This is a genomic window from Cellulomonas sp. WB94 (assembly GCF_003115775.1).
Lineage (GTDB): Bacteria > Actinomycetota > Actinomycetes > Actinomycetales > Cellulomonadaceae > Cellulomonas_A.
The window spans coordinates 1,475,555-1,533,225 of the sequence record NZ_QEES01000002.1 but is presented as its reverse complement, the minus strand read 5'-3'; the positions used below and the strand labels follow the sequence as shown (position 1 = coordinate 1,533,225).

The window sequence follows — 57,671 nt, the reverse complement described above, 5'->3', positions numbered from 1 at the left end:
GCCGACACGGCCTTGGCGCGGCCTCCGCACGACTGTCCGCAGGTCCGGTCCTGGCTGGTGCGCGGGACGAACTCCTGGCCACAGACCACGCACTCGCGGGCGGCGATCGCCTCGGGCTCCGGGAGCCGCAGGCTGTACAGCCGGGCAGTGCCCGCGGGCGATCGCTGCTCACGCGCGACCAGTCCCAGACCCTCGATCCGCATCACGATCTCGGAGTCCGCCGAGGTGAACCGCGCGGAAGCGGAGTGCCCGTCGCCCAGCCAGACCCCGAGCGCGTAGGGCGCGAGGGGGAGGTCGGCTTCGGGGAGGTCGAGCGGGGCCGTGACGTCGACGGAGTGGTTGGCGCGCCGGTCCGCCGTCGCGCAGTGCACCGTCAGCGCAAGCTGCTCGGTCGTCCGGACCTCGGCGGTGCCACCGCGCGACAGACGGCGCATGGCGCGGGTCCGGGTCGCCCATTCGTGCTGAGCGTCGGCGATGATCTCCGTGCCGTCGTCGAACGTCACGCGGTAGCAGGGGCGGTCGGTCATGACCGGTGTTGCTGCCACGACGAGGGTCGGGGTCCCGTCGGCGGCGATGAGCTGGTCGCCGACCTGGACGTCACCCATCGTCGTCCAGCCCGTGGGGGTGGGTAGCGGCGTGTCGAGGGCGAGGGCCTTGCCGATGGCGGGACGCGCAGCAATAACGATCATCTGCCCCGGGTGCAGACCGTTCGTCAAACGGTCCAGGTCCGCGAACCCCGTCGGCACCCCGACCATGCCCACGCCGCGGTGCCCCGCCGCCTCGATCTCGTCGACCGCACCGCCGATGACGTCGCCGAGCCGGTGGTAGTCCTCGGACGCGCGGCGTTCGGTGACCGCGTACACCTCGGCCTGCGCGTTGTTGACGATGTCGTCGACGTCGCCGCCGTCAGTCGCGTAGCCGAGCTGCACGATCCGCGTGCCGGCCTCGACGAGACGGCGCAGGACGGCCCGCTCGCGCACGATCCGCGCGTAGTACCCCGCGTTGGCCGCGGTCGGCACCATCGAGATGAGGGTGTGGAGGTAGGGCGCCCCGCCGATGCGGGTCATCTCGCCGCGCTTGGTCAGCTCGTCCGAGACGGTGACCGCGTCGGCCGGCTCGCCGCGGCCGTACAGGTCGAGGATCGCGTCGTAGACCGCCTCGTGGGCCGGGCGGTAGAAGTCGTTGCCGCGCAGCTGCTCGACGACGTCGGCGATGGCGTCCTTCGAGATCATCATGCCGCCGAGGACGCTCTGCTCAGCGGCGATGTCCTGCGGAGGGGTCCGGTCGAACTCGCGGGTGCGGCCCGACCCCGACGGCATGCCGTACTCGAGCTCTTCGATCGTCACAGACCCATCCCCGCCTCGACCTCAACCCTACCGAACACACGTTCTACCGGGAGGGTCCGACACCCCTGCGCGACCGCGCTCCCAGCGAGGTCCGACGCCTGCCGGCGCCGACGTCGAGCATGACCTCAGCGCACCGATGAGCACCCGGACGAACACCTCGACCAGCACGCCTACGCGAGGCTAGAGCCGTTTCCCCCGCAGGGAAAACGGTGCCGTCCACAGGCCCTGGGGACGACGGTCGATCCCCTGTGGACGGTGTCCGATTTCGCTGTGCACAGGGTGTGGGCACGCCTGTGGATAATCGGTGGCGACAGGTCCGAGCGGGCGGCTCGACCGGCCCAGACGTTGTGCACCGCCTGTGGACGGGAGACTCGTGGCCAAGATTTCACCTGCTGGACAGATTCCGTCCACCATCGACCGGCAGATCGCCACCCTCGCAGTTCCTGCTCTCGGTGCCCTCGTCGCGGAACCGCTGTTCGTCCTCGTCGACTCGGCGGTCGTGGGCCATCTCGGCACCGCCCAGCTCGCCGGCCTGTCGCTCGCCTCAACCGTCCTCGTCACCGCCGTCGGCCTGTGCGTGTTCCTCGCCTACGCCACCACGGCGAGCGTCGCGCGTCGACTGGGCGCCGGCGATCGCAGCGGAGCGCTGCAGGTCGGCGTGGACGGCCTGTGGCTCGCCTTCGCACTCGGCGTCGTCCTCGCGGTCGCGGCCTGGCTGGGTGCGCCGGCGGCGGTCGACGCGCTGGGGGCCGACGGCGCGGTCGCCGCGCACGCCGTGACGTACCTGCGCTGGTCGGCGCCCGGGCTGCCCGGCATGCTGCTCGTCCTCGCGGCCACCGGCGCGCTTCGCGGGCTCCTCGACACGCGCACCCCGCTCGTCGTGGCCGCGGCCGGGGCCGTCGCCAACGCCGTCCTCAACATCACGCTCGTGTACGGGCTCGGGCTCGGGATCGCCGGGTCGGGGCTCGGCACCGCGATCGTGCAGGTCGCGATGGGCGTGGTCCTCGTCGCCGTCGTCGTCCGCGGTGCGCGAGCGCTGGGGGCCTCGGTCGCACCCGCTGCCGGCGGCATCCTCGCCAACGCACGGTCGGGTGCACCCCTCCTCGTGCGGACCTCGTCGCTGCGCCTCGCGATCCTCGCAACCGTCTGGGTCGCGACCGCGCTCGGCGACGTGACGCTCGCCGGCCACCAGGTCGTCAGCTCGCTGTGGAGCCTCGCGGCCTTCGCGCTCGACGCGCTCGCCATCGCCGCTCAGGCCCTCGTCGGGCACGCCCTCGGGGCCGGCGACATCCCGCGTGCGCGCTCGGTGCTGCGCCGGACCCTCACGTGGGGCATCGGTGCGGGCGCCGCGCTCGGGCTGGTTCTCGGCGCGAGCGGCTGGCTCCTCGCGCGCCTGTTCACGACCGACCCCGACGTGCGACGGGCCGTCACCGCGGCGCTCGTCGTCGTCGCGCTCGCCATGCCTCTCGCCGGCTGGGTCTTCGTGCTCGACGGCGTGCTCATCGGAGCGGGCGACGGTCGCTACCTCGCCTGGGCCGGGATCCTGACGCTCCTGGCCTACGTCCCCTGCCTGCTCGCCGTGCGGGCCTGGGCGCCGGGTGGCACCACCGGTCTCGCATGGCTGTGGGTCACGTTCGCGGGGGCGTTCATGCTCGCCCGCGCACTGACGACCGGGCTGCGCGCCCGCGGCGACGCCTGGACGGTCACGGGCGCCTGACCCGCGGCACCGACCAACGCCAGGACGCCGGCACCCCGAAGGGTGCCGGCGTCCTGGGACGTGCTGGTCGGACCGGTGAGGGTGAGCTCAGCCGGCGACGACGTTGACCGTGATGGTCGCGGAGACCTCGGGGTGCATCCGAAGCTGCACCTTGTACTCCCCGACCGACTTGATCGGCTGACCGATCTCGATCTTGCGACGGTCGATCGACTGACCGCCGGTGGCCTTGACGGCCGCGGCGATCTCGGCGGTGGTGACAGCGCCGAACAGGCGACCGGAGTCGCCGGCCTTCGCGGTCACGACGACGGGCTTCGCCTGGAGCGAGTCACGAGCGGCCTTGGCCTCGTCGAGCGAAGCGATCTCGCGCGACTTGCGGGCCTGACGGATCGCCGTGATCTCCTTCTCGGCGCCCTTGGACCAGTTGGTCGCGAGGCTGCGCGGGACGAGGAAGTTCCGGGCGTACCCGTCCTTCACGTCGACGACGTCGCCGGGCTCGCCGAGACCGGTGACCTCGTGGGTCAGAATGAGCTTGGCCATGGGGTTACCTCCTTCTCAGCGTGCGGACGACGAGTACGGCAGGAGTGCCATCTCGCGGGCGTTCTTGACTGCACGTGCGATCGCACGCTGCTCCTGCGTGGACACACCGGTCACCCGGCGCGCACGGATCTTTCCGCGGTCGGAGATGAACTTGCGCAGGAGCGCAGTGTCCTTGTAGTCGACGACGTCGATCTTCGCCGCCTTGAGCGGGTTGAGCTTCTTCTTAGGCTTGCGGACAACGGCCTTGGCCATCGCGGTGCTCCTTGTCATGAAGTGCTGGAGCCCGGGGCGTTGCCATACCCCGGGATGGTGTGTCAGTGGTGCTGAACGTCGATCAGAACGGGGGCTCGTCGGAGAAGCCGCCAGTGCTCGCAGAACCGCCGGGGGCCGGCGTGGCCCACGGGTCGTCCTGCTGGCCGCCGGAGGCGCCGCCGTAGCTGCCACCCCCGCCGCCACCGCCGTTGAAGCCGCCACCGCCGCCTGCGCCGAACCCGCCACCGCCGCCACCGGACCGCTGGGTCCGGGTGACCTTGGCGCTGGCGTAGCGCAGGGACGGGCCGACCTCGTCGACCTGGAGCTCGACGACGGTGCGCTTCTCACCCTCGCGGGTGTCGTACGAGCGCTGCACGAGCCTGCCCGTCGCGATGACGCGCATGCCCTTGGTGAGCGACTCGGCGACCGACTCGGCTGCCTCCCGCCAGATCGAGCAGCGGAGGAACAGCGTGTCGCCGTCCTTCCACTCGTTCGTCTGACGGTCGAACGTGCGCGGAGTGGATGCCACGGTGAAGTTCGCGACAGCAGCACCCGAAGGGGTGAAGCGCAGCTCCGGGTCCCCGGTCAGGTTCCCGATCACCGTGATGACGGTCTCACCAGCCATGCCAGCTCCTCGTACGTCGAGATTTCGTCTGAGACGTTCAGTTGATGCGCAGGGTACTCACGTGGACCGACGCTCAGGCGTCGGCGCGGAGGACCTTGGTGCGCAGCACGACCTCGTTGAGGCCCAGCTGACGGTCGAGCTCCTTGGCGGTCGCAGGCGACGACGTGAAGTCGACGACCGCGTAGATGCCTTCGGACTTCTTCTGGATGTCGTACGCCAGGCGGCGCTTGCCCCAGATGTCGACCTTGTCGACCGTGCCGCCATCGTTCTTGATGACGGTCAGGTACTTGTCGAGCGAGGGAGCGACGGTGCGCTCCTCGATCTCGGGATCGAGGATGATCATGATCTCGTACTGACGCAGGCTCATACCCACCTCCTCTGGTCTCAACGGTCACGGTCTGTCCGTGACAGGAGGGTTCTCGTGCGTCGCTGCACCCTCGTCCGGCTTGCGCCTCGCGGTGGTGCTGCCCGTGGCCGACGACGATAGGCGCCGACGACCGGTGGGCACAGCAGTGTTCTAGGCTACCCGGTCCGGACCCCTGGTCCGAACCGGGCCCCGTCATCCTGCGGCAGCAGCCGTAGGTGAGGGTGTCTGGGCGGGTGCCGGAGGGGCGACCGTCGGGGCCGGCGTGGCGACGGGCGCCGGGCCGGTCGAGACGACCAGCGTGACGACCCCCTGCGGATCGAGCATCGTGCCGGCGGCGGGGTCGGCCCGGATGACCTTGCCGGCCGGCACCGTCTCCGAGGACGCCTTGGCCACAGCGGGCTGCAGCCCGGCGTTGAGCACGGCCGCCTCGGCGTCGGACTGGAGCTTGCCCTCGAGACCGCTCGGGACGGCGACCTGGGTCACCGGCGCCTGCGTCTCGACGGGCGGGGTGGTCGCCGTCGGGGTCGGGGTCGCCGTCGCCGTGGGCGCCTTGCCGACGTTCGCGCGGGCCGGGAACGGTGTCTCGTTCGAGTACGGCGCCATGGCCAGCACCGGCTTCATGTACGACGCCCACAGCGCGGCCGGCCAGGTGCCACCGGTGACGGTCTTGACGGCTCGCCCGCCGGACTTCCCGAACGCCTCGATCGTCACCGGGTCGTGCCCGGAGTCGCCGCCGACCTGGCTGAGCGCGACAGCCGTCGAGATCTCCGGGGTGAAGCCCACGAACCACGCCGACTGGCTCGTCTGGTTGGTGCCCGTCTTGCCCGCGATGGGTCGGCCGAGCGGCTTGACCCACTGCTTCGCTGAACCGTTCTGCACCACCTGCTGCATCGCGAACGTCGCATCGGCCATCACGTCGGGCGCGAACCGCTGCTCGTGCGCCTTCTCGCCCTTGTAGGCAACACTGTCGTCCCTGAGGTACCGGACCTCGCTGACGATGAACGGCGTGGAGTAGGTGCCCTGCGCCGCGATGGTCGCGTACGCGCTCGCCATGTCGAGCGGGTGCACCGAATCCGTCCCGAGGACGTTGGCCCGGTTGCCGTCGACGGTGGTCGTGACCCCGGCCGCCTCGGCCACAGCTTTGGTCTTCTCGGGGCCGATCTGCAGGTTGAGCTGCGCGTAGACCGTGTTCACCGACTGCTCGGTGGCCTTGACCAGGTCGATGTTCCCGAACTGGTCGTTGCTGAAGTTCCCCACCGGCCAGTCACCGAACGTCTGCGGACTCTTGCCGTTGAACGTCGTCGTGAGCGGCACGCCCTCCTGGAGCGCGGCGATGAGCGCGAACGGCTTGAAGGTCGAGCCCGCCTGGATGGCATCGAACGTCACGGTGTTGGCCGCATCCGTCAGGAGGTCGGGCCCGCCGTACATCGAGACGATCGCGCCGGTCTGCGGGCGGATCGACACGACGGCGACCCGGAGCTTCGGGTTGGGCTGCGCGCCTGCGAGGGTCCCGTCGAGCAGCCCACCGACCGCCCGGACCGCCTCGTCCTGCACGGGCTTCTCGATCGTGGTGATGATCGTCAGGCCCTTGGTGTCGAGGTCCTCGTCCTTGAAGGCACCGCTCGTGATGAGCTCGCTGCGCACGCGCTCGAGGATGTAGCCGTTGACACCCTTCATGGTGTCGGAGCGCTTGTACTCCGCTGTGGGCGGGAGGCCGCCGGCCAAAGTCGCGTCGTACTCGGCCTGGGTGATGTGGCCGTCGGCGAGCATGTGCTCGAGGACGACCTTCCACTTCGCCAGCGCCTTGTCGGGGTTCTTGGCGGGGTCCCAGTTGTTGGGCGACGGGATGATCGCGGCGAGCAGCGCGGCCTGGGGGATCGTCAGGTCCTTGGCAGCAACGCCGAAGTAGGACGTGGCTGCGACCTGGATGCCGTACGAGTCGCGACCGAAGTAGATCGTGTTCAGGTAGTTGCCGAGGATGTCCTTCTTGTCCTGCGCCCGCGAGATCTTGATCGCGAGCATGGCCTCCTTGGCCTTGCCGATGTAGTCCTTCGTCGTGCCCGACGTGTAGTACCGCTCGGCGTACTGCTGCGTGAGGGTGGACCCGCCCTGGGTCGCCCCGCCCCGGATGTTGTTGAGGAACGCGCGCGCGGTGCCGGTGATCGACACGCCGCTGTTCTTCCAGAACGTGCGGTCCTCGCCCGCGACGACCGCGTTGCCGACGTAGGCGGGCAGGGTGGCGAAGTCGACGATCTCGCGGCGCTGCACGGCGAACGTCCCCATGACCTCGCCGCGCGACCCGTCCGGGTTGTTCGCGTAGTAGACGGTCGTCACCTGCTTCGCGGTGTCGTCGGCCGGGTCGGGGATCGGGGTGAGCGCGTACGCCGCGACGACCGCGCCGAGGCCGAGGAAGCAGACGGTGAGGAAGGTGCCGACGAGGAAGCGCCACGACGGGAGCCACCGGTGCAGGCCGTGGTAGCCGTGCCGGGGGTAGTCGAAGAACCGGCGAGGGCGCTTCGGGGTCGCTGCTGCGCGCGACGCGCTGCGTCGCGCGGGCTGTGCTGCCCGACGGTTCGTGCCTGCCAACGCACTGCCTTCCTGCTGACGATCCGGTCCGCAGCCAGGTCGGCCAGGGGCCGGGACGGGACTGCCGGATCAGTATGGAGGACCTCGCTGTTCGCACCGGCGAACGGCGGGGATCGGGCCACCACCTTCACATGATCGGCACCGATCCGCCGCTCACCGCGGCGCGCGCGGGGGGCCGACGGGGTCGGGTACTTGCCGTGCGGGTCCCTCGGACGTACTGTGGCGATGTATCCATTCGATACATCGAGCGCGCTGCTCAGCGGCGGCCCGTGAGCCAAGACCCTCGGTCGGACCAGCAGGAGGTGGCACGTGCGCGGACGCTCCGACGTCCTCGAGCCGGCCATCCTCGGCCTGCTCCACCAGACGCCCATGCACGGCTACGAGCTGCGCAAGCGACTGAACGTCGTGCTCGGCTCGTTCCGGGCGCTGTCCTACGGCTCCCTGTACCCGTGCCTGCGCTCGCTCGTCGAGCAGGGCTGGATCATCGGCTCCGACTCCCCCTCGGCGCCGCCGCACGCGCTGTCCGGCAAGCGGGCCCGCATCGTCTACGAGCTGACCGCGGACGGCAAGGAGAAGTTCCAGGAGATCCTCTCCTCGTCCGGCCCTGCCACGTGGGAGGACGAGAACTTCGACGTCCGCTTCGCGTTCTTCGCGCAGACGGACACCGAGACCCGGCTCCGGATCCTCGAGGGCCGGCGCAGCCGGCTCACCGAACGGCTCGAGACGATCCGGCAGTCGTTCGCCCGGACCCGCGAGCGCATGGACGAGTACACGCTCGAGCTCCAGCGGCACGGCCTCGAGCAGGTCGAGCGCGAGGTGCGCTGGCTTGACGGCCTCATTGACAACGAGCGCGGGAACGACCGCGCCCGTACCCCTGGCACCGGCCGACCGGCCGTTGTCGACACCCCCCATGCTGACGACGGCGCACACACCGTCCCGGCAGACACCACCGAGAAGGAGCGAGGATGACTTCCATCCGCGTCGCCATCGTCGGCGTCGGCAACTGCGCCGCGTCGCTGATCCAGGGCGTCCACTACTACGCCGACGCCGACCCGAGCAGCACCGTGCCCGGCCTCATGCACGTGCAGTTCGGCCCGTACCACGTGCGTGACCTCGAGTTCGTCGCCGCGTTCGACGTCGACGCCAAGAAGGTCGGCTTCGACCTGTCGGAGGCCATCGGCGCCTCCGAGAACAACACGATCAAGTTCGCCGACGTCCCGCCGCTCGGCGTGACCGTCCAGCGCGGCCACACCTACGACGGCCTCGGCAAGTACTACTCCGAGACCATCGAGGCCTCGGACGCCGAGCCGGTCGACATCGTCCAGGTCCTCAAGGACCGCAAGGTCGACGTCCTCGTCTCCTACCTCCCGGTGGGCTCCGAGATCGCCGACAAGTTCTACGCGCAGTGCGCGATCGACGCCAAGGTCGCGTTCGTCAACGCGCTGCCCGTCTTCATCGCGTCCGACCCCGAGTGGGCCGCGAAGTTCGAGGCGGCCGGCGTCGCGATCGTCGGCGACGACATCAAGTCGCAGGTCGGCGCGACCATCACCCACCGCGTGCTCGCGCGTCTGTTCGAGGACCGTGGCGTCATCCTCGACCGCACGTACCAGCTCAACGTCGGCGGCAACATGGACTTCAAGAACATGTTGGAGCGCGACCGCCTGCAGTCCAAGAAGATCTCCAAGACGCAGTCGGTCACGTCGAACATGGAGCACAAGCTCGACCCGCGCAACGTGCACATCGGCCCGTCGGACTACATCCAGTGGCTCGACGACCGCAAGTGGGCCTACGTCCGCCTCGAGGGTCGCGCGTTCGGCGAGGTGCCCCTGAACCTGGAGTACAAGCTCGAGGTCTGGGACTCCCCCAACTCGGCCGGCATCATCATCGACGCCGTCCGCGCCGCGATGATCGCCAAGGACCGCGGCATCGGCGGCCCGATCCTGTCCGCGTCGACGTACTTCATGAAGTCGCCGCCGGTCCAGCACGAGGACCAGGACGGGCGCAAGCTCGTCGAGGCCTTCATCCGCGGCGAGGTCGAGCGCTGACCCGCAGCACCCTGTAGGTAGGTCGAGGGCCCCGGCGAGCACGTCTCGCCGGGGCCCTCGTCCGTCCGGCGTACCGTTGACCCGTGCCGCTGCCACCCCTCGTCGAACCTGCCGACGGCCTGACGCCGGCCGAGCTGGCCCGCTACGCGCGGCACGTGATCATCCCCGGCCTCGGTCTCGACGGGCAGCGCCGGCTCAAGAACGCCCGGGTCCTCGTCGTGGGCGCGGGCGGTCTCGGCTCCCCCGCCCTGCTGTACCTCGCCGCGGCGGGCGTGGGCACCCTCGGCGTCGTGGACGACGACGACGTCGAGCTCTCCAACCTCCAGCGGCAGGTCATCCACGGGTCCGACGACGTCGGCCGCGCGAAGGTCGACAGCGCGCGCGACGCGATCCGGTCCGTCAACCCGTTCGTCGACGTCGTGACCCATCACGTCCGGCTCGACGCCTCGAACGCGCTCGAGATCCTCGCCGGGTACGACCTGGTCCTGGACGGCGCCGACAACTTCGCGACCCGCTACCTCGTCAACGACGCGTGCGCGATGCTCGGCAAGCCGTGCGTGTGGGGCTCGATCCTCCGGTTCGACGGCCAGACGACGGTCTTCTGGGCCGATCCCCCCGCGGGCAGCGGGGTCGAGGGCGTGCAGTACCGCGACGTGTTCCCGAACCCGCCGGCGCCCGGCACCGTGCCGTCGTGCGCCGAGGGCGGGGTCCTCGGTGTCCTGTGCGCGGCGATCGGCTCGGTCATGGCCAACGAGGCCGTCAAGCTCATCACCGGCCTCGGTGAGCCGCTGCTGGGCCGGCTGCTCACGTTCGACGCGCTGAGCGCACGGTGGCGCGAGATCCAGGTCCGTCCCGACCCGCACCGCGCCCCGGCCGGACGGCTCGAGGACATCGAGATCGCCTGCGGCATCCCGGCGGCCGCGGCGGCCGGGCCCGGCGACGAGGTCTTCCGCACCATCTCCGCTCCCCGGCTCGCCGAGCGGCTGGCCGCGCGCGACCGCGGCCTCGACGACTTCGACCTCGTCGACGTGCGCGAGCCCGCCGAGCACGACCTCGTCGCGATCCCCGGCGCGAGGCTCGTGCCCCGCGCCGGGTTCCTCGACGGATCGGCGTTCGCCCTGGTCGACCCCGACCGGGAGCTGATCCTGCACTGCAAGTCGGGCGTGCGTTCGGCCGAGGTGCTGGCCCTCGCGACCGCGCGCGGGATCGACGCACGGCACCTCGACGGTGGGGTGCTCGCGTGGGTCGATCTCGTGGAGCCCCACAAGCCCCGCTACTGAACTGAACCGGCGACCTGCCCGGGTGCCCCGACCGCTCGGCGCACCCGGACTGCCCGGACCGTCTGAGCTACGGGTGGACCAGGATCTTCACCGCGGTGTCGTTGTGGTGGATCAGCGTGTCGAAGCCCTGGGTGATGAGGTCGGCGAGGTCGATCCGGCCGGTGATGAACGGCTTGAGGTCGATCTTGCCGTCGCGCACAAGCTTGATGACGGCCTCGTGGTCCCGCACGTAGGCGATCGTCCCGCGCAGGTCGATCTCCTTGAGCACGACCTTCTGCATGTCGACCGTCGCCGGGTGACCCCAGATGGAGATGTTGACGAGGACCCCTCTCGGCTTGAGCGCCGTCAGGAGGGTGTCGAGCACCGCGTTGACCCCGGCGCACTCGAAGGCCACGTCCGCCCCGACGCCACCGGTGAGCTCGAGGACGCGGGTGGGGACGTCCTCGCTGCTCGGGTCCAGGACGTGGTCGGCGACCCCGCTGCTCAGCGCCTTGGCCTTGCGGGCCTCGCTGAGCTCACTGATGATCGTCGTCACCCCGAGGCCCTTGAGCACGGCCGCCGTCAACAGCCCGATCGGCCCGGCGCCGCCGATCAGGGCGACGTCGCCCGGCTTGGCGCCGCTGCGGGTCACGGCGTGGTGTCCGACGGAGAGCGGCTCGATCAGCGCGGCCTCGTCGAGGGGGATGTCGCCGATCTTGTGGATCCACTGGCGCTTCACGACGATGGCCTCACTCAGCCCACCGCCGCCGCCGGACAGCCCGATGAACCCCATCTTGACGCACAGGTGGTAGTTGCCGGCCAGGCACTGGGCGCACTCGCCGCACGTGAAGTACGGCTCGACCACCACGTTGTCCCCGACGGCGAGGTCGTCGACCCCGTCACCGACCTCGACGACGGTGCCCGAGAACTCGTGCCCCAGCGTGACCGGGGGCTCCTCGCCGGCGAGGGGATGGGGGTGACCCGGGGCGGGGATGAAGATCGGGCCTTCGAGGTACTCGTGGAGGTCCGTACCGCAGATGCCGCACCACGCCACCTTGATCTTGGCCGTCCCCGGCTGAGTCACAGGCTCCGGGACGTCGTCGATCCGTATGTCCTTCTGCGCGTGGAATCGGGCTGCTCGCATGGCGTGCACTCCTGTCCGGCCGTGTGGGCCTCGAGGGGTTCGCCGGCTGCCGCACGTACCGAGATTCACGCTACCGCCGCGCCCTGTGCCCGGCGGCTCGCGTCACTCGTCCGGGTTGCGCCGCCAGGTGCCGCTCCGGCCGCCGGTCTTCTCCTCGACCCGGATGTCGGTGATGACCGCCGCGCGGTCGACGGCCTTGACCATGTCGATGAGCGTCAGCCCGGCGGCCGCGACGCAGGTGAGGGCCTCCATCTCGACACCCGTCCGGTCGGCCGTCCGGACCGTCGCCAGGATCGCGACGCCCTCGTCGGTCACGTCGAGGTCGACGACGACGCCGTGGATCGCGATGGGGTGGCACAGGGGCACGAGGTCGGGCGTCCGCTTGGCCGCCTGGATGCCCGCGATGCGCGCGACCGCCAGCGCGTCACCCTTCGGGACCCCCTCGCCCCGCAGCAGCGAGACGACGTGCGCGGTCGTGTGCACGAACCCGCTCGCGGTCGCGCTGCGGACCGTGACCTCCTTGGCGCTGACGTCGACCATGCGCGCGGCACCACGCGCGTCCACGTGCGTCAGCTCGCCGCGCTCAGTCACTGTCGGTCTCCTCGCGTCTCTCGGGTCGCCGGTGCGGCGCGTCGGGCACTGGTCCGCCCGACTGGCCCGAGACTACCCACGCCCGGCGACCTCATCGGCGCCGAAGGTCATGGCGGATGCCCTCACGCGGGTCACGACGCCGTCACCCGCCGTCCAGCCGGGTGCGTCTCCTTCTCGTCGAGCAGCGCGCTCAGGTGCGCCGAGCCGAGCGCCCGGGCCGCCTGCGCCGCACCCGCACGGAGGGCGACCTGCGTCGATGCCCCGTCGAGGGTCGCGGCGAGCACCCCGGCCATGAAGGCGTCACCGGCGCCGTTCGTGTCGACGATCCGCTCGACCGGGACGGCCGCGACCGTGTGCACCGCGTGGTTCGCGTCCACCGCGACGGCTCCCCGCGCCCCGAGCGTGCACACCGCGAGCAGCGCACCGCCGTCGACGGCCGCGTGCAGGAACGGGATCGGGTCGTCGCCGATGCGGTCGGCGTTCAGGAACACGTACGACGCGGCGGCGAGGAACGGCCGGTGGAACTCCGAGCTGCCGTCGTAGTCGTGCAGGTCCGTCCAGATCGGGACCCCGGTCGCCGCGGCGTCGTCGATCATGGCGCGCGCGTGGGCGGACAGGTCGAGCACGACGGCGCGGGCCGACGCCATCTCGGCGCGGACGCGCGCGTCGCCGACCGGGGCCTCGGGCGGGACCGACAGGTAGATCGACACCCGACCGCCGTCGGGATCCATGAGGTTCAGGTGGCGCTCGCTCGCGCCGTCTGTGACCGCAAGGAGGAGCGGCACCCCTGCGTCGCGGAGCCGGGACGTGATACGCCCGGCGACGTCGTCCGTGCCGACCACGGTGTGCAGCAGGACGTCGCGCCCGAGCTCGACGAGGTGCAGCGCCTTCCCCGCAGACGTGCCGCCGATCGTCTCGTGGCTGCTGCGGGCGAGCTCCATGTGGGGCACCGGCTCGGGGAGGGCGTCGAGCGCGACGATCTGGTTCCACGACGCCGGTCCGACGACGACGACCTCGGCCATGCGGCTCCTTCGAGGAGGTGTTCCGACCAGTCCTAGCAGCGCGGACGCGCGAGCGCGTTCCAGATCCAGACGGCCATCTGCTCGGGAGGGACGGGATCCGTCGACTCGAGCCACGCGATGAGCATGCCGAGCAACGACCCCGCGATGGACGCCGCAGCGAGCTCGACCGGCATCCCCAGGTCGCCCTCGTCCTGGCCGTACTGCGCGTAGCCGGCCATGACCACCACGGCGATCCGGTTCCGCAGGCGGGCGACGGCGATCGACGAGCCGTGCTCGCCGAGTGCCAGGCGATAGAGGGCAGCGTGGGCGAAGACGTGACGCGTGTAGCGCAGCAGGAGCTCGGGTGGGGGGTCACCGGGAACCATGGCGGCGTCCAGGGAGCTGAGGTCGGCACCGACCGCGGCGGCCTGCGCGTCGAGGGCGTCCGCGAGCAGGGTCTCCTTGTCGCTGTAGTGCTGGTAGAAGGAGCTCCGGTTGACCTCGGCGCGGTCGGCGATCTCGGCCACCGTGATCTCGTCGAGCGGCTGCTCACGCGCAAGGTCGAGGAGGGCGCTCTGGAGCATGCGGCGGGTGCGCGCGATGCGCGGGTCCAGCTGCGTCGTTGCCACGTCCTGCTCCCTCCTGAGCTCGTGCGGCCCAGTCTGCCTCGTCTTGTCGAACAACACCTGTCGGGTATCCTACGTCTGTCGGACTTCAGGAGACGAGGATCTTGTGGCTACTGCTCTGTACCGGCTCGGCCGGTTCTCCATGCGACGCCGGTGGTACGTGCTGGTCGCATGGCTGCTCGTTCTCGCGGGCGTCGGGACGGCGGCCGTCACCGGCGGCGGGACCTTCTCGGACTCGTTCTCCATCCCGGGCACCGAGTCGGCCCAGGCACAGACGGTCCTCGCGGAGCGGTTCGGCAGCCAGTTCGCCCAGGCGGCCGCGTCGCTGGGCGGCACCGACGGAGCCACCGCGACACCGGCCACCGCCCGCGTGATCCTGGCTCCCCCCGCCGGCACCACGGTCATGGACCCGACGACGGCACAGGCGGCAGGCGCGATCCTCGCCCAGGCCGCCGCCGTCGAGGGCGTCACCGGCGTGAGCAACCCGTTCACCGCCCTGACGATCGCTCCGAACGGCTCGGGCCTCTACGCGGACGTGCAGCTCGCGGTGCCGTCGGCCGACGTCCCGGCAGCCACCATCACCGGGCTCGAGTCCGTCATCAGCGCAGCTCAGGACAGCGGCTGGCGCGCCACCGTCAGCGGCGGACCATTCGACCCGGAGCTCAAGATCATCTCCGGCACCGAGTCCGTCGGCCTGCTCGCCGCCCTCGTCGTCCTCGTCGTGACACTCGGCTCGCTCCTCGCGGCCGGCATGCCGATCGTCACCGCACTCCTGGGCGTGGCGATCGGTGCCGCCGGGATCCTCGGCGTGGCCGCCTTCACCGACGTGTCCTCCGCGACCCTCGCGCTTGCCCTCATGCTCGGGCTCGCGGTCGGGATCGACTACGCCCTGTTCATCCTGTCGCGGTACCGCACGCTCCTCGCCGAGGGCAGCACCCCGCTCGACGCCGTGGGGCGCGCGGTCGGCACGGCCGGCAGCGCCGTCGTCTTCGCGGGCGTCACGGTCGTCATCGCGTCGGCCGGGCTGACCGTCGTCGGGATCCCCTTCCTCGGCACCATGGGCATCGCCGCGGCGGCAACCGTGGCGGTCGCCGTCCTCATCGCGATCACCCTGCTGCCGGCCCTGCTCGGCTTCGCGGGCACCCGCCTGACCCCGCGGCGCGCCCGCGCGGCGGACAACGAGGACGACGACGCGATCGTCGCCAGCCGGTGGGGTCGGCTCGTCACTGGGCGCCCCGTCATGGTGCTCGTCGCCGGGATCGTCGTCATCGGCACCCTCGCGATCCCCGCGCTCAGCCTGCGCCTCGGCCTGCCCGACGCCAGCCAGTTCCCGGCGAGCACCAACGCGCGCCAGGCCTACGACCTCCAGGCGGACACATTCGGTCCCGGGTTCAACGGGCCGCTCGTCGTCCTCGTCGACTCGCCCGCCGGTGGCGCGACCGAGGCTGCCGCGACCGTCGCCGAACGGCTCGGCACTCTCGCCGACGTCGCCCTCGTGGCACCCCCCATCCCCAACCAGGCCGGGGACGCCGCCATCGTCACCGTCATCCCGACCGGTGGCCCCAACAGCGAGCAGACCGCGACCCTCGTCCACGCCATCAGGGCCGAGCGCGCCGACCTCGAGCAGTCCACCGGCGCCGACATCACCGTCACCGGTGCGGCGGCAGCGAACATCGACATCTCCGCGAAGCTCGCCTCGGCGCTGCCGGCGTTCCTGCTGCTCGTCGTCGGGCTCGCGCTCGTGCTGCTCCTGGTCGCCTTCCGCTCGATCCTCGTGCCCGTCACCGCGGCCATCGGGTTCCTGCTGTCGGTCGCCGCATCGTTCGGCGCGACCGTCGCGGTCTACCAGTGGGGGTGGCTCGCCGGCGTGTTCAACGTCAGCGGCCCGGGTCCGCTGCTCAGCTTCATGCCGGTCCTGCTCGTCGGGGTGCTGTTCGGGCTGGCGATGGACTACGAGGTGTTCCTCGTCTCGCGGATGCGGGAGGACTTCGTGCACGGGGCGACCGCTCGCCGCGCGGTCATCGTCGGGTTCGAGCACGGCTCGAGGGTGGTCGTCGCGGCGGCGATCATCATGGCGTCCGTCTTCGTGGCCTTCGTCTTCGGCGGCAGCACGACGATCGCCCCGATCGCCTTCGCCCTCGGCGTCGGCATCCTCGTCGACGCGCTGATCGTCCGGATGACGCTCATCCCCGCGGCCATGACGCTGCTCGGGAGCTCCGCCTGGTGGCTGCCGCGCTGGCTCGACCGGGTGCTGCCGTCCGTCGACATCGAGGGGGCCCAGCTCACCCGGGGTCTCGCCGAGGCGCGCACGCTCTAGCCTCAAGTCATGACGACGCCTGAGTTCGCGGCCCAGGTGGCCCGCGTTGCCACCGAACGCGCCGCTGCCTGGGACGCGCTGCTCGACACGCTCACGGCACCGGCCCCGGACGTCGTCGAGCGGCTGCGCTCCGGGGAGCTGGCCGAGACCTGGCGCGCGGGCGTCCGGTGGCTCGGTCAGGACTCCGACATGTTCACCGCCGCGCTGCTCACCCTCGACGTGTACGCGCGCGGCGCCGACCGCCGGAGCCCCGACGACGACCTGGCAGTTCTCGTCGCCGGTCGCACCGCCGTCGTCGAACCCGTCGCCGCGCGTCTGGAGGATGCCCGCGCGGTCGCGGCACTGTGCCGCGACGAAGCCGACGCGTGGTCCCGTGGCGACGTCACCGCAGGCAAGGACCTGCGCGCGCAGCAGCACGCGTTCGTCGAGGAGCACCTGCTGGAGACTCTGCCCGAGCTCGGCGCGCGCCTCGTGCGCGAGTCGCCCGGCGGAGTCGTGCGCGCGATCGGGCAGCTGCTGCTCGCGTTCCTCACCGCCGAGACCGGCAAGGACTATCAGCGCGCCGTGCTGGGTGCGCCCGGCGTCGTGGAACCCGGCATCGTGAAGCCCGGCGGCAGCGCCGACCCGAACGGGTTGCTGCGCCGGTAGGTGCACGTCGGGCACAACCGATCGCCGCTCGTCGTCGGGAACGAGGCGCCGCAGCGCTCGCACGACGCCGTCGTCAGGGTCGTCACCCCGACCTCGCGGTCGACGAGCAGCTCCGACCAGGGCCACGGCCCGGCCGACCGGAGCACGTCGCTCGGGCACAGGTCGATGCAGCTGCGGCACCCCGTGCAGGCGGCCGGGGTCTGCAGCAGCGTGCTGATCGCGATGCCCGCGCCGCCCGACCCGTGCTGGAGCCGCAGCGCGTGGGGCGGGCAGGCCTGGACGCAGACCCCGCAGGCGACGCAGCCGCGCCCGGTCAGACGCAGGGACGGCGAGTCGAGCTCGGTCAGCTCTGGGGTCGCCGTCGGGACGAGCGCGCGGATCGCGTGCACGAGGCGGGTGTGCGCGTCGTCCTCGGGCTCGGGCAGGTCGCGTGCGACGCTCGCGGCGACGCCGAAGAGCCGACGGCGCGGGACGGGCAGCCGATGGGCGTCGAGCACCGCCCGGCGCGCGCCGGCAACGCCCTCCTGGGGAGCGGCGGGGCCGACGGGTTCGGCGGGCCCGCCGGGTTCGACGCTCAGCCGGTCGATGCCGGCGGCACGCAGCACGCGCACGACTGGATCGACGTGGTCGGCGGCCGCCCCGGGCTCGGCGCATCCGTCCAGCCGGACCGTGACCAGCCGGGCGCCGACGAGCAGCAGCTCGACGAGCTCGTGGTTCGCCGTCTCGCGGATGCACGTCGACAGCCGCACGACCGTCCGGTCGGGCTCTCCGCGCGACAGGTCGGGGTGCTCGGCGCACACGAGCTCGAGGTCCCGCTCGTCCGCCTCGTGGGCGAGCCAGGACTGCAGCGCGTGGAGCCCTCCGGTCGTCATGGCACGCGCAGGAACGCGTCCTCCGCCGCCGCGAGAGCCCCGAGCCCGAGCGCGGCGACGCCCTGGTAGAAGTGGGTCGTCGCCCCCTCGGCCGCCTGCGTCAGGCACACCGGCGCCCACACGAGAAGGTGGTCGGCGAGGAACGACCGGATCCCGCGCAGAAGATGGGCGAGCTCGGCGTCGTCGGCGTCGTCCAGCGCGTCCATGCCTCGCACGCACAGCGTCGCGACGAAGCTCAGCTCGAGGCCGATGTGGTCGTCCGGCTCCTTGTTCAGGCGCGGGGCGGCGAGGCCGAACTCGGCGTACGCGGCGCGGACCAGCATGGTCTCGCGCTCGAAGACGAGGTGCTCCTCGGAGCGGTGCACCGACTCGTACGGCGGCGCGAGCATCCGGTCCGGCCCGAAGAACAGCCGGTTGTAGTCACGGCGGACGACCGTGGCGTCCTCGTCGGCCTGCGCCGACTCCTCGAGCAGCGCGCGGCCGTGCAGGCTCTCGCCGTCGTCGACGACCGGCCACTGCGCGAGCTGGTCCGGCGCGCGCACCGCGTCCACGAGCTCCGCGTCCGGTGCCGCGCCGAGCAGGCCCGCCAGCGCGGTGAACGCCGCAGCGAACCGGTCCAGGGTCACGCCGAGTGCGTCGCGGTCGGCCATGAGCGCCGTGAGGTGCGCATCGACGGCTGCCGACGGATCGGTCGGCTCAGCTGTGGTCGTCATCGTGACTGCCTCTCGGTGGGGTTCCCCTTCATGGTCGCCGACGTCCTGGTCCGCGCCGTGGGTCCTTCGCCCCAGCGACCGGGACTGCGGTCCCGGGACGACGTAGGACCGCTGTGCCACGATGACGAACGTGCGCAACCTCGTCGGTCGGCGGGGACGTCCTGCCACGGAGGAGCGAGCCATGCCCGAGATCCCGTCCGATCACCTCCCGGATGTCTACCTGGGCTTCCGTGAGCGGTTCACCGACATCGCCGCAGGCCAGGACGCCCTGGCGCGCGCTGTCGACGCCGCCGGGCCACTCGACGAGAAGACCAAGCGCCTGGTCAAGCTGGGGATCGCCGTCGGATCCCAGGCGGACGGCGCCGTGCGCTCGAACGTGCGCAAGGCCCTCGGCGCGGGTGCGAGCGTCGCGGAGATCGAGCAGGTGATCCTGCTGGCCATGACGACGCGCGGGTTCCCGGCCACCGTGGCCGCGTGGCAGTGGATGACCGAGGTCGTGGGAGAGCAGGCATGACGACCGACGAGAGCGACAAGATGGCGGTCATGAACGCGTGGCTCGACGCCGTGTGCGCCGAGCTCGGCGTCGACCGCTCGGTGATGGACGCGAACACGACGGGGCTGCTCGACCTCATCCGGGACGTCGCGCACGGACCGAGCCGGCCGGGCGCGCCGATGACGGCGTTCCTCGTCGGTCTGGCGAGCGCGACCGCGTCGACCGACCCCGCGGTACAGGCACAGACGGTCGCCGAGCGCGTCGCGGCCGTGAACCGCCTCATCGCCGCATGGCCGACGACGGCGCCGTCGTCGGACCGCTGAGCCGCAGCAGAGCCGCAGCGCAGATGCACCGCGGGCCCGGTCCGACGGGGGTCGGTCCGGGCCCGTGGTGTGCGCGGGGGTCACATGCCGATGCGGACCATGGACTCGTAGAACAGTGACCGGCCGATGAACTCCCCGGCCAGGACCAGGACGAACGCGGACGTCGCGATGATCGCCAGGGTGCGGACCTGCGCGGTCGGGGTCGCGTACCGGTAGAGGAACACCGCGAGCAGCCCGGCCCCGACGAACACCAGGACCAGACGGGCGACGAACCAGACCCCGGAGAACACCAGGGCCGACCGGCCCGCCGCACCACCCGCGGCCGACAGGCCACTGATGTGCATCGGGATGATCACGAACTCCACCCCGAGCAGGGCCACCGCGCCCAGGCCGATGCCCTTGAGGCACGCCGAGAGCATCGTGCGGGTCGCGTCATCGACGTGGAACACGTTCCCGGCCTTCGCCGCGGCCCGACGACGCCACATGATCGCGCCCATGAACGCCGCACCCACCGCGAGGGACCCGAGCAGGAACGTCGTGGTGAAGAACTGCGCCGGGGTCGCCCACGAGTGCCACGCCGGGACGGTCACCAGCGTATAATAGATCATGCTCATCACGTAGACGAGCGTCAGCCCGACCAGGGCCGTCAGCCCCGCGAGGGCCTGACGCAACCGCGGGCTGCCCCACTTGAACCACTGCGCGGCGGCGAACACGAACCCCAGCCCCGCGAACAGCACCCCACACACGATCTCCCGGCTCAGCCAGGACGACTCGAGGTGACGCACCACGTTCAGGGTGTGGAACACGTCGTTCATGTGGAACATCGACGCGATCAGACCCAGCACCAACGCCGGACCGATCGCATACAACGCCGGGTCGGTGACCTTGTCGACCGACTCCTTGCCGAACCGGCGCGAGGCCACGACCTGGACCACGCCCAGGACCACGAAGGCCCCCGCGCTCATCTGGGCCAGGACCGTGAAGACGATCATCGGCAGCTCATGGGTGTTCATCAGTTCACAGCTCCCCAGGGTTGGCCACGAACCCGGTCCCGGACCCCGTGGGCTGAGCATCACGATGCGGCGTGATCACCAGACGCGGACGCGTGATCGCCGGATCCGGCAACGGCTCGACCGCCGCCAACGTCCCGTGCTCGGCACGCAGCTCCTCGACCGGACCCCACCCCAACGCCCGCGACGGGCACGCCGCCACACACGCCGGGTCCTGGCCCTCGGCCCGGTAGTCCGCACACATGTCGCACTTGGTCATGTGACCCGTCGCCGCGTTGAACTGCGGCGCCGAGTACGGGCACGCCCACTCGCAGTACCGGCACCCCACGCACTTGTCCTGATCGACCGTGACGATCCCGTCCGGCCCCTGCGTCATCGCCGTCGTCGGACACACCCGCACACAGATCGGGTCCTCGCAGTGGTTGCACGCGATCGACGTGTAATACGAGAACACGTTCGGCACGAACGTGTCACCGTCCTGCTGCCACGTCCCCCCCGCATACTCCGCAACCCGCCGCCAGCTCACACCCACCGGATGGTCATGCTTGTCCTTGCACGCGATCGAACACGCCTTGCACCCCGTGCACAGCGTCTGATCGAAATAGAAACCCAGCTTCTCCGCCATCGTGATCTCCCCCTCAAGCCTTCTCGACCTGGACCAGGGCGGTGTGCTGCGCATTCCCCTTGGATACTGCCGTCGGACGCCAGCTCGTCAACGTGTTGACTGCACCCCCGACGTCCACGCCGTTCTTGTCGGGCGCGTACCACGCGCCCTGCGGGACGGAGAGAACTCCTGGCGCGATGCGCGGGGTCACCCGGACCGGCAGCCGGATCCGACCGCGGTCGTTGAAGACCTCGACCATGTCGTCGTTCTCGAGCCCGCGAGCCGTCGCGTCGATCGGGTTCATCCACACCACCTGCGGGTGTGCCTCGCGCATCCAGTCGACGTTGCCGTAGGTGGAGTGGGTGCGCTGCTTGTAGTGGTGCCCGATGCACTGCAGCGGGTACTTGTCGTTGGTCCGCGCCTCCTCGGCGCCCTCCCAGGTGACCAGGTGCTCCGGGAGCGCGGTGATCCGGTCGCCCTCCGGCAGCTCCCACGCCTTGGCCATCTCCCACAGCTGCGACGAGAAGATCTCGATCTTCCCGGACGGCGTCTTCAGCGGGTTCGCCACCGGGTCGTCTCGGAACGACTTGAGGCCGACGTTGCCGCTCGCGTCGGGCGACTTGACCTTCCAGACGCCCATCTCGCGCAGCGAGGCGAAGTCGGGCAGGCCGGGGACCGCCGGCTGCGAGTCCTCCACCACCTGGCGGACCCAGTCCTCCTGGGTCTTGCCCTCCGTGAACTGCTGCTCGACGCCGAGCCGCTTGGCGATCTCGGTCATCATCTCGTAGATCGTCTTGGTGTCGAAGAGCGGCTCGATCACCTTGTCCGCGACGATCGCGTAGCCCATGTTGCCGGCGCTGCCCTGCTGGACGATGTCGAGCTGCTCAGCGTTCGAGGTGTCGGGCAGCAAGATGTCGGCGTACCGCGCCGATACCGTCATCTGGTTGTCGATCACCACGATGAACTCGCACTTGGTGTCGTCCTCGAGCAACTTCGTCGTGCGGTTGATGTCCGCGTGCTGGTTCGTCAACGCGTTGCCGGCGTACTGCCACACCATCTTGATCGGGACGTCGAGCTTGTCCTTGCCCTGCACGCCGGCATTGAGCGCCGTCATCTCCGGCCCGTGGTCGATCGCGTCCGTCCAGCCGAACACGGAGATCGACGCCTTCACAGGGTTCGGGGTGGACCCAAAGGCGTTGACCATCGGCAACCCGTACGCACCCTCGCGCTCCCCCGTGCCACCGCCGGCGACACCGATCGAACCCGTGAGCGCAGCGAGCGTGAAGATCGCCCGCGACTGGTTCTCGCCGTTGGCCGAGCGCTGTGGGCCCCAGCCCTGGCTGATCTGCACCGGACGAGACGTCCCGAGCTCGCGGGCGAACCGCACGATGGTCGAGGCCGGAACCCCGGTGATGGCCGCTGCCCACTCCGGCGTCTTCTCGACGCCGTCGGAACCCTCGCCCATGACGTACGCCTTGTAGGAGTTCCCGGCGGGGATCCCCTCGGGCATGTGCTGCTCGTCGAAGCCGACCGTGTAGGTGTCGAGGAACTCCTGGTCGACCAGCTGCTCGGAGATCATCACGTGCGCGACGCCGGCGATAAGTGCGGTGTCCGTGCCAGGTCGCAGAGCGATCCACTCGTCGGCGATCCCCAGCGCGGTCTCGGAGTAGCGCGGGTCGATGACGATGGTGCGCACGTCGTGCAGCTTCTTCGTCTGCTGGGTCACGAATGTCTCGCCGCCGCCGCTCATGCGCGTCTCGAGTGGGTTGTTCCCGAACATGACCTGCAGCTTCGTGTTCTTCGCGTCGTCGAAGCTGTTGGAGCCGATCCAGCCGCCGTAGTGGTAGACCACCGCGGTCTCGATCTGTGCGGCGCTGTAGTCGCCGTAGTGGTTGAGGTAGCCGCCGACGCAGTTCATGAGGCGAGCGACGGGCGTCTCGGACGGCGGCCAGCTGCGCGTGATCGTGCCGCCGAGCGTTCCGGTGCCGTAGTTGAGGTAGATGGACTCGTTGCCGTAGTCCTTGATGAGCCGTTGGATCGTCGAGGCGATCTCGTCGTACGCCTCTTCCCAGGTGATCTGGTCCCACTGCCCGGCGCCACGCTTGGTGCCGGGTCTGCGGCGCATCGGGCTCTTGAGGCGGTCGGGGTTGTAGATGCGGTGGCGGATCGACCGACCGCGGACGCACGCGCGGATCTGCTGCGTACCGAGCGCGTTGTCGCCCGTGTCGTCCGGCAGGACGCGCACGATCTGGCCGTCCTTCACCTGCATGCGCAGCGGGCACCGGGAGCCGCAGTTCACGTTGCAGGAGGACCAGACGGTCTTCTCGTCCGTGGCGCCCGCCACCGTCGGGCTCACCGCGTTCGCAGGTCCGACGCCGGGCAGGAGCCCGAAGGATGCGCCCGTGCCGACCAGAGCCGCGCCGCCGCCCGCGATGCCCGACCACTTGAGGAACGAGCGGCGTGGAATTCCGCCGGTGGGGGGCTTTTCGATGGTCCCGGCCGTCATGGTGATCCTCTCGGGCTCGCGGTGAAGCGCTCGGTCGCTCCGGTGCGTTCCCTACATGTTGGTCCGGATTGAGCGGACGCCCTAGGGCATTGGTCCTACGCCCGCCACCGATTTGATCTCGACCGACCCGTCGAATGTCATTGTTATTCACGGAATTAGTCGTATTTAAATTCAGGCCTGCGCCGCGGCCGGGCGTGCTCGGGCGGCACAGTCCGACCCCGCGGCTACAGTGGCGCGGTGCGCGTGACCCAGGAGCTGAAGGAACTGCTCCAGCTCCCCGACTTCCGCAAGCTCTTCGCCGTGCGGCTCGTCAGCCAGGCCGGCGACGGCCTGTTCCAGGTCGGCCTCGCGACCCTCTTCTTCTTCTCCCCGGAGAGTGCGAGCACCGCCACCGGGGTCGCCTCGGCGTTCGCCGTGCTGCTGCTGCCGTTCACCGTCGTCGGCCCGTGGGCCGGGGTGCTGCTCGACCGGTGGCGCCGCCGTCAGGTACTCGCGTACGGCAACCTGCTGCGCGTGGTCATCACGCTCGTGATCGCGCTGCTCCTGCTGACCCGTGGCGTCGGCCCCGCGGTGTACGTGCTCGCGCTCGTGGACCTGTCGATCAACCGGTTCCTGCTCTCGGCGCTCTCCGCCGGCCTCCCGCGCGTCGTGCGCGGTCCGCTGCTCCTGACCGCCAACTCGGTGACGCCGACGCTCGGTGCGGCCGCGGCAGGTGTCGGTGCGGCGGTCGGGTTCGTGCTCGGCCTCGCGCTCGAGCCGGGCCGAGCCAAGGACGCCTCGGTCCTCGCGGTGGCCGCTGTGGTGTTCGGCGTGGCGTCGGCCCTCGCGACGCGCATGGGCCGCGACCTGCTCGGTCCCGATGCGCTCGCCGACGCGCGCCAGCTGCGGCGCGCGCTGTCCAGCCTCGCGCACGGGCTCGTCGACGGTGCCCGGCACCTCGTCGCGCGCCGCACCCCCGCGTGGGCGCTCGGCGTGATGGCGGTGCACCGGTTCCTCTACGGCGTCACGTTCATCGCGCTCATCCTCATCTCCCGGAACCTGCTCGCCGACCCGGCCGACTCCGCCGCCGGCCTCGCGGTGTTCGCCACGGCGCTCGGCGCCTCGGCTGCGGGGTTCATGCTCGCGGTCGTCCTGACGCCGATCTTCAGCCCGAGCACCGGCCCGCACCTCTGGATCGCCATCTGCATGGCCCTCGCCGCGGTCAGCCAGGTCCTGCTCACGGTCAGCGTCTCGCACGCCGCGGTCATCGTCGGCGCGGCAGCCCTCGGCCTCGCGGCGCAGGGGGCGAAGATCGCGGTCGACACGATCGTGCAACGCGATACGGCCGACGACTTCCGCGGGCGGGCGTTCGCGCTGTACGACGTCCTCTACAACGGCGCGTTCGTCGGCGCCGCAGCCCTCGCGGCGTTCACGCTGCCGGACACCGGCCACTCGCCGTGGCTCTTCGGGGCCCTCGGCCTGGCGTACCTCGTCGCCGGGTTCGTGTACCTGAGGGGTTCACGCCGTGGGGTCGTCGTCGCCGCCTGAGCCTGCCGGCCACGTCAGCGGGGCTGTTCCGCCCACCACGTCAGGAGGGCCTCGCGCGCGTCGTCCGCACCGAGCGGACCGCGGTCCATCCGCACCTCGAGCAGGTACTTGTACGCCTGCCCGACGACGGGCCCCGGGGGGATGCCGAGGATCGCCATGATCTGCGCGCCGTCGAGGTCGGGCCGGATCGAGCGGAGCTCCTCCTGCTCGCGCAGCGCCGCGATGCGAGCCTCGAGGTCGTCATACGCAGCCGACAACCGGTCGGCCTTGCGACGGTTGCGCGTCGTGCAGTCGGACCGTGTGAGCCGGTGCAGGCGCTCGAGCAGGTCACCCGCGTCCGTGACGTAGCGGCGCACGGCCGAGTCGGTCCAGCCGCCCTCGCCGTACCCGTGGAAGCGCAGGTGCAGCTCGGTGAGCCGCGCGACGGCCTGCACCGTCGCCTTGTCGAACCGCAGCTCGCGGAGCCGGCGGGCCACGAGCTTGGCGCCGACGACCTCGTGGTGGTGGAAGCTGACGACGCCGCCCGCCTCGAACCGCCGCGTCGCGGGCTTGCCGATGTCATGGAGCAGCGCCGCGAGTCGCAGGACGAGGTCGGGGCCCGGCACGGGTCCGTCCGGTCCGGTCTCGAGCGAGATCGCCCGTTCGAGGACCTGCAACGAGTGCTCGTAGACGTCCTTGTGCCGGTGGTGCTCGTCGCGCTCGAGGTGCAGCGCGGGCAGCTCGGGCAGGACGTGCTGGGCGAGACCGGTGTCGACGAGGACCTCCAGCCCCGGGCGGGGCACGGGGGCGAGCAGCAGCTTGGTCAGCTCGTCCCGCACACGCTCGGCCGACACGATCGTGATGCGCTCGTGCATGTCGCGGATGGCCTCGAGCGCGTCGTCGTCCACCGCGAACCCCAGCTGGGCGGCGAACCGCGCGGCCCGCATCATGCGCAACGGGTCGTCATCGAAGGACTGCCGAGCCGCGACGGGCGTGCGCAGCACCCGTCCCGCGAGGTCCGTGAGGCCGTCGAACGGGTCGACGAACGTCAGCTCCGGGAGCCGGACCGCCATGGAGTTGACCGTGAAGTCGCGCCGCGACAGGTCGCCCTCGAGCGAGTCCCCGAACGCGACCTCGGGCTTGCGCGACGACGCGTCGTAGGCATCCGTCCGGTACGTCGTGACCTCCACCACGACGTCCTCGCCGCCGTGACGACGACCGTGCCGCCGCGCGCCGATCGTGCCGAAGGCCTTGCCGATGTCCCAGTGCGCGTCACCCCAGGCGGCGAGGAGCGCCTCGGTCTCGTCCGGGCTCGCAGACGTCGTGAAGTCGAGGTCGGCGCTCACCCGGCCGAGGAAGGCGTCCCGCACCGGGCCGCCGACGAGCGCCAGCTCATGGCCTGCGGCCGCGAACCTCTGCCCGAGCTCGAGCGCCTCGGGCGCGAGGCCGGCGAGCACCCCGAGCGCGCGGCGCTGGAGCGCGAGCAGCGCACCCGGATCGGGCGTGGCTCCCCCGGAGGTGGCGGTCACGGGCGGGTCGGTGGGTGGCACAACGCCCAAGCGTGCCAGATGCCGACGCCCCGCGAAGGCGCCGATCGGGCGTCGGGCGCGGACCGGACGTGCACACAACCGGCACGAGACCGACGCCGCGGGTGAAAGCGGCGAACCGGAGAGTCGTTACAGTGTCGATATGTCGAGCCCAGCGCGTGACGGAGGCGTCCCCACGCCACCCGGCGGTCACGCCCTGCGCATCGACCCCCGCGCCCTCGGTGAGCGCGTCCTCCCGCACGTCCTGCCCGTCGTCGAGGAGACCTCCGCCGGCGGGCTCGTCGTGCGCACGCAGGACGGCATCCACTGCGCGGCCGTCATCGCGCGGCGCAACCGGGCCGGTCGCCTCGAGTGGTGCCTGCCCAAGGGTCACCTCGAGGGTGACGAGACCCCCGAGCAGGCCGCCGTCCGGGAGATCGCCGAGGAGACCGGGATCCTCGGCCGCGTCGTGCGCCGGCTCGGCGTCATCGACTACTGGTTCACGGGCGACGACCGCCGCGTCCACAAGGTCGTCCACCACTTCCTCCTCGGAGCGGTCGGCGGGGAGCTGAGCGTCGAGGGCGACCCGGACGGTGAGGCGGAGGACGTCGAGTGGGTGGCGTTCGCCGACCTCGCGGCGCGGCTCGCGTACCCGAACGAGCGGCGGCTCGCCGAGGCGGCACACCTGGTGCTCGCCAGCGGGGCATGAGTCCGTCGCGCCTCGGCCACGCGATGCCCGCCCGGTGGCGTGCCGTGCTGTGCGTGCTGACGCTCGTCGCGCTCGGCGTCGGCGGAGCGGCCGGGGGGCCGTTCAAACCCGGCCCGGCTGCTGCGGCCGCACCAGGGGTCGTACCGACGGCAGTCGTCACACCAGCGCCCACGCCCGACGCCGGCACCGTGCTCGTCCAGGTCACCGGGGTCGAGCCGCAGGTCCTGCAGCCGGCCCAGGACCTGCTCGTGACCGCGACGATCCGCAACGACTCCGCGAAGGTGCTCGAGAGCCCGCGCGCGACGCTGCGCATCAGCCGGTTCCGGCTCGCGTCGACCACGCAGCTGGAGACCTGGGCGGGCTCCGCTGTCGCGGCCGACGCCGGCAAGGCGGTCGGCTCGGTCGACATCCCTGGCCCCCTGGCGCCGGGCATGAGCGTCCAGACGACCCTGACGGTCCCGTCGACGGCGTTCGGGCTCCTCAACACCCCCGACGCCTGGGGCCCCCGCGGTCTGGCGGTCGAGCTGACCGACGGCGGTCGCCGCGTCGGCCTCGACCGCACGTTCCTGCTGTGGCTGCCGGACGAGACCGCGCCCGCTCCGACCCCGGTCAGCGTGCTCGTCCCCGTCGTCGGCCCGGCGTCCACGCCCGTCGCGACCACCACGCCCGTCCCTGCGCCGACGCCGAGCCCCACCGCGACGGCGAGCGCCGACTCCTCGGCGACGGACCCCGAGCTCGACGCCCTGACCGGCGCCACCGGGCGGCTGCGCGCCGTCATCGACGCGACCGGCCACCACGCCGAGGTGTCGTGGGCCGTCGACCCCTCGCTGGTGGAGGCCGCGGCGGCGGGCGGGTCGAGCTCGACGTCCTGGCTCGCCGACCTGACGCAACGTTCCGCCCGGCGCGACGTGCTCGCGCTGCCCTGGGGCGACCCGGACCTGGCGGCGATCGCGCACGCCGACCGACCCGACCTGCTCACGCTCGCCCGCGACGCGTCCGCAGGCTCCGCGGCGACCGTGTTCGGCGGGACCCCGCAGACCCAGCTGATGTGGGCCGCCGACGACGTCCCCGACGCGACCACGGCCGCGCTCACCGTGCGTTCCGGGGCCCGCGCGCTCGTCGTCGGCCCCGACGCGCTCGCACCGGAGCGCGAGGCGGCGCCGACGAGATCGGGCACGGTCGCGGTCCGGACCGACGCCGGCGAGCTCACCGCCCTCGTCCCCGACTCCGCACTGACGGCCGCCCTCACCGACGCGGACGCCGTGGACCCGGGCGCGACCCCCGCGACCGCCGCGCAGCGGATCCTCGCCGAGACCGCCGTCGCTGCCCACGACAGGGCCTCGGCCGGGCAGCACCTGCTGGCCGCCCTCCCCCGAGACTGGGACCCCGAGGTGCCGATCGTGCAGGCGCAGCTCGACGCGCTCGCCACGGCACCGTGGGTCGAGCTGACGTCAGTGACCGGGCTGATCGGCCGTGCCGGCGACGACTCGGCACGCGCCCCGCTGCCGACCAGCGCCCGCAGCGCACAGGAGCTGTCACCCGCGCACGTCGTCGCGCTCGGGGACGCCCGGGCGTCGGTCGCGGCCTTCGCGACGGTGGTGCCGGTGCCGGACACCCTGCTCGCCGGCCTCGACCGCGCGATCCTCAGCCCGCTCTCCGTCGCGTGGCGCGACGCCCCCTCGCGGCGCGGGGCCCTCGTGGACACCGTGCTCGCTGATGCCAACACGCGGCGTACCGGCCTGTCGGTCCTGGTCAGCCCCAAGTTCACGGCCGTCGCGAGCGCGACCCAGATCCGCCTCACGGTCCACAACGCGCTCCCGCAGGACGCGACCGTCCAGGTTGACCTCCGCCCGCGCAAGGCGTGCCTCACGGTGCCCGACGGCCCCACGCTGGCGACCGTCGCCGCCGAGAGCGACGCGATCGTGTCGATCGACGTGCAGGCCAACGCGAACTGTGACGTCGACGTCGACGTGTACCTGCTGGCCTCGGACGGCACCGTCGTCGCGTCGCCGGCCAAGTTCAGTGCGCGGCTCGCACCCACGATCGAGAACGTCGGGACGCTGGCCGTCGGCGCGCTGCTCGCCCTCGGGCTCGTCGTCGGGATCATCCGGACCGTCCGGCGCGGGCAGACCGCCAACCGCGGTGCGCGGGTTGCGGCACTCGCCGCGGCCGCCCCGCACGCATCGGCCGAGGAGAAGACGCCGTGACCGAGCCGATCGACCCGGTCGAGCCGGTCATCGACCCCACCGCCGAGGCCGGAGCCGGGGTCGGCGCCTCGCCCGGCTCGACTGCGGGGCTCGGGCGCTCGACCGCCCTGATGGCCTCGGGGACCGTCGTCTCGCGTGTGCTCGGCGTCCTGCGCGGCACGATGCTCGTCTGGGCGATCAGCCTCAACGGCAACGCGGCGAACGCCTTCGCGGCGGCGAACAAGCTCCCGAACATCCTGTACCTGCTCGTGGCTGGCGGTGTCCTCAACGCCGTCCTCGTCCCGCAGGTCGTGCGCGCCTACCGGCGGGCGGGCGGCCAGGAGTACGTCGACCGGCTGCTGACCCTCGGGATCGCGCTGCTGCTCGGGCTCGGCGTCGTCCTGACCGTCGCCGCACCCTTCCTGGTCGGTTTCTACTCGGACTTCACCGACCCTGCGGTCACGGCCCTCGCAGTCCTGTTCGCGTACTGGTGCATCCCGCAGATGTTCTTCTACGGGCTCTACTCGCTGCTCGGTCAGGTGCTCAACGCGCGCGGGAGCTTCGGCCCGTACATGTGGGCCCCGGTCGTCAACAACGTCGTCGCGATGGCCGGGCTCGGTGTGTTCATCGCGGTGAACGGCCCCTTCTCGAGCCACGAGGCCGTGTTCAACGACCCGGCCTGGTGGGGGGCGCCGCAGATCACCCTCCTCGCGGGGACGTTCACGCTCGGCGTCGTCGCGCAGGCCCTCGTCCTCGTCATCCCTCTGTACCGCAGCGGCTTCCGCTACCGACCGCGCTGGGGCTTCCGCGGGGTGGGGCTGCGGACCGCCGGACGGGTCGCGTACTGGACGTTCCTCGGGCTGCTCATCGGGCAGGTCGGGGTCTGGGTCGTCAGCCTGGCCACGACGGCGAGCGGGAGCAACAACCTCTACGACAACGCGTTCCTCATCTTCATGCTGCCGCACTCCATCGTGACGGTGTCGCTCATGACGGCCCTGTTCACGCGGCTCTCGGCGCGCGCCGCGGCCGACGACGTCGACGCAGTGCGCGCCGACCTGTCCCTCGGGCTGCGGACCGTCGGCCTTTTCACGGTCCTGGCGACCGCCGTCATCGCGCTCCTCGCCCTCCCGCTCAGCCGGGTGCTGTTCCCCTCCGAGAAGCTGGGTCCCCTCGGCAACCTGGCGCCCGTGATCGTCGCGATGGTGCTCGGCCTGGTCGCGTTCGGCGCCTGGTCCCTCGCGCAGCGGATCTACTACGCGTACGAGGACGCCCGGTCGATGGTCCCGATCCAGGTCGTCATGGTGGTCGTCGTCATCGGCGGCACCCTGCTGGCACGCGTGCTCCTCGCACCCCGGTACTGGGCCGTCGGGGCCGCGGGCTCCATGAGCCTGTCGTATGTGGTCGGTGCGGCCCTCGGCCTCGCCGCCGTCGGTCGACGCCTGCACGGCGTCGACGGGCGCCGCGTCGTGCAGGTCCACGTCAAGGCCGTCGTCGCGGCGGGCCTCGCGTCGGCGCTCGGCGCGCTGGTCCTGCACCTCCTCGGCCCGGTGGGCGGATGGACGCACGCGGTCGTCATGTGCGTCGTCGGCGGCGCCGTCATCACGGCCGCCTACCTGGGTCTGCTCGCCACGATGCGCGTCGAGGAGCTGACTGTGCTGGTCCGGACGGTGGCCGGGCGCCTCAGTGGCAGGCGGGGCGCGCGACGCGGCTGACGGTCCGCGTCTAGCATGGGGTCTCGGCGCACAGCCGGACTCATGGACCGCAGGAGGCCTGGTGGTGGACGTCGTCGGACGTGGCACGGTGCTCGCGGGACGGTATCGCGTCCTCCAGCCGCTCGCGTCGGACCTCGAGGGCTCGCCCGCCTGGCAGGCGACCGACCAGATCCTCGACCGTTCGGTCCGCGTGCGCATCCTCGTCTCCGGCAACGTCCCCCAGGCGCTCGACGCCGCCCGCCGCGCCGCCCTGGTCTCCGACCCGCGCCTCGTGCGCGTGCTCGACGTCGGCAGCCACGAGGGCGTCAGCTACGTCGTGACCGAGGAGGTCCGGGGCCCGTCCCTCGCCGACCTGCTCGCGCGCGGACCTCTCACGGGCGACCAGGCCCGGGCGATCGTCGGAGAGGTCGCGGCGGCTCTCGAGATCGCGCGCCGCCGCGGGGTCCACCACCTCGCGCTGCGCCCGTCGGTGGTGCACATCACGCCCGACGACCGCGTCCTGCTCACGGGGCTCGCCTTCGACGGTGCGCTGCTGGGCCAGGGGCTCGGCGACGCGCGCACGACGACCCGGGCGGACACCGTCGGGCTCGTCCGCCTCCTGTACGCCGCCCTGACGGGTCGGTGGCCCGCCGGGGCCCAGGACCTCGTCCCGACGACCGGACTGGGCACGCTGCCGGCCGCACCGCTCGCCGCCGACGGTCCGGTGCCGCCCGGCGACCTCGTCGCCGGCGTCCCGGCCGACCTCGACACGCTGTGCGTCGTCACGCTCGGCTCCAACGACGACGGACCCCACAGCCCCGCCGAGCTCGTCCGCGAGCTCGAGCCGTGGGGCGAGATCCGCACCATCGGCCTCGCCGGACGCGCCGACTCGGGCCCGTCGGTCCCGACCGGTGCTGCCGCGGCGGCACCGTCCCCGTCCCTGGCTCCCGCACAGGTCGAGCGACAGTCCGTCCGCGCCACGTTCGAGCAGTCGCCTGCCGGCCCCAGGCTCACCGGCACGCCCCCGCCCGCTCACCCCGGCATCGCGTTCCCGCCCGTGTCGAGCGGTCCGGAGCCCGCAGCGGTGCCACCGCGCGTCGAGCGCCCACCGGCCGCCGGCCCCCGGTTCCCCCCGGTCCGACCTGCCGTGACGCCCGCGCCCGAGTCGCGCCCGGACCCCCACCTCCCGCCCGGTCCGCCGCCGTCCGTCCCGCCGGCACGTCCCAGCGCGCCGTGGAGCGAGCCTGAGCGACCCAGCGGCTTCGGTCTACCGTTCGACGACCGGATCGACGAGCCGGAGAGCTTCGCGGAGCGGCGGTTCGACCCGACGAAGCTCGTGATCGCGTTCGTCGCCGTCGCCGTCGTCATCGGCGTGATCATCGCGTTCCAGCTCCTGACGAAGCCCGTCACGCCCCGCGACGACGTCGTTCCGGCGCCCGTCGTCACCACCTCGGCCCCTGGGACCTCCGAGACGCCTGCCGCACCGGCCGCACAGCCGACCTCTGCTGCGCCCACTGCCGCGACTGGCGGCGTGCCTGTCATCGCGTCGGTCTCGACGATCGACCCGTCGGACCCGACGACCGGGGAGCACCCCGAGCTCGCCGCGCGAGCGGTCGATGGCGACCCGTCGACCGCCTGGTACACCCGCACCTACAACAAGCCGAACTTCGGCGGCATCAAGCCGGCGGTCGGGTTCGTCCTCAGCCTCTCCGCGCCCGCCACCGTGACGTCGGTGACGCTGCACGTCAACGGCACCGGCGGGAACGTCGAGCTCCGTGCGACGGACGCCGCAAGCCCCACCGCGGGCACGGTTCTGGCCTCGGGACCGCTGTCGGCCGACACGGTGCTGACGCTGTCGACCCCGACCCAGACGTCGTCGATCGTCCTGTGGTTCACCGCTCTCGCCCAGACGGCGGACGGCTCCAACCGCATCGAGATCACGGAGATCACGGTCTCCTGAGGCCCGTTCGCTGCTGACCGCCACTGCCCGAGGCTCGGAACAGATCCGGCCCCGGATCTGTTCTCCGATCACCAACCGCCGACCTGCAAGGACTCCACCGATGACCGACCAGACCTCTCCGCGCGACCTGATCATCGTGGGCTCCGGGCCCGCCGGGTACACCGCGGCGATCTACGCGGCACGCGCCGGCCTGGCTCCGCTGGTCATCGCCGGATCGGTCACCGCAGGCGGCGCGCTCATGAACACGACCGAGGTCGAGAACTTCCCGGGCTTCCCCGACGGCGTCCAGGGCCCCGAGCTCATGGAGAACCTGCAGAAGCAGGCCGAGAAGTTCGGCGCCGAGGTCCTCTGGGACGACGCGACGTCGCTCGACCTCACCGGCCCGGTCAAGACCGTCGTCGTCGGCGGCGGCGAGACGTTCACCGCCAAGGCCGTCATCCTCTCGACCGGCTCGGCGTACCGCGAGCTCGGTCTGCCTGACGAGAAGCGCCTCTCGGGCCGTGGGGTGTCGTGGTGCGCGACGTGCGACGGGTTCTTCTTCCGCGACCAGGAGATCATCGTCGTCGGCGGCGGGGACTCGGCCGTCGAGGAGGCCACGTTCCTCACCCGCTTCGGCAAGCGGGTGACGATGGTGCACCGCCGTGGCGAGCTGCGCGCGTCGAAGATCATGGCCGACCGTGCCAAGAACGACCCGAAGATCGACTTCGCGTGGAACAGCGAGATCGTCGCGATCCACGGGACGGACAAGGTCACGGGCGTGACGCTGCGCGACACCGTCACGGGCGAGACCCGCGAGCACCCCGCGACGGGCGTGTTCGTCGCGATCGGGCACGTGCCGCGCACCGACCTCGTCGTCGGGCAGGTCGACCTGGACGAGAACGGGTACATCGAGGTCGTCGGGCGCTCGACGGCGACCAACTTGCCTGGCGTGTTCGCGGCGGGCGACGCCGTCGACCACGTCTACCGCCAGGCGATCACCGCCGCCGGCTCGGGGTGCGCCGCAGCCCTGGACGCCCAGCACTTCCTCGCCGACCTGGAGGACGCCCGATGAGCACGACGTCGCCCGTCACGGACGCCACCTTCACCGCCGAGGTTCTCGAGTCCCCCATCCCGGTGGTCGTCGACTTCTGGGCGCCGTGGTGCGGCCCGTGCCGCCTGGTCGCGCCCGTCCTGGAGGAGCTGTCCGATCAGTACGCCGGCCGCATCAAGGTCGTCAAGCTCAACTCGGACGAGAACCCCGTGGTCACCGGGAACTACGGGGTCGTCTCGATCCCGACCCTCAACTTCTACTCCGGCGGCGAGCTGATCCGGTCCGTCATCGGTGCCCGCCCGAAGCAGGTTCTCGCGCAGGAGTTCGAGGCCGTGCTCGCCGAGGTCGCAGGGGCGTAGCCAGGGGATCACCCACGGCTGCACCCACGGGACGCTCACGTCGCCACCGAGGGTCGTCGCCGAGGGTCGTCGCCGAGGGTCGAGCGCAACACGCGGGTCGACCGCCGGACGACGCCGGACGCGGCGTTGCGCTCGTGCGACACTCGGGGGATGTTCCCGCACCTGAGCCCCGGCGACGCGACGTCGGGCACCCTGCCGACGCCCGCAGCCGGAACTCGGCTCGACCCCTGGCTCGGCGCATACGCCGACCGGGCGCACGCCATGCGAGCCTCGGAGATCCGCGCCCTGTTCGCGGTCGCCAACCGTCCCGAGGTCGTCTCTCTCGCCGGTGGCATGCCGAACCTCGCCGGTCTGCCGATGGACGTGATCGGTGAGATCGCCCAGCGGGTCATCGCCACCCAGGGTGCGACGGCGCTGCAGTACGGCTCCGGGCAGGGCGACGAGACCCTCCGGGAGCAGATCCTGGAGGTCATGCGCCTGGAGGGCATCCACGCGCACCCCGACGATGTCGTGGTGACGACTGGCTCACAACAAGCCCTGGACCTGGTGACGCGGATCTTCGTGAACCCTGGCGATGTCGTCGTGGCCGAGGCGCCCAGCTACGTCGGTGCCCTCGGGGTGTTCCGTGCCTACCAGGCCGACATCGTGCACGTGACGATGGACGCCGACGGGCTCATCCCCGCAGCGCTCGAGTCGACCCTGGCGTCGCTCGCGAGCGAGGGCCGCCGCGTCAAGCTCCTCTACACGGTCCCGAACTTCCACAACCCCGCCGGGGTGACCCTCTCCGCCGAGCGCCGGCCGCAGATCCTCGAGATCGCCCGGCGCTACGGGGTCCTGGTCCTGGAGGACAACCCCTACGGCCTTCTCGGGTTCGACCGCGACCCGATCGACGCGATGCGCTCGCTCGACGACGAGGGCGTCATCTACCTCGGTTCGTTCTCCAAGACCTTCGCGCCCGGCTATCGGGTCGGCTGGGCCGTCGCACCCCACGCCGTCCGGGAGAAGCTGGTGCTCGCGAGCGAGTCCGCCATCCTGTGCCCGTCCAACGCCTCCCAGCTCGCGATCAGCGCCTACCTGTCGACCTGCGACTGGCGCGGCCAGATCAAGTCCTTCCGGGAGATGTACCGCGAGCGGCGCGACGCCATGCTCGGCGCCCTCGCCGAGCACATGCCGGACGCCTCGTGGACGGTGCCCGACGGCGGCTTCTACACGTGGGTCAGGCTCCCGGACGGCCTCGACGCCAAGGACATGCTCCCCCGCGCCGTCACCGCACGGGTCGCCTACGTCCCGGGGACCGCGTTCTACGCCGACGGTCAGGGCCGCGACCACATGCGGCTGTCGTTCTGCTACCCGACCCCGGAGCGCATCCGCGAGGGTGTGCGCCGCCTGGCCGGGGTCGTCGCAGGTGAGAGCGAGCTGGTCGACCTGTTCGGTACCAGCGGCGGCGACGGGCGCGACGGCGTCCAGACGCCCGGCCCTGACCTCGCCTGACTCGTTCGCCACACCTGACCTACGGAGCGACTGACTCGTGACCCCCTCCTCTGCAGTGACATCGCCGCGCGTCGTCATCCTCGCCGGGGGGCTCTCGCACGAGCGCGACGTGTCGCTGCGATCCGGTCGACGAGTCGCGGAGGCGCTGCGGGCCGTCGGGCTCGAGGTCAGCGTGCACGACGTCGACGCCGACCTGATCCCCGCGCTCACGCAGACCCGGCCCGACCTCGTGTGGCCCCTCCTGCACGGAGCGAGCGGCGAGGACGGTTCGATCCGCGACGTCCTCGAGCTGCTCGGGCTGCGTGCGCTCGGGACCGGGCCACGGCAGAGCCGCATCGCCTGGAGCAAGCCGATCGCCAAGACTGTCGTCCAGCGCGCCGGCCTGGCGACCCCGGAGTTCGTGACGCTCCCCCAGAGCCTGTTTCGTGAGCTGGGCGCCGGACGGGTGCTCGAGGCCATCGTCGGTCGGCTTGGTCTGCCGCTGGTGGTGAAGCCGTCGAGGGGCGGGTCCGCGCTGGGCGTCAGCTACGTGACGAGCGCCGCCGACCTCCCCCGCGCGATGGTGGCGTGCTTCGCGTACGGCGACACGGCGCTCATCGAGCGGGCTGTGATCGGCACCGAGCTTGCGGTCAGCGTCATCGACACGGGCGAGGGTCCGCACGCGCTCCCCGCTGTCGAGATCGTCACCGACGGTCCGTACGACTACGACGCTCGCTACAACCCCGGGCGCACCGAGTACTTCACACCGGCGCGGCTGACCTCCGACGTCGCCGAGCAGGTCGCGGCGATGGCCATCGCCGCGCACCGCGCACTCGGGCTCACACACCTGTCCCGCACCGACCTCATCGTCGACGAGTCCGGGACGCCGCAGTTCCTCGAGGTCAACGTTGCTCCCGGCATGACGGAGACGTCCTTGTTCCCCCAGGCCGCCGAGGCCGCGGGACGTCACCTCGGCGAGCTGTACCGCAAGCTCGTGATGGCGGCACTGCAGCCCTGACCTGCGGTGATGCGCTGTTTCACGTGAAACGGCGGCCAGGCATGACGATGGCGGCGTGCTCGAGCGAGCACGCCACCATCGTCATCACCGCCGTCGTGCGTCAGTGGCGCAGGACACCCGGGTCGTCGGGCGCGAAGCTCTCGAGGATCCTGTTCAGGTCCTGGACCGACGCGAACTCCACCGTCAGTCGCCCGCGCTGCTTGCCCAGGTTGATCTTGACCCGCGTCTCGAACCGGTCCGACAGTCGCGTCGCGAGCTCATCCAACGCCTCGTTCCGGTCGCCAGCCCGCGGCCGTCGACGCACGGCAGGGGCCGCCGGGTCGCCTCCGAGCGAGACGATCTCCTCGACGGCCCGCACCGAGAGGCCCTCGGCAACGATCCGCTGAGCCAGTCGCTCGATCGCCGCCCCGTCCTCGAGTCCGAGCAGTGCGCGTGCGTGTCCGGCCGACAGCACACCGGCCGCGACACGGCGCTGAACCAGCGGCGGGAGCCGCAACAGGCGCAGCGTGTTCGAGATCTGCGGACGCGACCGGTGGATCCTGCTCGCGAGCTGCTCGTGGGTGCACCCGAAGTCGTCAAGCAGCTGCTGATAGGCGGCGGCCTCCTCCAACGGGTTGAGCTGGGCGCGGTGGAGGTTCTCGAGCAGCGCATCGCGCAGCAGGTCCGAGTCCTCGGTGTCCCGGATGATCGCTGGGATCGTGGTGAGTCCTGCGGCCTGGGTGGCGCGGAGCCGACGCTCCCCCATGATCAGCTCGTAGCCCGAGTCACCGTCGGGTCGGACGATGATCGGCTGCAGCACCCCGACCTCGAGGATCGAGCCGACGAGCTCGTCGAGGGCGTCCTCCTCGAAGATCGTGCGCGGCTGGCGGGGGTTCGGCTTGATCGAGTCGACGGGGAGCTCGGCGAACCGCGCACCTGGAACGGCGATCAGGCCGTCGTCCTCCGCGTCGCTGCTCCGCGCGACCATGAGCGATGCGCCGCCCGTCGCCACTGCGCCGTTGGCGGACGCGGATCCGTTGCTGGATGCGGAGCCGTTAGCGGACGCGGAGCCGTTGGCGGACCTCAACCCGTTCCCGGAGGCTGAGCCGTCGATCGTTGCCGAACCAGCGACCGCGCCGGATCCATCCAGGTGCGCCACCCCATCACGGATCGCATCGACGCCGTCGACCGGCGTGCCGCTCGACTTGAGGGCTGCTGTTTCACGTGAAACAGCCGAGTCACCATCGGATGACGTCGAGGCCTCGGTCACTGCCTCGGCCGGGAACGTCTCACTGTGGGCGTCACGTCGGTTCTCGGGGAAGAACACATCCACGGGACGCTGCGTGTCGGAGGACCGCTGCCCGTCGAGTCCGGTCGGGATGAGTGCACCCAGGCCACGGCCCAAGCCACGTCGCTTCTCGCTCACTGCTCCTCCTGAGGGGTACCCGCGCTGCTGCCGACGACGCTCGGGGCGACGTCAGGCTGGCCGTTCGTGTGGTTCGTTCGGATGCTGTCGCCCGCGGCTACAGGGATTCCGGCTGCGAGTCCGTCCGCGTCAGGCCCGGCCGCACTGTCGGCTGCGCCCCGCTCGGCCAACTCGCGTGCGGCCTCGAGGTAGGCCAGGGCCCCTGAAGAACCGGCATCGTACGTGATCACTGTCTGTCCGTAGCTCGGAGCCTCGGAGATGCGGACGGACCGCGGCACGGAGGTGCGAAGTGTCGTCTCCGGGAAATGATCGCGGACCTCCTGCGCGACCTGCTGCGCCAGGTTGGTGCGCGAGTCGTACATCGTCAGGAGGATCGTCGAGACGTGCAGTCCCGGGTTGAGGTGCGCCTGGATCAGCTGGATGGTCTTGAGCAGCTGGGTCAGGCCCTCGAGCGCGTAGTACTCGCACTGGATCGGGATCAAGACCTCCCGGCCGACGACGAAGGCGTTCACCGTGAGCAGTCCCAGGCTCGGGGGGCAGTCGACGAACACGTAGTCGATCGGAGCCTGACCTGCAGCGATGCGTCCGGCGAGATACGCGTCGAGTGCGGTCCGCAGCCGAGTCTCCCGCGCCACCATCGACACGAGCTCGATCTCCGCGCCCGACAGGTCGATCGTCGCGGGGACGCACCACAGGTTCGGGATGTCCGGGCATTCCTGGACTGCCCCTGCCATCGGCGCTTCGTCGACGAGGACCTCGTAGATCGACGGCGTGCCCGCGTGATGCGCCACACCGAGTGCCGTCGACGCGTTTCCCTGGGGATCGTTGTCGAGCACGAGCACGTTCAGCCCGGACTGAGCAAGGGCAGCAGCCAGGTTGACGGTCGTCGTGGTCTTGCCGACGCCGCCCTTCTGGTTCGCCACGGTGATGATCCGGGTCTGCGCCGGCCGTGGGAACCTCCGGCCCCGCAGCTGGATGCGGCGCGTCGCGTCGGCCTGGATCTGCGCCATCAGCGGCGTGTCCTCATCGGCGTCAGGCAGGCTGTCGACAAGTGCGGCCCGGCGCGCCTCGTCGTCATGGCCCGCGCCGACAACCTGTGCTGGGTGACTGGTCACGTCCTCGTTCTCTCTTGTGCGCTCACGTAGAGCGGACGCCATGGCGTGGCCGTCGTCGTGACTGCTGTGGTCTGCGGCTCCCACCGCGGGCGACAGCTGCGCGTCGGGCGATGTTTCACGTGAAACAGAAGGTGGTGGCGCTGGAACCGTGGGGCGACTCACTAGCGGCCGAGGCGCGCTCGAGAAGGCGCCGAGTGTTGCGTCGGCTCCGTCGAGCGAGTGAGAGGCGAGGTTCACCGGCGGTACCCGCGCAGCGTCTGTCGCTGGCGGGTCGACGAGCCGTCCAGCGTCGACCGCACCCCAGGTGCTGCCATCCACGGGCACGCCGTCGACCGCGCTGTCCGTCGTATCGCCACCCATCACGTGCTCGTCGCCGACAACGGTCGGCGGCCGACCACTGGGCGCGGCGACGTCGGGCGTCGGCGTCGCTGGCCTCCACTGATCGACGGCCCCACCGACCGGCTCGTCGACGGCCGCCTGCTCGACGTCGACGCGCGAAGTCTCGGGGTCTGTCGTCTCGTCAAGCGTGATGCTCGGTCGTGGGATCAGCTCCCAGCCGGCCGCCGCCTCGGTGGACCCACCAGCGCTCGAAGGGCCGTCCGCCTGCGCTCGCGCGTCAGATCCGCCTTCAGACTCATCGGCCGGCGCCGCCGCGCGACCATCGGCTGCACTTGAGGCGCCGCCGACTGTTTCACGTGAAACGTCCCGCGGGTCCCTCCGGCGGTCGTCCATTTCGCCTGCGACCGCGACCTCCCCGTCGACCTCCACCGGCGGCTGCCATGAACCCTGCGCGAGCGGCTCGGGCACAACCGCGGAGATCGGCTCCTGACGCCTCTTCTTCCTACCGAACACCGCGCACAACCTCCCGAACAACCCGCACCACTGTGGTCTCCTCGGCTCCGTCGATCGCGCGCACGCTCAGGACCTCAGCGGGTCCCCCGCCCAGCTTCGTGCCGACTCGGGCGGCTGATTCGACCTCGTCCTGCGCTCGCGCGCCCTTCAGTGCCACGAGCACACCGCCCTTCGCCAGAAGCGGGAGGGACCACCGGTACAGCCGGTCGAGCGGAGCAACCGCACGCGCCGTGACTGCCGCGCCGACGAGCTCGCGGTGCACGTCTTCCGCGCGAGCGCGCATGACCACCACATTGGCGAGCCCGAGCGAATCGACGACCTCGAGGAGCCAGTCGGTTCGCCGCTCCATGGGATCGAGGAGCACGACCTCGGCGTCAGGGCGCATTGCGGCCACCACGATGCCGGGCAGGCCGGCTCCCGATCCGAGGTCGATGATGCGGCCGGTCTCGGGGAGGAAGGGGACGACGACGGCAGAGTTCAGCAGGTGCCGCTCCCAGAGCCGGGGAACCTCCCGAGGGCCGACGAGACCGCGACGCACGCCTTCGTCGACCAACAAGGTGTGAAAAGCCGAGATCGCTGCCCACGACGGGCCGAAGAACGCGGGGAGCCGGCTGTCGCCCTCCCAGGGGTCTGCCTCGACCGTCACGTCGACATGATCATCGTTCGTCACACGGCCTCCCTCGACTGATGGCATCCACGCTGGTCCTACATCGCCCGCGACTGGTCTCGATGGCGGGCACTCTCCCGGAGCCGTCGGAACTGCACGCTCATGGCTGCGACCACGGTGCAGCTGGGCCACGCAGGACTGCCTTCTGGAAGCCCCACCGTACCCTGCGGGTCGGGCTCCAACGGCCCAGGCTCACCGTCATGCACAACCTCCGGCAGCGTCGTTTCACGTGAAACCGCGATCGATCCGCACGGCGCGTGCTCGCTGGGACCAACGGGCTCTCGGCCGGCCGAGCTACGCGCCGATCAGTTGGCGCGCATCCCGCGCGCCGCGGGCGGCCACCAGGTATGGACGTCCGCGTGCCGCTGTTTCACGTGAAACACGTTCTTGCATCAGCCATCCGTTTCACGTGAAACGACGCCGACCGGCTGGCGTCGGACCATGTTCCCCACCGGCTGTGGCTTGCCGATGCCGCCCGAACACACCCGGCTGCCGGTAGGTTCCCGCACCGGCCGCGTCGAGCTCGTGGAAGATCCCTCGGGCCAGCGGAGGCACAGCGGTGAAGGCCCACACACGATCGGCCGGCCCCCTGGGGAGCCGGCCGATCGTGTGAACGCTTCGTTGATGAGTCAGGACGCGCGGATCACCACGTGTCGCGCGGGCTCGACGCCCTCGGAGTCGCTGACCAGCCCGGCCGCCGCGACCGCGTCATGGACGACCTTCCGCTCGAACGGGTTCATGGGGTCGAGCGCGACGGGCGCGCCTGACTCCTGCACCCGGCCGATGGCCTCGGTCGCGACGGCCACAAGCTCGGTGCGACGCTCGGCCCGGTAGCCGGCGATGTCGAGCATCAGGCGGCTCCGCTCCCCCGTCTTGGCCTGCACGGCGAGCCGCGTGAGCTCCTGAAGCGCATCGAGCACCTCGCCGTCCGTGCCGACGAGGCGGCGAAGCGCCCGCTCGGAGCCGGGTTCCGCGACGATCTCCACGGCCGCACGACCGTGGTCGACGTCGATGTCGATGTCACCATCCAGGTCGGCGATGTCGAGCAGCTCCTCGAGGTAGTCGGCGGCGATCTCGCCTTCCTCCTCGAGCCGACTGGTCGGGTTCTCCTCGCCGGGGACGGTCTCGTTCTCTTCGGATGACGGCATGGGTGCTCCTCGGGATGCGGCTCGGTGCCGGTGGGTGAGCGCTACTTCTTGGGCTTGCGTGGTGCTCGCGCAGCCGGCGGGGTCTGGTCTCCGTCACTGGAGGACTGACCCTTGGTCGTGCTGCTCGGTGCTGTGGTGCCGGCCGGCGTGGTGGAGCCGGTGGTCGGCGTCGAACCGTCGGACGGACGCGGCTTGACGCGGTCCTTGCGCTTGGGCTGAACTCGCTGGCCCCGCGGCTTGTCGTCGATGAGGGGAGCGTCGGCGACCGCCAGCTCGAGCCCGGTCTGATGGGACCTGCGGGCCTGCCGTGCCTTCATCGCCGCCTCGGCCGCGGATCCTGGCGCCGGCATCCGACGGATCGTGTAGAACTGCTGGCCCATCGACCACAGGTTCGTCGTCGTCCAGTAGAGCAGCACGCCGATCGGGAAGTTGACGCCCGAGAACGCGAAGATCAGCGGCATCAAGTACAGGAGCATCTTCTGCTGCTGCGCCATCGGGCCCTCGAGCGCGGCGGGCGGCATGTTCTTCATGGTCAGCTGGCGCTGCGTGAGGAAGGTCGTCAACGACATCGCGACGATGAGGACGATCGTCACGATCTTGACGGTCGCGCCGCCGTCCTTCGACATGAAGTAGCCCGACAGCGGCGCACCGAAGATCGTGGCGTGCTCCACCTGCCCCGCGGTGGCGGCGTCCAGCGGGCCGATCGACGACTTCGGGTAGGTCCCCGTCGACAGCTTCGGCAGCGAGTACAGCACCCGGAAGAGTGCGAAGAAGATGGGCGACTGGGCAAGGATCGGCAGGCACGACGCGAACGGGTTGGTGCCGTGCTTCTTGTACAGCTCCATCGTCTCGCGGCTCATCGCCTCGCGGGACGCCGGGTCGGACTTGCCCTTGTACTTCTTCTGGATCGCCTGCATCTCGGGGCTGAGCATCTGCATGCCGCGGGACGCCTTGATCTGCTTGACGAACAGCGGGATCAGGATGATCCGGATGACGATCACGAGGCCGACGATCGACAGCCCCCATGCAGCGCCGGAGGCCGGGTCCAGGCCGATCGCTGTGAGCAGCGTGTGGAACTGGACCATGATCCAGGCCACCGCGACCATGATCGGGTAGAGCAGGCCGTCAAACCACGACATGTGGCAGAGCTCCTCGTTCGGTGATCAGGACGTGGCCGAGGCCACGTGATGGTGATGACGCTGCCGGTCGTGAGCAGGCGGGACGTCGTCGACGCCGCCGGCGCTCCAGGGGTTGCAGCGCAGCAGCCGCCAGGCCGCCAGCCCTGTCCCCCGGATCGCACCGTGCCGCGTGATCGCGAGCACCGCGTACTGCGAACACGAAGGGTAGTACCGGCATGTCGGGGGTCTCATCGGGGAGATGAACAGCTGGTAGCCCCGGATCAGCAGGAGCAGGAAGCGGCCGGGCAACCGGACCACAGCCCTCGCGATCGACCTGACCGAGACTCCGGTCATGGGATGACTGCTCATGCCCGTGCCGACCGGCGCGCTCGTCGGGCTGCGGTCTCGAGCGCGGCATCCAGGTCCGCACCGAGGTCGGCGTACGGGCGCGTCGCCGAGGGAGCAAGGGCACGCACGACCACGCCAGCATCAGCCGGCATCGAGTCGAGCCGGCCACGCACGAGGGCGCGGAGACGGCGCTTGACCTTGTTCCGCGTCACGGCGTTCCCGATGGACTTGGACACGACAAGACCGACCACCGGACCAGGTCCGGGGTCGGTCCGTGTCGCAAGATGCACCACGAGCGAGTCCCGCCCGCCACGCGCACCACGCCGCACCGCCTGCTCGAACTCCGCAGGGCGGCGCATCCGGTGCGCTGCTGGCAGCACCGGTGCAGTCGTCAGGCCGAGAGCTCTTCGCGACCCTTGCGCCGGCGAGCGGCGAGGATCGCGCGGCCTGCGCGTGTACGCATACGCAGACGGAAGCCGTGGGTCTTGGCCCGGCGCCGGTTGTTCGGCTGGAACGTGCGCTTGCTCACGAGTCTCTCCAACTACTTCGGGGCATCGATCGCGCACAGGTACGCGACCAGGTCTGAGTGCCGAGCTCGACTGCTCCGGATCAACACACCGTGCGTCAACACGCAGCGGTCGATTCCGGCGCCAGGGCGCGCCAGCAGGAGCCATCAGGAAGGCTTGGCAACGCTACGCCGGGCTACCGTGTCGGGTCAAATGGCAGACGGCTCGAGGCTGGCAGCCAGCTCGCCTCGCGGCGACGACTGCCGTCAGCAACGATCCCACGTCCGCTCCGTAGAGCGTCGCACCGACACGCCTGTGAGTGTCAGATCACCCGTGCGGACTATCGCAGGGGTACCTCCGGACGACTACGCTGACCCGTCGTCACCCTCTTCGCGGCTCGGTGCGGACCGATTCAGTCCGACTCACCAGCTGCGGTCCACTGGCCGTGCCGTCCCTACCATGGGTTTGCCGGTCGATGCACACAGGCTGTGGACAAAGATGTGGATCACGTACAGGCGTGCGAAACTCGACCACGCGAGCGCCGACGGTAGCGAGGGAAAACGTGTCATCACAGGACGATCAGCCGGCCCGCGTCTGGGCCCAGGCGGTCGCTGAGCTCGAGCACAGCCCGGACATCACACCGCGACAGATCGCGTTCGTGAAGCTGGCCAAGCCGCTGGGCCTCCTCGACGGCACCATGCTCCTTGCGGTCGGCAACGACCTGACGAAGGAGTACCTCGAGACCCGCGTGCGCACCGAGGTCACCGAGGCCCTCACGTCGGCCCTCGGCCGCGAGGGACGCTTCGCGATCACCATCGACGTCGACCTGGCCTCCGACGAGCCGGCCCTCGCGGCATCGCGACCCGCGGCCCCGAACGACGTCGAGCGGCCGCGCGAGGCGCCGAGCGCCCGCAACACCAGCTATGACGACGACGACGAGGACGAACGGCACTCCCAGGACTCACAGCCGTTCCGTCCAGGGTCCGGGCGTCGCCCGTCGACCCCGTCGGAGCCCGCGCGCCTGAACAAGAACTACCAGTTCGAGACCTTCGTCATCGGATCGTCAAACCGGTTTGCCCACGCGGCCGCGGTCGCCGTCGCCGAGGCTCCCGCCAAGGCCTACAACCCGTTGTTCATCTACGGGGACTCTGGGCTCGGCAAGACGCACCTGCTCCACGCCATCGGGCACTACGCGCAGAACCTGTACCCGTCGGTGCGCGTCCGCTACGTGAACTCCGAGGAGTTCACCAACGACTTCATCAACTCGATCCGCGACGACAAGGCCGGTGCGTTCCAGCGCCGCTACCGCGAGGTCGACGTCCTCCTCATCGACGACATCCAGTTCCTGCAGGGCAAGGAACAGACGATGGAGGAGTTCTTCCACACGTTCAACACCCTGCACAACGCGAACAAGCAGGTCGTCATCACGTCCGACCTGCCCCCGAAGCAGCTCAACGGCTTCGAGGACCGCATGCGGTCGCGCTTCGAGTGGGGCCTCATCACCGACGTCCAGCCTCCGGACCTCGAGACCCGTATCGCGATCCTGCGCAAGAAGGCCGGCAACGAACGCCTCAAGGCACCGGACGATGTGCTCGAGTACATCGCCTCGCGGATCTCGACGAACATCCGTGAGCTCGAGGGTGCCCTGATCCGGGTGACGGCCTTCGCCAACCTCAACCGCCAGCAGGTCGATCGGCCGCTCGCCGAGATCGTGCTCAAGGACCTGATCACCGACGGCACAGCCGCGGAGATCACTGCCACCGCGATCATCGGTCAGACCGCCGCCTACTTCGGACTGACCATCGAGGACCTCTGCGGGTCGTCGCGCTCGCGCGTGCTCGTGACCGCGCGGCAGATCGCCATGTACCTGTGCCGTGAGCTCACGGAGATGTCACTGCCGAAGATCGGCCAGGCGTTCGGTGGACGGGACCACACCACCGTCATGCATGCGAACCGCAAGATCCGCGAGCTCATGGCTGAGCGACGCAGCATCTACAACCAGGTGACCGAGCTGACGAACCGGATCAAGCAGCAGAACCGCGGCTGATCGGCCCGGCCTTCAACCGGACATCATGAGACAAGTCCCACGGCGCGCGCCGAGGTCATGCCGTGACGCCAACTCTCAACGTCCGGGTGAAACAGCCGTGGGACGAATATTCACATCTGTGGACAGACCTGTGGACAGCGGTGGACGACACGCCGGTAACGTGTGGACAGACGACACCTTCTCGGTGGACGGCAGATGAACACCGAATCGTCGTCCACGGGCCGGAGCACTTGTCCCCGGTTCGTGCACAGCGCCCGTCCACACGCGAATCACACGATGACCTGCAGTGCGACCCGTCGTCCCCAGGATTCACAAAGGCGAAGACGACGATGAGACTCCTCTCACTGGGAAATCCACACACCAGCGAAGAGAGGTCAAGCACCAGCCCGGCCACACGCTCGGACAACACGATCCACGACGTTCCCAGGCAGGTACCAGCGATGTGCCCACTCGCGTAGTGTTCGGTCCGACCTGTGCGTCGATGTCGCGCCGGCTCTGCACGCTGAGGACCAGGCCCCCGGCCTGGTCGCCGTGCGTGGGCCGCCAGCTCAGCCGACGCGTCACGATGGACCGAGAGGTGGGGCATGAAGTTTCGAGTCGAACGTGACGTCCTCGCGGAAGCCGTCACGTGGACAGCTCGTAGTCTTCCGACCCGCCCGCCCGTCCCTGTCCTGGCTGGTGTGCGCATTGAGGCGCACAGCGACGGCACGCTCCAGCTCTCGAGCTTCGACTACGAGGTGTCGGCCCGCTCGGAGATCCCGGCGGACGTGAGCGAGCCGGGCACGGTCCTGGTCTCGGGTCGTCTGCTCGCTGAGATCTCCCGTGCGCTGCCGGCCAAGCCTGTCGATGTCGTGCTCGAGGGCACGAAGGTCACCGTGACGTGCGGTGCGAGCCGCTTCACGCTGCTGACCATGCCGGTCGAGGACTACCCCGCGCTCCCGGCGATGCCAGCCGTGTCCGGCACGGTCGACGGTGACGCGCTCACGCACGCGGTCACCCAGGTGACGGTCGCCGCCAGCAGGGATGACACGTTGCCGCTGCTCACGGGCGTGCGGGTCGAGATCGAGGGCGAGAAGATCACGCTGCTCGCGACCGACCGCTACCGTCTCGCGCTGCGCGAGCTCACGTGGCACCCCACCTCCCCGGACATCTCCCAGGTGGCCCTCGTCCGCGCCAAGACGCTGTCCGACGCGGCGAAGTCCCTCGGTTCGGCGGGCTCGGTCAACATCGCGCTCTCGACGGGCCAGGGTGTCGATCTCATCGGGTTCGAGGCCGGCGGTCGGCACACGACCTCGCTCCTCGTCGACGGTGACTACCCCGCTGTGCGTCGGCTCTTCCCGGACGAGACCCCGATCCACGCCGTCGTGCTCACGCAGTCCCTCACGGATGCGGCCAAGCGCGTCGCGCTCGTCGCGGAGCGCAACACCCCGATCCGGCTGTCGTTCAGCGACGGCCAGGTCGTGCTGGATGCGGGTCAGGGCGACGATGCCCAGGCGTCCGAGGCGCTCGAGGCGACCCTCGTCGGTGATGACATCTCGGTCGCGTTCAACCCCCAGTTCCTGCTCGACGGGCTGGGAGCGTTGACGACCCCGTTCGTGCGGATGTCCTTCACACACCCCAACAAGCCGGTCGAGTTCACTGGGCAGGAGTCGCTCGAGGGCGACGACCTCCCGGAGTACCGCTACCTCCTGGTGCCCATCCGGTTCGCGAGCTGACACTCGCAGCGTCAGGCTGGACGCGTGGTCGGTCCGTCACGTCGCCCGGACGGTCCGCAGCAATGAGCTCGGGCGACGTCGAGGAACGAGAGGCACAGTCATGCACATCGGTCTGATCGGGCTCGGCAAGATGGGCGCCAACATGCGTGAGCGCCTGCGTGCCGGCGGCATCGAGGTCACCGGGTTCGACCGCAACCCGGCGGTGACCGACGTCGCGACCCTCCCCGCCCTGGTCGCGGCACTGCCTGCCGGTGAGCGTGTCGTGTGGGTGATGGTCCCGTCCGGTGACATCACCCGCGGTGTGGTCGCCGAGCTCGCGAGCCTCCTGCAGCCTGGTGATCTCGTCATCGAGGGTGGTAACTCGCACTACACGGACGACGCGCCGAACGCGGAGCTGCTCGCCGCGCACGGCATCGGGTACGTGGACGCCGGTGTCTCGGGCGGGGTGTGGGGCCTGGCCAACGGCTATGGGCTCATGGTCGGCGGCGACGAGGCCGACGTGGCGCGGGCGATGCCTGTCTTCGACGCGCTGCGTCCGGAGGGTCCGCGCGCCGAGGGATTCGTCCACGCCGGGGACATCGGCGCAGGTCACTACGCCAAGATGATCCACAACGGGATCGAGTACGGCCTGATGCAGGCCTATGCCGAGGGCTACGAGCTGCTCGTGGCGAAGGACATCGTCAAGGACGTCCCGGGAACGCTCAAGGCGTGGACGCGCGGGACCGTCGTGCGGTCGTGGCTCCTGGACCTGCTGGTCAAGGCGCTCGAGGAGGACACCGAGCTGGCCGCGATCGACGACTGGGTCGAGGACTCGGGCGAGGGGCGCTGGACCGTCGACGAGGCGATCGATGCTGCAGTCCCGCTGCCGGTGATCTCTGCTGCACTGTTCGCGCGATTTACGTCACGCCAGGGAGCCTCCCCCGCGATGAAGGCCGTGGCGGCCCTGCGCCAGCAGTTCGGTGGCCACGCGACCAAGCCGGCCACACCATCGAGCTGACCGTGGCTTCCACCGACGACCCGTCCGTCTGAGCTCCAGCGATGTATGTCTCACACCTGTCACTGACCGACTTCCGCTCGTACGAGCAGGTCGAGCTGCCCCTCGACGCGGGTGTGACCGCGCTCGTCGGGCCCAACGGCCAGGGCAAGACCAACCTCGTCGAGGCGATCGGCTATGTCGCGACGCTCGCGAGCCACCGGGTGCCGTCGGACGCGGCTCTCGTCCGGGCGGGTGCGGCACGCGCTGTGATCCGCACCAGGATCGTGCGCGAGCACGGCCGCGGCGACGGCTTCGGCCGGGCGCCTGGCACGGAGATCACGAGCCGCACGAGCCTCGTGGAGCTGGAGATCACACCCGGCAAAGCCAACCGAGCCCGGGTCAACGGCGGGTCGCCCGGCCGCGCGCGTGACGTGCTCGGTCTCCTGCGGACGGTCCTGTTTGCTCCGGAGGACCTCGCACTCGTGAAGGGCGACCCGGATGGTCGCCGCCGGTTCCTCGACGAGCTCGCCGTGCTCGTGACCCCGCGCCTGGCCGGGGTCCTCGGTGACTACGACCGGGTGCTCCGCCAGCGCAGCGCCCTCCTCAAGTCCGCGTCGGCTGCCGTGCGGGGGACGCGCGGGGCTGCTGACCTGCGCACGCTCGACGTGTGGGATGCCAAGCTCGCGCAAGCGGGGGCCCAGGTCATCGTCGCGCGCCGCCAGATCGTCGCCGCCCTCGCACCGTACGTCGCGCGCGCCTACGAGCAGGTCAGTGCAGGTCAGGGCGAGGCCGTCATCGCCTACCGGTCCTCGCTCGACGTCGAGCTCGACCGCGCCGACGAGCAGGGGCGCGGGCCGACCTCTCTTGGCGAGCCCGGCCCGGCGGCGTCCCGCGAGCCGAACGGGTCCGCACGTCTGGTCGAAGCGCAGCTGCTCGAGGCGATGGGCCACCTGCGGCCCAAGGAGATCGAACGGGGGGTGTGCCTCGTGGGTCCGCACCGGGACGACCTCGTGCTGACGCTGGGTGGCCTGCCCGCGAAGGGGTACGCGAGCCACGGTGAGTCGTGGTCGTTCGCGCTCGCGCTGCGTCTTGCGTCGTACACGCTGCTCACGCGGGGGCCCGACGCCGCTGCCGCGGGGACCGCCGTCGGCGACGACGCCGGAACCGACCTGTGGATGGCGGACTGGGGCGAGGACGGAGAACCCGTCCTGATCCTGGATGACGTGTTCGCCGAGCTCGACGTGCGTCGCCGGGACCGTCTCGCCGAGCTCGTCGCCCCGGCGCGGCAGGTGATCATCACCGCGGCGGTCCCGGGAGACGTGCCCGAGCAGCTTGCCGGTGCACGCGTCGACGTCATGGGCGGCGAGGTCGCACGTGTCCTCTGACCAGACCGATGCGGACCTGCCCGAGACCGGTGTGGTGGACGCCGGCACGGCCGAGCGGGTGCCGCGGCCGGTCGTGGAGCCGCCCGACGGCGCTCCCGTCGGAGCGTTCATCGAGCTGACGCCGCCGGGCAGCGTCGCGCGCGCGGCTCTCGAGCGGGCCAAGGCCGGCGCGAAGTCGCGGGGCATCTACCCAGGTCAGGCGGCCAAGAGACGGTCGCCGCTCGACCCGCCACGCGGATCGCCGGGCCGCGACGGGCGCGACCCTCAGCCGGTCGCCGACACCCTCGCGCGGCTGCTGCGGGACCGCGGCTGGGTGCAGGAGGTCTCGGTCGGCGGCGTGATCGGTCGCTGGCGGGACGTCATGGGCGACCAGATCGCTGACCACTGCGAGCCCGAGACGTTCGACGCGGGGATCCTCACGGTGCGGACCGACTCCACGGCGTGGGCCACCCAGGTCCGTCTCCTCGTCCCGCAGCTCCTGCGGCGGCTCGCGGACGACGTCGGCGAGGACGTGGTGCGGGAGATCCACGTGGTCGGGCCCGCGGGTCCAGGGTTCAAGCGCGGTCCTCGGTCCGTCCCCGGACGGGGTCCCCGCGACACCTGGGGATGACCGCGGGACGACCTCGCGGATGACACGGCCGACGACCTCGCAGATGACCGTCCGCCGAAGGGTGTGGAGAGCGGGCCCGGCGCGGTTCGCCAGGTAGACTGTGAAGGTCATTCCTGGCGCGTCTGTGCCTGGAACTCCAGCGAAGTGGAGTGATCCGCCCTCTGACACCTCAGAGGGCCGCCCCATTCGCGTGTGAGACCTTGAGGAGTACCACCGCCCGTGGCCGAGAAGAGCGCTTCCACCGGACCTGTCGCCAGCGAAGGCGCTCCCCCCGCACCACCGATCAGTGGTTCGCCGGACAGTGGCTCGTCGGACGGCGGCGCATCGAACGGTGGCGCATCGAACGGCGGCTACGACGCGAGTGCGATCACCGTCCTCGAGGGCCTCGACGCCGTCCGCAAGCGACCCGGCATGTACATCGGGTCCACCGGCGCGCGCGGGCTGCACCACCTGGTCTACGAGGTGGTCGACAACTCGGTCGACGAGGCGCTCGCCGGGTACTGCGACCACATCGAGGTCACGCTCCTCGCGGACGGAGGCGTCCGCGTCGTCGACAACGGTCGAGGCATCCCGGTCGACATCGTCAAGTCCGAGGGCAAGCCGGCCATCGAGGTCGTCCTGACGGTCCTGCACGCGGGCGGGAAGTTCGGCGGGGCCGGCTACGCGGTCTCGGGCGGTCTGCACGGTGTCGGTGTCTCCGTCGTGAACGCGCTGTCGTCGCGCCTCGAGGTCGAGGTCCGCCGGGACGAGTCGGTGTGGCGTCAGAGCTACCGCGACGGCGTCCCGCAGGCGCCCCTTGCGCAGGGCGAGAAGGCCGACCACACGGGCACGACCATCACGTTCTGGGCGAGCGATGCGGTCTTCGAGACGACGACCTACGACTTCGAGACGCTGCGTTCGCGCTTCCAGCAGATGGCCTTCCTCAACAAGGGCCTGCAGATCTCGCTCATCGACGAGCGCCCCGAGCACACCGGTACCGACGACGAGATCGCCCGGCCGGAGGGCGTGGAGCGCGACGCCGACGCCGCGGAGGCGCCGACGAGCCTGCGCACCGTGACCTACCGGTACGAGGGCGGGCTCATCGACTACGTCCGGCACCTCAACTCGGCGAAGAAGGTCGAGGTCATCCACCCCGAGATCATCGACTTCGAGTCCGAGGACAAGGAGCGGCGCATCTCCGTCGAGATCGCCCTGCAGTGGACCAACGCCTACTCCGAGTCGGTCCACACCTACGCGAACACGATCGCGACGACCGAGGGCGGCACGCACGAGGAGGGCTTCCGTGCGGCGATGACCTCGCTGATGAACCGCTACGCGCGCGAGAAGACGATCATCAAGGAGAAGGACGAGAACCTCACGGGCGACGACATCCGCGAGGGCCTCACGGCCGTCCTGTCGATCAAGCTCGGCGAGCCGCAGTTCGAGGGCCAGACGAAGACCAAGCTCGGCAACACCGAGGCGAAGACCTTCGTCCAGAAGGTCGTCAACGAGCAGCTCGGGGCGTGGCTCGACGCGCACCCCACCGAGGCGCGCGACGTCATCCGCAAGTCGATCCAGGCCGCGGCCGCTCGGATGGCCGCACGCAAGGCGCGGGAGGCGACCCGGCGCAAGGGCCTGCTCGAGTCGGGCGGCATGCCGGGCAAGCTCCGCGACTGCCAGTCGAACCGGCCCGAAGAGTGCGAGATCTTCATCGTCGAGGGCGACTCGGCCGGTGGTTCGGCCGTCCGGGGGCGCAACCCGCGCACGCAGGCGATCCTCCCGCTGCGCGGAAAGATCCTCAACGTCGAGCGTGCGCGGCTCGACCGGGCGCTCGGCAACATGGAGATCCAGGCGCTCATCACCGCGTTCGGCACCGGGATCGGCGAGGACTTCGATCTCGCCAAGCTGCGGTACCACAAGATCGTCCTCATGGCCGATGCCGACGTCGACGGCCAGCACATCTGCACGCTGCTGCTCACGCTGCTCTTCCGGTACATGCGTCCGCTCATCGAGAGCGGCAACGTGTTCCTCGCGCAGCCGCCGCTGTACCGCATCAAGTGGACGAACGCGCCCCACGACTACGTGTACTCCGACCGCGAGCGTGACCAGTACCTCGTCGAGGGCCAGGCCGCCGGCAAGCGGATCCCCAAGGAGAACGCGATCCAGCGGTACAAGGGCCTCGGTGAGATGGACTACTCGGAGCTGTGGGAGACCACGATGTCGCCCGAGCACCGCACGCTGCTGCAGGTCAACCTCGACGACGCCGCCGCGGCCGACGAGACCTTCGCGATCCTCATGGGTGAGGACGTCGAGGCCCGCCGCTCCTTCATCCAGCGCAACGCCAAGGACGTGCGCTTCCTCGACATCTGAGGACGCGCCACTTGACTCCCCGCGCCCACCGAGCCGCACAGCTAAGGACCTGATCCGTGACTGACCTTCCCACCGACATCGAGCACGGCGACATCGAGCAGGTCGACCTGCAGCTCGAGATGCAGCGGTCGTACCTCGACTACGCGATGTCCGTCATCGTGGGTCGTGCGCTGCCCGACGTCCGCGACGGGCTCAAGCCCGTCCACCGTCGCGTGCTCTACGCGATGTACGACGGCGGTTACCGCCCTGACCGGCAGTTCTCCAAGTGCACGCGCGTCGTCGGCGACGTCATGGGCAAGTTCCACCCGCACGGCGACACGTCGATCTACGACGCGCTCGTGCGCCTGGTCCAGGACTGGTCGATGCGCTACCCGCTCGTGTCCGGGCAGGGGAACTTCGGCTCCCCGGGCAACGACCCGGCGGCCGCGCCCCGGTACACGGAGTGCCGGATGGCTCCACTGTCGATGGAGATGGTCCGTGACATCAACGAGGACACCGTCGACTTCCAGGACAACTACGACGGGCGCACCCAGGAGCCCGTCGTGCTGCCCTCGCGGTTCCCGAACCTCCTGGTCAACGGGTCGTCGGGCATCGCCGTCGGCATGGCGACGAACATCCCGCCGCACAACCTGCGCGAGGTCGCCGACGGCGTCCTGTGGCACCTCGACCACGCCGACGCGACGCACGAGGAGCTCCTCGAGGCGCTGATCCAGCGCATCAAGGGCCCGGACTTCCCCACGGGCGCGACGATCCTCGGGCACCGGGCGATCGAGGACGCGTACCGCACGGGCCGCGGCTCGATCATCATGCGGGCCGTCGTCGAGGTCGAGGAGATCCAGGGGCGCATCTGCCTCGTCGTCTCCGAGCTGCCCTACCAGGTCAACCCCGACACCCTCGCGCTGAAGATCGCGGACCTCGTCAAGGAGGGTCGCGTCACCGGCATCGCGGACATCCGCGACGAGACGTCGGGCCGCACCGGCCAGCGGCTCGTGATCGTGCTCAAGCGCGACGCCGTCGCGAAGGTCGTGCTCAACAACCTCTACAAGCACACGCAGCTGCAGGAGACGTTCGGCGCGAACATGCTCGCGCTCGTCGACGGGGTCCCCCGCACGCTGAGCATCGACGCGTTCGTGCGCCACTGGGTCACGCACCAGCGTGAGGTCATCGTCCGTCGGACGCGCTACCGCCTGCGTGAGGCCGAGGAGCGTGCGCACATCGTGCGCGGCTACCTCAAGGCCCTCGACATGCTCGACGAGGTCATCGCCCTGATCCGTGCGTCGGCGACGGTCGACGACGCGCGCGAGGGACTGATGGAGCTCCTCGACGTCGACGACGTCCAGGCGCGCGCGATCCTCACCCTGCAGCTCCGCGCGCTCGCCGCGATGGAGCGTCAGCGCCTGACGGACGAGTTCGCCGCACTCCAGGCCAAGATCGCCGACTTCCAGGAGATCATCGCGTCGGACGCCCGCCAGCGCGGGATCGTCAAGGACGAGCTCGCGGAGATCGTCGAGAAGTACGGCGACGAGCGCCGCACCCAGATCCTGCCGTTCAGCGGGGAGGTCTCGATCGAGGACCTCATCGCCGAGGAGGAGATGGTCGTCACCATCACGCGCGGCGGCTACGTCAAGCGCACCCGCAGCGACAACTACCGGGCCCAGCACCGCGGTGGCAAGGGTGTGCGGGGCGCGCAGCTGCGTGAGGACGACATCGTCGACCACTTCTTCGTCACGACGACGCACCACTGGCTGCTGTTCTTCACGAACCTGGGCCGCGTCTACCGGTCCAAGGCGTACGAGCTGCCCGAGGGCGGCCGGGACGCGAAGGGCCAGCACGTCGCGAACCTGCTCGCGTTCCAGCCCGGCGAGAAGATCGCGCAGGTCCTGGACATCCAGAGCTACGACCAGGCGGAGTACCTGGTCCTGGCGACGCTGCGGGGCCTGGTCAAGAAGACGCGGCTGAGCGAGTACGACTCGACGCGGTCGGGCGGCGTCATCGCGATCAACCTGCGCGAGGACGAGGACGGCCTGCCCGACGAGGTCGTCTCGGCGTGCATCGTCAACTCCACGGACGACCTTGTGCTCGTCTCGCGCAAGGGGCAGTCGATCCGCTTCACGGCGAACGACGAGGCGCTGCGACCGATGGGTCGGGCGACGTCCGGCGTCACCGGCATGAAGTTCCGCACCGAGGACCAGCTGCTCGCGATGGACGTCGTGCGCGACGGGTCGTTCCTGTTCACGGTCACCGAGGGTGGCATCGCCAAGCGCACCGCGCTGACCGTCGAGAACTACCGGGTCCAGGGTCGAGGCGGCCTCGGCATCAAGGTGGCGAACCTGCCGGAGGCGAACGGCGACCTCGTCGGTGCGCTGGTCACGGACGAGGACGACGAGGTTCTCGTCATCATGGAACGCGGGAAGATCGTGCGGTCGGCCGTCAGCGAGGTCAACGCGACCGGGCGGGCGACGCAGGGCGTGATCTTCGCCAAGCCCGAGAACAACGACCGGATCATCGCGGTCGCTCGCAACATCGAGCGACACCTCGGCGACGATGCCGGTACCGTGGTCGACGAGACCGCGTCGTCGGACGTGTCCGCGGATGCGCCGGCGGCCTCGCCGCAGCCCGTGCCGGAGGACCCGACAGGCGCTGTGTCATCCCCGCAGGAGGATGCATGAGCACTGAGCCCGCTCCCCCGTCGATCCCGCCGCGCAACCGGCCGTCCGGGCCGGTGAGCCGGCCCGGCGTGCCGAGCGGCGGTGCGCCCACCGGCGGTGCGCCCGCCGGCGCACCGGCCACGTTGCGACCCGCCGGGTCCGAGCCGATCGACGAGGCCACCGGCTTCGGCCCGCGTCCGCCGCGCGGCCCGGCTGCGGTGCGGCCGTCCACCTCATCGAGCGCGTCGGCCTCCAGCGCGTCGGCGTCGAGCGCGTCGGCCTCCGTCGACCTCGACGACGCCCCCTCGCCGCTCCAGGTCGCGGTCGACTCCGTCACCTCGTCGCTCAAGAAGGCCGCAGCCGCCACGTCGGCCGCGATCGGCTCGGCCACGCACTCCCGCACCGAGGAACACACCATGACCGGAACCACGAACACCGCCCCCCCGCGAGCGTCGGGCACACCCGCCCCCCGTCCGACGACGGGCCGGATCCCTACGGTCTCCGCGACCGGTGCGCCGCGCCGGGTCCGCCTCGCCGTCTCCCGCATCGACCCGTGGTCGGTCATGAAGCTGTCGTTCCTGCTGTCGGTGGCGCTCGGGATCATCCTCGTCGTCGCGGCGGCAGTGGTCTGGTTCGCGCTGGACGGCATGCACGTCTTCGCGCAGGCCGACACGCTCGTCCGGGAGGTGCTCGGCGCGGAGAGCAACGTCGACATCCTTCAGTACGTCTCCTTCAGCCGGATCCTCTCGGCCGCGACGCTCATCGCCGTGGTCGACGTCTTCCTGCTGACGGCGCTGTCGACCATCGCCGCGTTCCTCTACAACATCACCGCTGCGCTGGTCGGTGGGGTGCACCTGACGATGACCGACGAGTAGGCCGACCGCGTTTGGGCGCCATGGCTGGACTGGGGTAGTCTCGTCCGGCGCGCCCCGCCCAGCGTGGTGCACATACGGGCCTATAGCTCAGACGGTTAGAGCGCTTCCCTGATAAGGAAGAGGTCACAGGTTCAAGTCCTGTTAGGCCCACTCCCGACCCGTGGGGGACCGATGAAGAAGCTGCTTCTCCTGATGGCAGTTGCGGCAGTCGGCTATGTCGCGTGGCAGCAGTACTCGCAGAACCAGGACGACCGGGATCTGTGGGCAGAGGTCACCGACACCTTCGAGTGACCCACCGCTCTCGGGGCCATGGCGCAAGTGGTAGCGCACCTGCTTTGCAAGCAGGGGGTTAGGGGTTCGAGTCCCCTTGGCTCCACCGCAGGTCGAAGGCCTCTTCCGGTGTCCGGGAGGGGCCTTTGCCATGCTGCCCCCTCGCCACGGTCCAGTCCGGCCTCCTCCGTCGTCCCGCGCCCGCGGGCCTGACCACGCTGCGCGAAGCGGCCCTCCCGGCGTGTGGGATGCTCGTCCCGGTCACGAGGTCCAGCGACAAGCCTTCCGGCGTGCTGGCCGGCAACCGCGTCCCGTCCACGGTGCCCCCGGAAGAAGACCCGCCCGCACCTCCGGTGCAGGAAGAACGGACGCACGCGACCTCCCGAGGGACCGCCGGGTGCTCGAACGACGAGGCGGACCCATGTCAGCACCCCTGATCCAAGATGAGGCCGAGGTCATCCGCTGGCTCGGCGAGGGCCGCACGTACGCCTGGATGAGCGAGGAGTACGAGCGCCGGTACAACGTCACCACGGGTGCCGCCGTGTGGGCCGACTGCCGGCGACGCACCGTCTTTACAGAGCAGGTCGGCCCGGACGACGG

At 70.7% G+C, this 57,671-nt stretch carries 51 protein-coding genes, 2 tRNA genes and 1 riboswitch (2 of these 54 running past the window's edge); of the genes, 29 read left to right on the top strand and 24 right to left on the bottom strand.

Annotated features, from left to right (window positions below):
• On the bottom strand, positions 1-1,319 hold the 5' portion of the coding sequence (dnaB, locus tag DDP54_RS08195; RefSeq protein ID WP_109132444.1) for a replicative DNA helicase. 1,249 nt of this gene lie to the left of the window's left edge; 1,319 of the gene's 2,568 nt are visible here — the first part of the coding sequence; it begins with the start codon at positions 1,317-1,319; its stop codon lies beyond the left edge, outside the window.
• A gap of 400 nt (positions 1,320-1,719) precedes the next feature.
• On the opposite strand from dnaB, the gene DDP54_RS08190 reads away from it, so the two are divergent.
• Positions 1,720-3,063, top strand: a complete 1,344-nt coding sequence (locus DDP54_RS08190; protein ID WP_197711347.1) for an MATE family efflux transporter — start codon at positions 1,720-1,722, stop codon at positions 3,061-3,063.
• An 87-nt stretch (positions 3,064-3,150) separates the two neighbouring features.
• Here the strand turns inward: DDP54_RS08190 and rplI are convergent, their stop codons facing one another.
• From rplI to DDP54_RS08165, 5 genes are all read right to left on the bottom strand, one after another.
• On the bottom strand, positions 3,151-3,600 hold the full coding sequence (gene rplI / locus DDP54_RS08185; RefSeq protein ID WP_109131325.1) for a 50S ribosomal protein L9: 450 nt from the start codon (positions 3,598-3,600) through the stop codon (positions 3,151-3,153).
• A 15-nt stretch (positions 3,601-3,615) separates the two neighbouring features.
• Positions 3,616-3,852 (bottom strand): 30S ribosomal protein S18, encoded by a 237-nt coding sequence (gene rpsR, locus DDP54_RS08180; protein ID WP_028045854.1) that lies wholly within the window; start codon positions 3,850-3,852, stop codon positions 3,616-3,618.
• A gap of 82 nt (positions 3,853-3,934) precedes the next feature.
• On the bottom strand, positions 3,935-4,477 hold the full coding sequence (locus DDP54_RS08175) for a single-stranded DNA-binding protein (RefSeq protein WP_109131324.1): 543 nt from the start codon (positions 4,475-4,477) through the stop codon (positions 3,935-3,937).
• Positions 4,478-4,550: 73 nt separating this feature from the next.
• Complete coding sequence (rpsF, locus tag DDP54_RS08170; protein WP_109131323.1) at positions 4,551-4,844, bottom strand: 30S ribosomal protein S6; 294 nt, start codon at positions 4,842-4,844, stop codon at positions 4,551-4,553.
• A 192-nt stretch (positions 4,845-5,036) separates the two neighbouring features.
• Complete coding sequence (locus tag DDP54_RS08165) at positions 5,037-7,430, bottom strand: transglycosylase domain-containing protein (protein ID WP_109131322.1); 2,394 nt, start codon at positions 7,428-7,430, stop codon at positions 5,037-5,039.
• A gap of 309 nt (positions 7,431-7,739) precedes the next feature.
• Here DDP54_RS08165 and DDP54_RS08160 point away from each other — a divergent pair, with 309 nt between their 5' ends.
• The 3 genes from DDP54_RS08160 to moeB all read left to right on the top strand — a co-directional run bounded on the left by DDP54_RS08160 (position 7,740) and on the right by moeB (position 10,755).
• Positions 7,740-8,399: a PadR family transcriptional regulator gene (locus tag DDP54_RS08160; RefSeq protein ID WP_109131321.1), complete on the top strand. Its 660-nt coding sequence runs from the start codon at positions 7,740-7,742 to the stop codon at positions 8,397-8,399.
• Positions 8,396-9,475 carry an inositol-3-phosphate synthase gene (locus DDP54_RS08155; RefSeq protein ID WP_109131320.1) on the top strand — a complete coding sequence of 360 codons (1,080 nt, stop codon included), beginning with the start codon at positions 8,396-8,398 and terminating at the stop codon, positions 9,473-9,475. Before DDP54_RS08160 ends, DDP54_RS08155 begins: the two co-directional genes overlap by 4 nt.
• Positions 9,476-9,558: 83 nt before the next feature.
• Positions 9,559-10,755 carry a molybdopterin-synthase adenylyltransferase MoeB gene (gene moeB / locus DDP54_RS08150; protein WP_109131319.1) on the top strand — a complete coding sequence of 399 codons (1,197 nt, stop codon included), beginning with the start codon at positions 9,559-9,561 and terminating at the stop codon, positions 10,753-10,755.
• A 67-nt stretch (positions 10,756-10,822) separates the two neighbouring features.
• Here the strand turns inward: moeB and DDP54_RS08145 are convergent, their stop codons facing one another.
• From DDP54_RS08145 to DDP54_RS08130, 4 genes are all read right to left on the bottom strand, one after another.
• Complete coding sequence (locus DDP54_RS08145) at positions 10,823-11,878, bottom strand: 2,3-butanediol dehydrogenase (RefSeq protein WP_109131318.1); 1,056 nt, start codon at positions 11,876-11,878, stop codon at positions 10,823-10,825.
• A gap of 102 nt (positions 11,879-11,980) precedes the next feature.
• Positions 11,981-12,469, bottom strand: a complete 489-nt coding sequence (moaC, locus tag DDP54_RS08140) for a cyclic pyranopterin monophosphate synthase MoaC (RefSeq protein WP_109131317.1) — start codon at positions 12,467-12,469, stop codon at positions 11,981-11,983.
• Between the two features lie 131 nt (positions 12,470-12,600).
• Positions 12,601-13,491 (bottom strand): PfkB family carbohydrate kinase, encoded by an 891-nt coding sequence (locus tag DDP54_RS08135; RefSeq protein ID WP_109131316.1) that lies wholly within the window; start codon positions 13,489-13,491, stop codon positions 12,601-12,603.
• A 32-nt stretch (positions 13,492-13,523) separates the two neighbouring features.
• On the bottom strand, positions 13,524-14,099 hold the full coding sequence (locus DDP54_RS08130) for a TetR/AcrR family transcriptional regulator (RefSeq protein WP_109131315.1): 576 nt from the start codon (positions 14,097-14,099) through the stop codon (positions 13,524-13,526).
• Between the two features lie 103 nt (positions 14,100-14,202).
• Between DDP54_RS08130 and DDP54_RS08125 the strand changes: the two genes are divergently transcribed.
• Entirely contained in the window at positions 14,203-16,413 is a 2,211-nt protein-coding gene (locus DDP54_RS08125) for an MMPL family transporter (protein WP_109131314.1), read from the top strand.
• Positions 16,414-16,422: 9 nt separating this feature from the next.
• Entirely contained in the window at positions 16,423-17,061 is a 639-nt protein-coding gene (locus tag DDP54_RS17980; protein ID WP_146192395.1) for a hypothetical protein, read from the top strand.
• Here the strand turns inward: DDP54_RS17980 and DDP54_RS18385 are convergent.
• Together DDP54_RS18385 and DDP54_RS08115 are read right to left on the bottom strand one after the other, a co-directional pair.
• Positions 16,968-17,933 carry a 4Fe-4S dicluster domain-containing protein gene (locus DDP54_RS18385; RefSeq protein WP_197711345.1) on the bottom strand — a complete coding sequence of 322 codons (966 nt, stop codon included), beginning with the start codon at positions 17,931-17,933 and terminating at the stop codon, positions 16,968-16,970. The genes DDP54_RS17980 and DDP54_RS18385 overlap by 94 nt on opposite strands.
• Positions 17,930-18,646, bottom strand: coding sequence for a molecular chaperone TorD family protein (locus DDP54_RS08115; protein WP_197711344.1), 717 nt, complete (start codon positions 18,644-18,646; stop codon positions 17,930-17,932). Before DDP54_RS08115 ends, DDP54_RS18385 begins: the two co-directional genes overlap by 4 nt.
• A gap of 181 nt (positions 18,647-18,827) precedes the next feature.
• Between DDP54_RS08115 and DDP54_RS08110 the strand changes: the two genes are divergently transcribed.
• Both DDP54_RS08110 and DDP54_RS08105 read left to right on the top strand, forming a co-directional pair.
• On the top strand, positions 18,828-19,160 hold the full coding sequence (locus DDP54_RS08110) for a carboxymuconolactone decarboxylase family protein (RefSeq protein ID WP_197711343.1): 333 nt from the start codon (positions 18,828-18,830) through the stop codon (positions 19,158-19,160).
• Positions 19,157-19,462 (top strand): DUF6457 domain-containing protein, encoded by a 306-nt coding sequence (locus tag DDP54_RS08105; RefSeq protein ID WP_197711342.1) that lies wholly within the window; start codon positions 19,157-19,159, stop codon positions 19,460-19,462. Before DDP54_RS08110 ends, DDP54_RS08105 begins: the two co-directional genes overlap by 4 nt.
• A gap of 80 nt (positions 19,463-19,542) precedes the next feature.
• On the opposite strand, the gene DDP54_RS08100 is transcribed toward DDP54_RS08105, so the two are convergent.
• Genes DDP54_RS08100 through DDP54_RS08090 form a run of 3 tightly spaced genes read right to left on the bottom strand, consistent with a single transcriptional unit; the run spans position 19,543 to position 23,582 of the window.
• Positions 19,543-20,475 carry a DmsC/YnfH family molybdoenzyme membrane anchor subunit gene (locus DDP54_RS08100; protein WP_158274482.1) on the bottom strand — a complete coding sequence of 311 codons (933 nt, stop codon included), beginning with the start codon at positions 20,473-20,475 and terminating at the stop codon, positions 19,543-19,545.
• A 4-nt stretch (positions 20,476-20,479) separates the two neighbouring features.
• On the bottom strand, positions 20,480-21,097 hold the full coding sequence (locus DDP54_RS08095; protein WP_109132440.1) for a DMSO/selenate family reductase complex B subunit: 618 nt from the start codon (positions 21,095-21,097) through the stop codon (positions 20,480-20,482).
• 13 nt (positions 21,098-21,110) lie between these two features.
• On the bottom strand, positions 21,111-23,582 hold the full coding sequence (locus DDP54_RS08090) for a DMSO/selenate family reductase complex A subunit (RefSeq protein ID WP_109131312.1): 2,472 nt from the start codon (positions 23,580-23,582) through the stop codon (positions 21,111-21,113).
• Positions 23,583-23,819: 237 nt separating this feature from the next.
• Here DDP54_RS08090 and DDP54_RS08085 point away from each other — a divergent pair, with 237 nt between their 5' ends.
• Positions 23,820-25,109 carry an LPXTG cell wall anchor domain-containing protein gene (locus tag DDP54_RS08085; protein ID WP_109131311.1) on the top strand — a complete coding sequence of 430 codons (1,290 nt, stop codon included), beginning with the start codon at positions 23,820-23,822 and terminating at the stop codon, positions 25,107-25,109.
• 14 nt (positions 25,110-25,123) lie between these two features.
• Here the strand turns inward: DDP54_RS08085 and DDP54_RS08080 are convergent, their stop codons facing one another.
• Positions 25,124-26,617 (bottom strand): CCA tRNA nucleotidyltransferase, encoded by a 1,494-nt coding sequence (locus tag DDP54_RS08080; protein WP_242448293.1) that lies wholly within the window; start codon positions 26,615-26,617, stop codon positions 25,124-25,126.
• Between the two features lie 160 nt (positions 26,618-26,777).
• On the opposite strand from DDP54_RS08080, the gene DDP54_RS08075 reads away from it, so the two are divergent.
• The 8 genes from DDP54_RS08075 (at position 26,778) to DDP54_RS08040 (ending at position 37,037) form a co-directional block, all read left to right on the top strand.
• A complete protein-coding gene (locus DDP54_RS08075) occupies positions 26,778-27,323 on the top strand; it encodes an NUDIX hydrolase (RefSeq protein ID WP_109131309.1) in 546 nt (181 codons plus the stop codon).
• Complete coding sequence (locus tag DDP54_RS08070; protein WP_109131308.1) at positions 27,320-29,530, top strand: DUF6049 family protein; 2,211 nt, start codon at positions 27,320-27,322, stop codon at positions 29,528-29,530. The genes DDP54_RS08075 and DDP54_RS08070 overlap by 4 nt, the downstream gene beginning before the upstream one ends.
• Complete coding sequence (locus DDP54_RS08065; protein WP_242448292.1) at positions 29,527-31,221, top strand: lipid II flippase MurJ; 1,695 nt, start codon at positions 29,527-29,529, stop codon at positions 31,219-31,221. Before DDP54_RS08070 ends, DDP54_RS08065 begins: the two co-directional genes overlap by 4 nt.
• Positions 31,222-31,282: 61 nt before the next feature.
• Positions 31,283-33,160: a protein kinase family protein gene (locus tag DDP54_RS08060; RefSeq protein ID WP_146192394.1), complete on the top strand. Its 1,878-nt coding sequence runs from the start codon at positions 31,283-31,285 to the stop codon at positions 33,158-33,160.
• A 100-nt stretch (positions 33,161-33,260) separates the two neighbouring features.
• Positions 33,261-34,211, top strand: a complete 951-nt coding sequence (trxB, locus tag DDP54_RS08055; protein WP_109131306.1) for a thioredoxin-disulfide reductase — start codon at positions 33,261-33,263, stop codon at positions 34,209-34,211.
• A complete protein-coding gene (trxA, locus tag DDP54_RS08050) occupies positions 34,208-34,549 on the top strand; it encodes a thioredoxin (RefSeq protein WP_109131305.1) in 342 nt (113 codons plus the stop codon). The genes trxB and trxA overlap by 4 nt, the downstream gene beginning before the upstream one ends.
• A 150-nt stretch (positions 34,550-34,699) precedes the next feature.
• On the top strand, positions 34,700-36,040 hold the full coding sequence (locus DDP54_RS08045; RefSeq protein ID WP_109131304.1) for a PLP-dependent aminotransferase family protein: 1,341 nt from the start codon (positions 34,700-34,702) through the stop codon (positions 36,038-36,040).
• Between the two features lie 55 nt (positions 36,041-36,095).
• Entirely contained in the window at positions 36,096-37,037 is a 942-nt protein-coding gene (locus DDP54_RS08040; RefSeq protein WP_109131303.1) for a D-alanine--D-alanine ligase, read from the top strand.
• Between the two features lie 100 nt (positions 37,038-37,137).
• Here the strand turns inward: DDP54_RS08040 and DDP54_RS08035 are convergent, their stop codons facing one another.
• The 8 genes from DDP54_RS08035 to rpmH form a co-directional block, all read right to left on the bottom strand.
• Positions 37,138-38,442: a ParB/RepB/Spo0J family partition protein gene (locus tag DDP54_RS08035; RefSeq protein ID WP_109131302.1), complete on the bottom strand. Its 1,305-nt coding sequence runs from the start codon at positions 38,440-38,442 to the stop codon at positions 37,138-37,140.
• Entirely contained in the window at positions 38,439-39,557 is a 1,119-nt protein-coding gene (locus tag DDP54_RS08030) for an AAA family ATPase (RefSeq protein WP_277949587.1), read from the bottom strand. The genes DDP54_RS08035 and DDP54_RS08030 overlap by 4 nt, the downstream gene beginning before the upstream one ends.
• An 841-nt stretch (positions 39,558-40,398) precedes the next feature.
• The gene (rsmG, locus tag DDP54_RS08020; protein WP_242448291.1) at positions 40,399-41,055 is read right to left on the bottom strand and encodes a 16S rRNA (guanine(527)-N(7))-methyltransferase RsmG; all 657 of its coding nucleotides are present in this window, start codon (positions 41,053-41,055) and stop codon (positions 40,399-40,401) included.
• A gap of 650 nt (positions 41,056-41,705) precedes the next feature.
• On the bottom strand, positions 41,706-42,224 hold the full coding sequence (locus DDP54_RS08015; RefSeq protein ID WP_109131298.1) for a R3H domain-containing nucleic acid-binding protein: 519 nt from the start codon (positions 42,222-42,224) through the stop codon (positions 41,706-41,708).
• A 41-nt stretch (positions 42,225-42,265) separates the two neighbouring features.
• Positions 42,266-43,363 (bottom strand): membrane protein insertase YidC, encoded by a 1,098-nt coding sequence (yidC, locus tag DDP54_RS08010; RefSeq protein WP_109131297.1) that lies wholly within the window; start codon positions 43,361-43,363, stop codon positions 42,266-42,268.
• A 24-nt stretch (positions 43,364-43,387) separates the two neighbouring features.
• The gene (yidD, locus tag DDP54_RS08005) at positions 43,388-43,696 is read right to left on the bottom strand and encodes a membrane protein insertion efficiency factor YidD (RefSeq protein ID WP_109131296.1); all 309 of its coding nucleotides are present in this window, start codon (positions 43,694-43,696) and stop codon (positions 43,388-43,390) included.
• Positions 43,697-43,707: 11 nt separating this feature from the next.
• Positions 43,708-44,070, bottom strand: a complete 363-nt coding sequence (rnpA, locus tag DDP54_RS08000; protein WP_109131295.1) for a ribonuclease P protein component — start codon at positions 44,068-44,070, stop codon at positions 43,708-43,710.
• An 11-nt stretch (positions 44,071-44,081) separates the two neighbouring features.
• Positions 44,082-44,219 carry a 50S ribosomal protein L34 gene (rpmH, locus tag DDP54_RS07995; protein ID WP_109131294.1) on the bottom strand — a complete coding sequence of 46 codons (138 nt, stop codon included), beginning with the start codon at positions 44,217-44,219 and terminating at the stop codon, positions 44,082-44,084.
• Positions 44,220-44,758: 539 nt separating this feature from the next.
• Between rpmH and dnaA the strand changes: the two genes are divergently transcribed.
• The 12 genes from dnaA to DDP54_RS07940 form a co-directional block, all read left to right on the top strand.
• Complete coding sequence (dnaA, locus tag DDP54_RS07990) at positions 44,759-46,243, top strand: chromosomal replication initiator protein DnaA (protein WP_242448290.1); 1,485 nt, start codon at positions 44,759-44,761, stop codon at positions 46,241-46,243.
• A gap of 584 nt (positions 46,244-46,827) precedes the next feature.
• Positions 46,828-47,958 carry a DNA polymerase III subunit beta gene (dnaN, locus tag DDP54_RS07985; RefSeq protein ID WP_109131292.1) on the top strand — a complete coding sequence of 377 codons (1,131 nt, stop codon included), beginning with the start codon at positions 46,828-46,830 and terminating at the stop codon, positions 47,956-47,958.
• The gene (gene gnd / locus DDP54_RS07980; RefSeq protein ID WP_347338532.1) at positions 47,882-48,955 is read left to right on the top strand and encodes a phosphogluconate dehydrogenase (NAD(+)-dependent, decarboxylating); all 1,074 of its coding nucleotides are present in this window, start codon (positions 47,882-47,884) and stop codon (positions 48,953-48,955) included. Before dnaN ends, gnd begins: the two co-directional genes overlap by 77 nt.
• 41 nt (positions 48,956-48,996) lie before the next feature.
• A complete protein-coding gene (recF, locus tag DDP54_RS07975; protein ID WP_109131290.1) occupies positions 48,997-50,319 on the top strand; it encodes a DNA replication/repair protein RecF in 1,323 nt (440 codons plus the stop codon).
• Entirely contained in the window at positions 50,309-50,929 is a 621-nt protein-coding gene (locus tag DDP54_RS07970; RefSeq protein ID WP_347338504.1) for a DciA family protein, read from the top strand. The genes recF and DDP54_RS07970 overlap by 11 nt, the downstream gene beginning before the upstream one ends.
• Before the next feature lie 366 nt (positions 50,930-51,295).
• Positions 51,296-53,278, top strand: a complete 1,983-nt coding sequence (gyrB, locus tag DDP54_RS07965; protein ID WP_242448448.1) for a DNA topoisomerase (ATP-hydrolyzing) subunit B — start codon at positions 51,296-51,298, stop codon at positions 53,276-53,278.
• 56 nt (positions 53,279-53,334) lie between these two features.
• Positions 53,335-55,947, top strand: coding sequence for a DNA gyrase subunit A (gene gyrA, locus DDP54_RS07960; RefSeq protein ID WP_109131289.1), 2,613 nt, complete (start codon positions 53,335-53,337; stop codon positions 55,945-55,947).
• The gene (locus DDP54_RS07955) at positions 55,944-56,801 is read left to right on the top strand and encodes a DUF3566 domain-containing protein (RefSeq protein WP_109131288.1); all 858 of its coding nucleotides are present in this window, start codon (positions 55,944-55,946) and stop codon (positions 56,799-56,801) included. Before gyrA ends, DDP54_RS07955 begins: the two co-directional genes overlap by 4 nt.
• Before the next feature lie 76 nt (positions 56,802-56,877).
• Positions 56,878-56,951 (top strand) — tRNA-Ile (locus DDP54_RS07950).
• A 21-nt stretch (positions 56,952-56,972) separates the two neighbouring features.
• Positions 56,973-57,092, top strand: coding sequence for a DLW-39 family protein (locus tag DDP54_RS18590; RefSeq protein ID WP_242448289.1), 120 nt, complete (start codon positions 56,973-56,975; stop codon positions 57,090-57,092).
• A 12-nt stretch (positions 57,093-57,104) separates the two neighbouring features.
• Positions 57,105-57,177, top strand: a tRNA-Ala gene (locus DDP54_RS07945).
• Positions 57,178-57,330: 153 nt separating this feature from the next.
• Positions 57,331-57,442: riboswitch (SAM riboswitch) on the top strand.
• 50 nt (positions 57,443-57,492) lie between these two features.
• Positions 57,493-57,671, top strand: partial view of a hypothetical protein gene (locus DDP54_RS07940; RefSeq protein WP_109131287.1) — the 5' end (the start) only. 253 nt of this gene lie beyond the right edge of the window; the window shows 179 of its 432 coding nt (coding positions 1-179); the start codon lies at positions 57,493-57,495; the stop codon falls past the right edge of the window.

What these genes read in the sequence shown, in the direction of transcription:
- rplI (WP_109131325.1), bottom strand. Translation starts at nt 3,600, where the DNA reads ATGGCCAAGCTCATTCTGACCCACGAGGTCACCGGTCTCGGCGAGCCC.
- rpsR (WP_028045854.1), bottom strand. Translation starts at nt 3,852, where the DNA reads ATGGCCAAGGCCGTTGTCCGCAAGCCTAAGAAGAAGCTCAACCCGCTC.
- DDP54_RS08175 (WP_109131324.1), bottom strand. Translation starts at nt 4,477, where the DNA reads ATGGCTGGTGAGACCGTCATCACGGTGATCGGGAACCTGACCGGGGAC.
- rpsF (WP_109131323.1), bottom strand. Translation starts at nt 4,844, where the DNA reads ATGAGCCTGCGTCAGTACGAGATCATGATCATCCTCGATCCCGAGATC.
- DDP54_RS08155 (WP_109131320.1), top strand. Translation starts at nt 8,396, where the DNA reads ATGACTTCCATCCGCGTCGCCATCGTCGGCGTCGGCAACTGCGCCGCG.
- DDP54_RS08145 (WP_109131318.1), bottom strand. Translation starts at nt 11,878, where the DNA reads ATGCGAGCAGCCCGATTCCACGCGCAGAAGGACATACGGATCGACGAC.
- DDP54_RS08135 (WP_109131316.1), bottom strand. Translation starts at nt 13,491, where the DNA reads ATGGCCGAGGTCGTCGTCGTCGGACCGGCGTCGTGGAACCAGATCGTC.
- DDP54_RS17980 (WP_146192395.1), top strand. Translation starts at nt 16,423, where the DNA reads ATGACGACGCCTGAGTTCGCGGCCCAGGTGGCCCGCGTTGCCACCGAA.
- DDP54_RS18385 (WP_197711345.1), bottom strand. Translation starts at nt 17,933, where the DNA reads ATGACGACCGGAGGGCTCCACGCGCTGCAGTCCTGGCTCGCCCACGAG.
- DDP54_RS08115 (WP_197711344.1), bottom strand. Translation starts at nt 18,646, where the DNA reads ATGACGACCACAGCTGAGCCGACCGATCCGTCGGCAGCCGTCGATGCG.
- DDP54_RS08110 (WP_197711343.1), top strand. Translation starts at nt 18,828, where the DNA reads ATGCCCGAGATCCCGTCCGATCACCTCCCGGATGTCTACCTGGGCTTC.
- DDP54_RS08105 (WP_197711342.1), top strand. Translation starts at nt 19,157, where the DNA reads ATGACGACCGACGAGAGCGACAAGATGGCGGTCATGAACGCGTGGCTC.
- DDP54_RS08100 (WP_158274482.1), bottom strand. Translation starts at nt 20,475, where the DNA reads ATGAACACCCATGAGCTGCCGATGATCGTCTTCACGGTCCTGGCCCAG.
- DDP54_RS08095 (WP_109132440.1), bottom strand. Translation starts at nt 21,097, where the DNA reads ATGGCGGAGAAGCTGGGTTTCTATTTCGATCAGACGCTGTGCACGGGG.
- DDP54_RS08090 (WP_109131312.1), bottom strand. Translation starts at nt 23,582, where the DNA reads ATGACGGCCGGGACCATCGAAAAGCCCCCCACCGGCGGAATTCCACGC.
- DDP54_RS08075 (WP_109131309.1), top strand. Translation starts at nt 26,778, where the DNA reads ATGTCGAGCCCAGCGCGTGACGGAGGCGTCCCCACGCCACCCGGCGGT.
- DDP54_RS08070 (WP_109131308.1), top strand. Translation starts at nt 27,320, where the DNA reads ATGAGTCCGTCGCGCCTCGGCCACGCGATGCCCGCCCGGTGGCGTGCC.
- trxB (WP_109131306.1), top strand. Translation starts at nt 33,261, where the DNA reads ATGACCGACCAGACCTCTCCGCGCGACCTGATCATCGTGGGCTCCGGG.
- trxA (WP_109131305.1), top strand. Translation starts at nt 34,208, where the DNA reads ATGAGCACGACGTCGCCCGTCACGGACGCCACCTTCACCGCCGAGGTT.
- DDP54_RS08045 (WP_109131304.1), top strand. Translation starts at nt 34,700, where the DNA reads ATGTTCCCGCACCTGAGCCCCGGCGACGCGACGTCGGGCACCCTGCCG.
- DDP54_RS08015 (WP_109131298.1), bottom strand. Translation starts at nt 42,224, where the DNA reads ATGCCGTCATCCGAAGAGAACGAGACCGTCCCCGGCGAGGAGAACCCG.
- yidC (WP_109131297.1), bottom strand. Translation starts at nt 43,363, where the DNA reads ATGTCGTGGTTTGACGGCCTGCTCTACCCGATCATGGTCGCGGTGGCC.
- yidD (WP_109131296.1), bottom strand. Translation starts at nt 43,696, where the DNA reads ATGACCGGAGTCTCGGTCAGGTCGATCGCGAGGGCTGTGGTCCGGTTG.
- dnaN (WP_109131292.1), top strand. Translation starts at nt 46,828, where the DNA reads ATGAAGTTTCGAGTCGAACGTGACGTCCTCGCGGAAGCCGTCACGTGG.
- recF (WP_109131290.1), top strand. Translation starts at nt 48,997, where the DNA reads ATGTATGTCTCACACCTGTCACTGACCGACTTCCGCTCGTACGAGCAG.
- DDP54_RS07955 (WP_109131288.1), top strand. Translation starts at nt 55,944, where the DNA reads ATGAGCACTGAGCCCGCTCCCCCGTCGATCCCGCCGCGCAACCGGCCG.
- DDP54_RS18590 (WP_242448289.1), top strand. Translation starts at nt 56,973, where the DNA reads ATGAAGAAGCTGCTTCTCCTGATGGCAGTTGCGGCAGTCGGCTATGTC.